We start from the raw sequence: 56,954 nt of genomic DNA, 5'->3' as shown, positions 1-56,954 counted from the left end.
GGTGCTCGCGGCCACGCTCGGGCGGCGGCGGCGCGGCGCGGAGCTGTGGAGCCTCGAGGGCACCGAGCTGGTCGAGGATCACCGCGCGCTCGCCAGCGATCCGATCATGCTCGGGCACGCGAGCTACGCCCTCGAGCTGGTGCGCGAGCTGGCGCCGCCCGAGGCCGTCGAGCCGGCGCTGCTCGATCTGGTGGTCGAGCTGTGGCGGGCGCTGGGGGCCGGCCCGTCGCCGTCGCTGCTGCGCGCGTTCGAGCTGACGCTGTGCGCGCAGCTGGGCTCGGCGGTGGTGCTCGATCACTGCGCCGCGTGCGAGGCCCACGAGCTCGGCGCCGGCGCGGTGTTCGATCCGGCGCGGGGTGGCGTCGTGTGCGGCGCGTGCGCGGCTCGCTCGACCGGGCTGGGCGTGCGCCCGCTCGACGACGAGGCCCGGGCGTACCTGCAGCAGCTCGCGGACGTGCCGTTGATCGACGCGCGCGCGGTCGACGCCGCCCCCGACGTGCGGGTGCGCGGGCGCGACGCGATGCTGTCGATCGTGCTCCACCTGGTCGGGCACCCGCTGGCGACCCTCGCGTACGTCACCCAGGTCCACGGCGGGCTGCGCCGGGGCTGACCGGGCCGCGCCGACGGTGTAGACTGTCACCATGGGAGCTACCCGGATGCGCCTCGGGGGCATCGTCATGGTCATGATCTGCGCGGCGGCGTCGCTGGCGCTCGCGGACGAGCCGGCGCCGGACGCCGGGCCCGACGCCGATCCTGACGTGGTCGAGCCCGACGAGGCGCCAGCGATGGATCCGGCCGAGGCCAAGGCCGCGGCCCGCAAGCTGCTCGACGGCGGCGACGCGTTCTTGAAGAAGGGCGACTACTTCACGCGGCGCAAGAAGGCCGCGGACGCCCAGGCCCAGTACGAGCGCGCGCTGGCCGCGTACCAGAAGGCGTTCGAGCTGGTGCCAAACCCGCAGATCCTGTTCCCGATCGCCATCGCCCTGGACAAGCTCGGGCGCACCGCCGAGGCCGCGCGCGACTACCGCCGGTTCTTGACCCAGGTCGCGGAGCCCGATCCGGCGCTCAAGGCCGACGCCGAGCGTCGGCTCGAGGCCGCCAAGCTCAACGTCGGCGTGGTCTCGCTGGTGATCGTGCCGGACGGCACCCACGTCGCGCTGTCCGGCACCGAGATCGGCGTGAGCCCGCTGGCCGATCCGCTGTTCCTGCCGGCCGGCGACTACACGCTGTCGTTCACCGCCGACGGCTACCAGCCGCTCGAGCAGGCGCTGACGGTCGAGACCGGCAGCGAGTCCGAGCGCACGTTCGAGCTGAACTCGATCGAGATCATCGTCGAGCCACCGCGGCCGCCGCCGCCGCCCAAGCCCGAGATCATCGTGCCGCCCGCGCCGAGCAAGGTGCCGCTGTACATCGGCGGCGCGCTCACGGTCGGGCTGCTCGGCGGCGCCACCGCCGCCGGGATCATGGCGATCGGCCGCCACGGCGACTTCACCAGCACCGACGGCACTGCGCAGGATCGCGAGGACGCGCGGGTGTCGGGGCGCCGGCTCGCGCTGGTGACCGACGGGCTGATCGCCGGCACGATCGTCGCCGCCGGCGTGCTCTCGTTCTATTACGTGAAGGTGTACCGACCCAAGGCGCGCGTCCACGGCGAGCGCGCCCGCCAGCGCCGCGAGACGTTCGACGAGTACGCGATCGCGCCCAAGGTTCGCCTGGCCCCGTGGGTCCAAGCGGGTGGCGGCGGTCTGGTCGTCGCTGGTGATCTGTAGCCCAACGAGGAATCCATGAGCCAACCGATGCAACCCCGCCGCGGCGGCACCCCCAAGATCGTGCCCGTGCTCGTGTCGATCGGCGTCGCCGCCGGCACGTTCTCGGGCCTGTACTTCGGCCTCGGCACCGCGAAGGACGAGGCCGTCGCCGACCCGTCGACGACCGGCTCGGGCTCGGACTCGGCGCCGACCCCCGATGTCGCCGCGGGCACCGCCGGCCCGGCCGCGGGTTCCGACGGCGCCGCGGGCTCGGGCTCGGGCGCGGACGTCGCCGCGGGCGCGGGCGCGGACGTCGCCGCGGGCTCAGGCTCGGGCTCGGACGTCGCCGCGGGCTCGGGCGCGGACGTCGCCGCGGGCTCAGGCGCGGGCTCGGACGTCGCCGCGGGCTCGGGCTCGGGCTCGGGCGTCGCCGCGGGCGCGGGCTCGGACGTCGCCGCGGGCTCCGGCGCGGGCTCCGCCGTCGGAAGCGGATCGGGGAGCGCCCAGCCGGCGATCGTGACCGCGACGCTGACCTTCTCGGTCACACCGGCGGACGCGACGATCACCGTGGACGGCGCGTTCGTCACCGGCGGCTCGATCGGGATCCAGCTCAAGAACGGCAAGAAGACGGTGCGGGTCGTGGCCAAGGCCGCCGGCTATCGCAGCTACGACAAGAAGTTGACGTACACCAGCGACGCCTCGGTCAACATCAAGCTGGTCAAGCGCTCGGGCGGCAGCAGCGGCGGCAGCAGCGGCGGCAGCAGCCACGGCCCGGGCGACAAGATCGACATCTGAAATTCGAGAGGGTTGGTCGCCGAACCCAGGCAGGTGCAGGGGGGACTCCGGCGTCGGCGTCGGCGTCGGCGTCGGAGTCGGAGTCGGAACCGGAACCGGAGTCGGAACCGGAACCGGAACCGGAACCGGAACCGGAACCGGAGTCGGGACCGGAACCGGAACCGGAACCGGAACCGGAACCGGAACCGGAGGCGGAACCGGAAAACCGGAGTCGGAACCGGGTCGGAACCGAGTCGGAACCGAGTCGGAACCGAGTCGGAACCGAGTCCGAGTCGGGGCGTCGGGGCCTCGAGCGTCGGCGTGCCGCGACGGTCGTCCGGGGACCGCGCGCTCGAATCTATTTGCATGGCAATGGCAAATATCGTATGCCCCGGGGCATGCGAGGCAGGCTCCTCATCGCCGCGACGATCGCCACCGCCGGCTGCGGCGGCACGCCGGCGGCCGACGACGTCGCGCCAGGGGCGGACGCGGCCGTGGCGCTCGACGCCGCGCCCGCCGTCGACGCGGCGCCCGCCGTCGACGCCGGCTACGCGGTCGCGCTGCCCGGCTGCGATGACGACGAGGCCGCGGTGTTCGTGACGCCGGCTGGGCTGCCCCCGCTGGTGCCCGCCGAGCGCGGCGCGGTGGTCCGGTGCGCGGCGGGCACGACCCTCGACGCCGCGGCGCTGCAGGCCGCCGCCGACGCGGCCGGCGCCACGATCGTCGCGACCTCGGGCGCGCGCGTCGTCAAGCTGGCCTACCGCACGGTCCGGGCCGACGGCACCGCGGCGATCACCACCGCCACCGCGTACCTGCCGACGGTGCCGCGGGCGCTGCCGGTGCCGATCGCGCTGGTCGCGCGCTCGACCTCGGGCCTCGCCGACGCGTGCGCGCCGGCGCGCGAGCCGTTGCCGCACGCCAACCAGGCGTTGCCGCTCGCCGGGCTCGGCTACGCCGTCATCGCGCCCGACTTCGCCGGGCTCGGCAACGACGGCGTCCACGCGTACCTCGACAACCGCGAGGGCGCCGCGCAGCTGTTCGACGGCGCGCGCGCGCTGGCGCGGCTCCTGGGCCCCGACGTCACCGGCGCCCCGACGATCGCGCTGGGCTACAGCCAGGGCGGCGGCGTCGTGCTGTCGGCCCAGGGCCTCGAGCGCGAGTTGACCGGCGCGCGCACGCTGCGCGCGGTCGTCGCGATCGCCCCCGAGTGGCCGATCCGGGTCGGCTCGTTCGGGTACGAGCGGGTGCTGCGCAACCCCGATCTGCTGACCAGCCTGGCCGGGCTGTCGGCGCCGACGGTCGCGGTGCTGCGCCACTACGGCTGGTTCGCGAACCGGCTCGGTCCGGACCGGGCCGCCGAGACGTTCCCGGCCGCCGAGCGCGCCGACCTCGTCGGCGAGATCGAGGCGCTGTGCACCGTGCCGCTGGGCGGCGCGCTCGACGTCCAGCAGCCGCACCTGCGCGATCTCATCGACGGCGACTTCCGCGTCGCGATGCTCGCCTGCATCGACGGCGCCGCCGGGTGCGTCGAGCCGGCCCGATCGTTCCACGCCTGGCTGGGCGCCAACGTCGTCACCGCCGATCCCGCCGGCGCCGCGGTGCTGGTGATCCAGGGGCTGGCCGATCAGGTCATGCCGGCCGCCAGCGAGGCCGCGTGCGACATCGCCAAGCTGGAGGCTGACGGCGTCGTCCCCGACGTCTGCACCGACACGTTCGCGACCCACGACACCGTGCTCGAGCGCAAGATCGAGCACGGCCTGGCGTGGGCGGAGGCGGTGGTGACCGGCGCCACGCGCCCGAGCTGCGCGACGTTGATGCCGGCCTGTTCGCCGTAGCGCCCGCGCGCGGCCAGCGCGATACTGTTCCGATGCGTCGAGCCGCGGTCGTGATCGTGCTCGCGGCGATCGCGTGCGGCGATCAGCGGCGGGCCGAGCCCGACGCCGGCGTCGACGCCGTGATCGACGCGCCCAGCGACGCCGGCCTCGACGCTCGGGTCGGGGCCGCGCCCGCGGTGATCCTGCTCATCGGCGACGGCATGGGCGTCGGGCAGCTGGACACCGCGTCGCTGTACCGCCACGGCGCCACCGGGCGCCTGGCGATGCAGGGGCTGCCGCACCGCGGCCAGGTCCGGACCGGCAGCCCGTCGGGCATCACCGACTCGGCCGCCGCCGCGACCGTGATGGCGACCGGGGTCTACACCTACAACGGCGCGATCGGCGTCGATCGCCACGGCGTCGCGGTCGAGACCCTGGTCGAGCGCGCCCACGCCCGCGGCTGGTCGACCGGGCTGGTGACCACGACCACGCTGCCCCACGCCACGCCGGCCGGGTTCGCCGCCCACGTCGGCTCGCGCGGCCAGCTCGTCGACATCGCCGATCAGCTGGTGCGGGTGACCCACCCCGACGTGATGCTCGGCGGCGGCTCGCTGTACTTCGCGCCCCAGGGGCCCGGCTCGGTGCGGGCCGACGACGGGCTCTACGACGACCTCGACCTGGCCGGCTACACCCGGGTCGGCACCGCCGCCGAGCTCTCGGCCGCGGTCGCGGCCGGGGTGCCGCGGCTGTTCGGCGTGTTCACGCCCGATCTGATGACCTACGTCGCGGCCCGCCGCCCCGACACCACCGAGCCGATGTTGCTCGACATGGCGCGGGCCGCGCTGACCACGCTCGATCGCGATCCCCACGGCTTCTTCGTCATGATCGAGGGCGGGCGGATCGATCACGGCGGCCACGCCGAGGATCTGATCGACTCGGTCCAGGAGACGCTGGCGTTCGACGACACCGTCGCCGCGGTCGCGGCCTGGGCCCGGGCCCGCGGCAACACCACGGTGCTCGTCACGGCCGATCACGAGTGCGGCGGCCTCGAGGTCGTGGCGCCGGCGCCGGCCGGCACCTATCCGACGGTGCGCTGGCGCTGGGGCGCCCACACCAACGCCCGGGTCCCGGTCTTCGCCGACGGCCCCGGCGCGGCGCTGGTCGACGGCGCGGTGATCGATCATCGCTGGATCTACGCGATCGCCCGGGCCCAGCTCGATCGCGGCGCGATGATCGTGCCGGGCCGCGAGCCGATCCCCGACGGCGAGCTCGGCGACCTGCGCCACCGCGCGGTCGTGCAGCAGGTGGCCAGCGAGTTCGGCGCCGGCCAGAACCAGCTCGACGCGCTGTGGCTCGACGCCACCGCCGACGGGCTCTACCTCGGCGTCGAGGGCCTGTTCGCGTGGGACGTCAACACCGTCGAGGTCTGGATCGACGTCGACCCCGGCGCCGGCACCGGCTTCAGCAGCCCGGCCGGCAGCGTCACCGACGTCATCGGCGCGGTCGACCGGGTGCTGGCGGCGTCGCGGGTGTCGGCGCCGGCGGTCGCGTTCGGCGCCGACCTCGCGGTCGTGTCGGTCGGCGGCGGCGATCCGCACGTCGAGGACTTCCGCGACGACGCCGGGGCCCGCGCGCTGCGCCCGCCGCTGGGCCAGCCCCAGAGCCTGGGCTGGCTGCGCGCCGCGATCAACTTCGGGGCGGTCCGCACCCGCGCGACGCCGATGGCGCCGGCGACCGGGCAGGGGCTCGAGGCGTTCGTGCCGTGGGTGGCGCTGTACCCCGGCGGCGCGGTGCCGCGGGGCGCGCGGCTGCGGCTGGCCGTGGTGCTCGTCAACACCACCGGCGAGTTCACGTCCAACCAGTTCCTGCCGCCGCTGCCGCCCGGCAGCCACAACCCGGGCACCACGCTGACGCCGCTGCCGGGCGTGGTCGAGTACGTGCTCGACGCCGACGACGACGGCGTGGTCGACGGCGACACGCCGCCGGTCGTGCTGCGCTGAGTTTCCAGGGAGGCCTGTCGCCAGGTTCCCCCCCCCGCCCGCGCCCCCCCCCCCCCCCCCCCCCCCCCCCCCCGCGAAGCTCCCGGCGCGCGGCTCGGTGCTCGACCGAAGACGCGACCGGCCCTGAGCGGCGCGGTCACAGCCGCGTGATCATCACGACCAGGAGCGCCAGCACCGCGATCACGACCACGCCCTTGGTCAGCGCGGCGCCCCGGGGCGTCATCGCCAGGCGCGCGGCGGCGATCGCGCCCACGATCGCGCCGGCCCCGAGCACCAGCGCCGGCGCCCAGCGGACCATGCCGTAGGCGATGAACACGCCCGCGGTCAGCGCGACGTAGATGAGCATCACCAGCGCCTTGAGCGCGTTGGCCCGGACCAGGTCGTAGCGGAGGCCGGCGGCCAGGATCGCCAGGAACACGAACCCGGCGCCGGCCTGGAGCACGCCGCCGTAGAAGCCGGCGGCGACCAGCCCCAGGATCGCCGGCGCGCCGCGGACCGCGCGCGGCGTCGCGTCGGACGGCGGCGCGAACCGACGCGGGTTGATGATCAGCGCCAGCGCCATCAGCGCGAGCGTGCCGAGCAAGAGCGGCGTGTAGATCCGGTTCGAGATCTGGGTGGCGACGTAGGCCCCGGCCGCGGCGCCGACCAGCACCGGCGGCACGATCGAGCGCGCGGCCGCGGTCGGCAGGTGCCCGCCGCGCGCGAACGCGGCCGCGCCGGCGACGCACTGCATGAAGATCGCGACCCGGCTCGAGGCGTTGGCCACCGTGCCGTCCATGCCCGACAACATCAGCGCCGGCACGAAGATCAGCGAGCCGCCGCCGGCCAGCGTGTTGAGCGCGCCCGCCGCGATGCCGGCTCCGATCAGCGCGAGCGCGGTGGCGGCGTCCACGCCGCCACCCTACCGTCACTCGCCGGGCAGCCGGAAGCCGTAGTTGCGCATGATGTCGCGCCCCGCCGGCGACGCCACGAACGCGGCGAAGGCCTCGGCCCCGGCGCGGCCGGCGCCCTTGCCGCACACCACCAGCTCCTGGTCGAGCGGATCGTGGTTGGCGGGATCGACCGGGATCGAGGTGCCGCCGGTGGTCACGGTCGCGAGCGACAGCGCGACGATCGACGCGTCGGCCGAGCCGTCCTGGGCCCACTGCATCGTCACCTGGACGTTCTCGGCGAAGACCAGCTTCGGTGACACCTGGTCCCACAGGCCCAGGCGCTCGAGCGCCTGCTTGGCGGCCTTCCCGTAAGGGGCGTGGTCGGGGTTGGCGATCGCGATCTTGGCGAAGCGCGGCTCCGCCAGGTCGGCGGGCGTGGCCAGGGCCTGGCCCTTGCTCCACACCACCAGCCGCCCGCGACCGTACATCGCGCGGGTCGCGCCGTCGCAGGCGCCCTTGTCGACCACCTGGGTGACGTACGACTTCGACGCGGCGGCGTAGAGATCGAACGGCGCGCCCTCGCCGAGCTGCTTGGCGAGCAAGCCCGACGAGCCGAACGTGAAGACCACGTTGGTGCCGGTCTTGGCCTTGAAGGCGCGGCCGACCTCCTCGAACGCGCGGGCCAGATCGGCGGCGGCGGCGACGCGGACGGTGCCGCTCGGCGCGTGCTTGCGGCAGCCCCCGAGCCCGACCACCAGCGCCAGCGCTACCAGCCATCGACAGCGGATCGTCATGGCGTCGACGATACCCGCGCGTCGGCCCTGGCTCTGTTACCGGTGGGTAACACCGGCGCGGCGCGCGCGGGCGCCGCGCGGTCGCGGTACCATGGCGCATGCGCAAGCGGATCCTGGTGGTCGAGGACGAGCCCGACGTGGCGCGCCTGCTCGACTACCACCTGCGCGCGGCCGGGTACGACGTCGCCGTCGCGGCGACCGTGGCCGAGGCCCGCGCCCGGGTGCGGGCCGAGCCACCGACGGTCGTGCTGCTCGACGTCATGCTGCCCGACGGCGACGGCTTCGCGCTGTGCCAGGCGCTGCGGGCCGACCCGACCTGCGCCGCCGTCGGCATCATCATGCTGACCGCGCGCGCCGATCCCGACGATCGGATCACCGGCCTCGAGGTCGGCGCCGACGACTACGTGACCAAGCCGTTCGTCGTGCGCGAGGTGGTCTTGCGGGTCGCGGCGCTGGCCGGGCGCCTGGCCGAGCGCTCGACCCCGGCCGCGGGCGGGCCGATCCGGCTCGGGCCCCTGACGATCGATCCGATCGCGCACGTGGTCACCGCCGACGACGCCGCGCTGGCGCTGCGCCCGCTCGAGTACAAGCTCCTGGTCACGCTGGCCGCGGCGCCGGGGCGGGTGTTCTCGCGCGAGGATCTGCTGGGCGCGGTCTGGGACATCCACGGCAACGTCAACACCCGCACCGTCGACGTCCACGTCCGGCGCCTGCGCCAGAGCCTCGGCGCCGCGGCCGACTGGGTCGAGACGGTCCACGGCTTCGGCTACCGCGCGCGCAAGGACGAGCCGGGCGCCTGACGTGTCGGTCCGCACGCGGCTCCTGCTCGGGTTCGTCTCGATCGTCCTGGTGGTGACCGCCGCGACGCTGGTCCTGCTCGATCGCACGATCGGGCGCGACCTCCGCGACGGCACCGACGACCGCCTGCGCCGGCAGGCGCTGGGCGTGATGAAGTGGCTCGACACCGCGGGCCAGCCCGAGCGCCTGGCGCCGCGCCTGGCCGGCGTGGTCAACGCGCGCGTGACGATCGTCAGCGGCGACGGCGTGGTCCTCGGCGACTCCGAGCGGGCCGGCGACGTCGGGCTCGCGGTCGGCGACGCGCCCGAGGTGCGCGCGGCCCGGGCCGGCGCGGTCGGCCGCGCGGTGCGGACCCTGCCGCCCGACGGGGGCGAGGCCTACCTGGTCGCGGTGCGCGCGCCCGACGGCCGGGTCATCCGGCTGTCGGTGCCGATGACCGGGCTCGCGGCGACCCGGCGCGCGCTGCGGCTGCAGCTGGCGCTGGCGGCGCTGGTCGGCCTGGCGGTGGCGCTGGGCCTCGGCGTCCTGGCGATCCGGGCGATCGTCCGGCCGCTGCACGCGATGACCCGCGACGCCGCGCGGGTCGCCCGCGGCGACTACGCGATCGGCCCGCCGGCCCCGACCAAGGACGAGCTGGGGGTGCTGTCGCGGGCGCTGGTCGGCCTGGCCGGCGAGGTCCAGGCTCAGGTCGGCGCGCTGACCCGCGAGCGCGATCGATCGCTGGCGGTGATCGGCGCGATGGTCGAGGGCGTGATCGTGGTCGAGGCCGACGGCGCGGTGACGCTGACCAACCCGGCCGCGGATCGCCTGGTCGATCCGGCGGCGCCGCTGCCGGACGCGCTGATCGCGCCGCTGAGCTCGGCCCGCGCCGGCGCGCCGATCGAGGACGAGATCGAGCTGCGCGGCCGCACCGTCCGCATCAACGTGCGCCCGCTGCCGGCCCGCCGCGGCGCGGTGTGCGTGCTGCACGACGTGTCGCGGCTGCGCGCGCTCGAGGTGGTCCGGCGCGAGTTCCTGGCCAACGCCGCCCACGAGCTGCGCACGCCGATCACCGCGATCGCCGGGTTCGCCGAGACGCTCGCCGATGACGAGCTCGAGCCGGCGATGCGGCGCGAGTTCGTCGCGACGATCGCGCGCAACGCCGATCGGATCGCGCGGCTGGTCGCGGGCCTGCTCGAGCTCGAGCGCCAGGGCACGCGGCCCGAGGCGCGCGAGCCGGGGCGGGCGATCGCGCTGGCGCCAATGGTGGCGGCGTGCGTCGCCACCGCGGCGGCGGCGCGGCCGGGCGCGGCGGCGGTCGCGATCGACGTCGCCGCCGAGCTGGCGGTGCGCGGCGATCACGAGCGGCTCGAGCAGATCGTCCAGAACCTGATCGACAACGCCCACAAGCACGGCGCGGCGCCGATCGCGGTGACCGCGCGCGCGGACGGCGGGCGGGTGCGGCTGATGGTGGCCGACGGCGGCGCGGCGATCGCGCCGGCGCAGCGCGAGCGGGTGTTCGAGCGGTTCTACCGCGGGGCCGCGGCGCGACGCGGGGAGGGGTCGGGGCTGGGCCTGGCGATCGCGCGGGCCGCCGCCGAGGCGATGGGCGGGACGCTGGCCGTGGTCGATGGGCCGGGCGGAGGGACAGCGTTCGCGCTCGAGCTCGAGCAGGCGTGAGGGCGGGGGAGCGGGCTCGGTTTCCGGGGCCGGTTCCGGCTCCGCTCCGGCTCCGGCTCCGGCTCCGGTCGGCTCCGGCTCCGGTCCTCCGGCTCCGTTCGTTCCGGTTCCGGCTCCGGCTCCCGGCTCCGGTTTCGGTTCCGGTTCCGGCTCCGGCTCCGGCTCCGGCTCCGGTTCCGGCTCCGGCTCCGGTTTCGGTTTCGGCTCGGCTCCGGCTCCGGTTCCGGCTCCGCTTACGGCTCCGGCTCCCGTTCCGGCTCCAGTTCTGCGTCCGACTGGCTCAGGCGCGGCGGCGGCGGCGGGTGAGGCCGAGGACGGCGAGCAGGGCGGCGCAGGCGGCGACGGCGCCGCCGCCGTAGAGCATCCAGGCCTTGCGCTGGGGCGGCTCGTCCTTGGCGGCGGCGGCGCGGGCGGGGGCGTAGTCGGGCTTGAGCGCGACGGCGCGGCGGAAGTTCGCGCTGCCGTCCTTGCCGACGGCCTCGAACGCCTTGCCGAGCGCGTACTCGCGGCCGGCCTCAGCGTCGACGGCGTTGCCGCCCTGGGGATCGATGCCCAGCGCCTTGCCGTAGGCGGCCGCGGCGCCGTCCCACTGCTGGGCCTGCTCGAGCGCGCGGGCGTGGGTCAGGTAGATCGCCGCGGCCTCGGTCGGGTGCGGGATCGTGCCGGCGGTGGCGAGCAGCCGATCGAACTCGGCGATCGCCCCGGCGAGGTCGCCGCCGTCGACCTTGGCCTTGGCGGCGGCGAACGCGGCGTCGTCGATCTTGGCGCGCTCGGCGTCGTAGTGCTCGAACAGGCGCTGCGACACCGCGGCCAGATCGATCGCCGCGTCCTCGGCGAACACCTCGCCGAGCACGTCCTCGGCGGTGCGCTTGAGCTCGATCGCCGCCAGCTCGCGGTAGGTGAGCCACAGCGGCGTCTCCTTGTTGGCGAACTTGCCGCCGGGGAGCTGCAGGCGCTTCCTGGGCGCCGGCTTGGGGGGCGGCCCGGTGACGTAGTCGTTCCAGGCCGCGCGGGCGGCCGCGCGCACCCGCGGCGCGCTGTCGTCGACGAACTTCAGCACGGTCGCGACCGCCTCGCGGTGGTGCGACGACCCGAACGCGCGCAGCTGCGCGACCCGCAGATCCTCGTCGGCCGCGGTCGCCGCCATGGCCTTGCCCGGCTCCTGGCGATCGAGGCGCTCGAGCTGGTACGTGGCGTAGCGGGCGCGCGCGACCTCCTTGGCCTGCGACGCGATCGTCAGCGCCGGCACCGACTCGGGCGCCATCGCCCGCAGCCGGCGACCGCACTCGTCGCGGTAGATCATCGTGTCCGGCGCGAACGCGGCGTCGATGATCACCGCGGCGGCGGCGCGGTCGGGCGAGGCCGCGAGGGCGCGCAGGAGCGCGACGTCGGCGATGACCTCGGCCTGGCCGGGCAGATCGCCGGGCGCCGCCGTCAGCTCGGCCAGCCAGTCGAACGCCTCGTCGGCGCGGACCTGGTCGGCCTTCTGCCGCGCCGGCGTCTCGAACTTGCCCGACGCGTCGGGGACCGACGCCTTGATCGCCTTGAGCACCGCGCGGCGCTGATCGACGGTGGACGTCCGCGGCCGCGCGAGCTGCGCCGCCAGGGTCTCGACCGGCAGCGCCGCCAGCTCCGGCACGGCGGCCGCGGGCGTCGCCGTGCCGGCGCCGAGCTCGGCGACCACGGCGGCGGCGTCACGGCCGGCGGCGGCAGGGCCGGCGGCGGCGCAGGCCAGGACGACGGCGAGGGTCAAGCGACGCATGGGGCTGTCCTAGCGAATCGACGTGCGCGACGCAAGCCGAGGAGATCGTCGCGGTGGCGGGGCATCATCGACGAGGACGCCGAGCCGCCGCAGGCTATTCCGCGCGCCGGGGCGTCGCCGGACGGCATCGATCAGTGGAGGATCCGCTGACCGGGGAGGGTGAGCGGCAGCTCGGTGTCGAAGTCGAGGAACCGCAGCCCCATCGCCCGCGCCGCCTGAGGCTCGTCGCCGTGGGCGCCGAAGTTGAGGCACAGGTGGTGCTTCACCTCGGCCTGCGCGACGATCTCATCGTCGCAGTCGCTCATCCGGAAGTGCACCGTGACGACCGTGCCGAGCGGCAGGATCTCGCTCGACTGCACCATCATCCCGCCGGCCGACACGTTGCGCACGACCACCGTGGTCTCGCCGTACAGCTCGCTCGCGAGCACGCACGGGAACAGCATATCGAAGCGGATATGGATGCGCTTGTCCGCCGCCACGCCCACTGGAGGCGGCGCGCTCGGCGGGCGCCGCGGCGATCCATCGGGAACCCACTGGGCATGGCGCGCTGGCTTCATGACGAAATGATCGCTGGGTGCGACTATGAAGTCAAACAACTTACATGTAGGACATGTGGGTGCGCCCCCTGGACCGTGCAGGGCCCGCGGTCGTGGTATCCGGTCGAGCGTGCGGACCCTGGTCACCGGCGCGGGCGGCTTCATCGGCTCGGCCGTGGTGCGGGCGCTGCTGGCGCGGGGCCGGTCGGTGCGCGCGACCCTGGCGCCGGGTGAGGGCGCCGACAACCTCGCCGGGCTCGACGTCGAGCAGGTCGTCGTCGACGTGCGCGATCAGGCCGCCGTGGCCGCGGCCGTGCGCGGCTGCGACGTCGTCTACCACCTCGCGGCGATCTACAGCCTGTGGCTGCCCGACCCGGCCCGGATCTTCGAGGTCAACGTCGAGGGCACCAAGAACGTGCTGGGCGCCGCGGCCAAGGCCGGGGTCCAGCGGATCGTCCACACCAGCTCGATCGCGGCGATCGGCGTGCCGGCGCCGGGCCAGCTCGCCGACGAGCGGTTCACCTGGAACCACTGGCGCGGCGGCGACGCGTACATCCGCTCGAAGTACCTCTCGGATCAGGACGCCCAGCGGTTCGCCCGGGACGGCGCCCCGGTGGTGATCGTGTGTCCGGCGTTTCCGTTCGGCGAGCGCGATCGCGGGCCGACCCCGACCGGGCGCTTCATCGCCGAGGCCCTGGCCGGTCGGGTGCCCGGCTACACCGACGGCGGGTTCTGCGCGGTCGACGTCGACGACGTCGCCGCGTGCCACGTGCTGGCCGAGGAGCGCGGCCGGATCGGCGAGCGCTACATCGCCGGCAGCCACAACGTCACCTACCGCGAGTTCTACGGCGCGGTCGCGCGGATCGCCGGGCTGCGGCCGATCCGCCGCACGCTGCCGGGCGCGGCCGTCGTCGCCGGCGCCTGGCTGCTCGAGCGCTGGGCCGAGCGCGGCGGTCCGCCGCCCCGGGTCACGGTCAAGGCCGCGCGCTACGCGCTCGCGACCGTCTGGTACGACTGCGACAAGGCCCGGCGCGAGCTCGGCATGCCGCGGACGCCGCTCGACGCCACGATCGCCAAGGCGGTGGCGTGGTTCCGCGCCCACCCGGGGCCGTGAGGTCGAGGTCGACCCTCCCGGGCGTCCGGCGTAGACTGCGGTCCATGCGGATGGTCGTGGCCCTGGCGATCGTCGGCGCGCTGGCCGCGCCGCTGGCCGCCGACGAGGCGGGGCCGACGCCGTGGCTCGGCATCACCTACCAGCAGCTCGGTGGCGGCGGCGCGATCGTGACCGAGGTCCACCCCGGCACCCCGGCGGCCGCGGCTGGCCTGCGCCGGCACGACGTGCTCGTCAGCGCCGATGGCCGGCCGATCCGGGATCTCGGCCAGCAGATCCGTGACGCCGAGATCGGCGCCCGGTTCCCGCTGGTCATCGATCGCGACGGTCGCCGGGTGCTGGCGCTGCCGCGGCTGGTCGCCCGGCCGACGCCCGACGAGATCCTCCACCTGCTGCTGGTCGGCCACGACCTGCCGGCGCTGCCGGCGTTCGACGAGGTCGGCCTGACGGTGCGGCGCGAGGCCTGGCGCGTCGGGCCGATGGTGGTGGCGGTGTTCGACGCCCGGTGCGACGCCTGCGCGGTCGAGATCGGCGGGCTGGTCGACGAGCTGGCCGCCCGCGGCGTGGGCGAGCCGGTGCAGGTGCGGGCGCTGGTGCTGGCCGACTCGACGGTCGAGTTCGACGCGCTGCGGGCGCTGGTCCCGATGCCGATCACGGCGTGGCGGGTCGAGCGCGACGCCGGTTCGGGGCTGCTGGGCGCGCTCGACGGGGGCACGGACGGCGCGGTCCTGGTCACCGACCGCGACGGCCGCATCCGCTACGCCGCCGCGGTGTCGAGCGGCGCCCTGGCCCACGACGGTGCGTGCCAGGTGGTGACCGCGCTGGTCGCGCCGCGGTAGCGTCGCCGCGATGTCCGTCGTCATCCCGTTCGCTGCGCACGTCCCCACGATCGACCCCGACGCCTACCTCGCCGAGCAGAGCGTCGTGATCGGCGACGTCACCATCGGCGCCGGCTCGTCGATCTGGTTCGGCACGGTGATCCGCGGCGACATGATGCCGATCCGGATCGGCCGCGACACCTCGATCCAGGACAACTCGGTCGTCCACATCACCGGCGACGTCAGCGGCACGACGATCGGCGACCGGGTCACGGTCGGCCACCGCGCGATCATCCACGCGTGCACGGTCGAGGACGACTGCCTGATCGGCATGGGCGCGATCATCCTCGACCGCGCCCGGATCGGGCGCGGCAGCGTGGTAGGCGCAGGTGCGCTGATCACGCCAGGTACCGAGATCCCGCCGGGCAGCTTCGTGCTCGGCGCGCCCGCCAAGGTCAAGCGCGCCGTCGACGATCGCGAGCGCGGCTGGATCGCCTCGAGCGCGGCCCACTACGTCGAACTCGCGCGGACCTACCGCGACGCACAGCTGGCGCGCGCCCGCGCCGCAGGAGATCGCGCGAAGCAGTGATTGCACCGACGGCGGCCGACCGCTAGCGTGGAGCGGTGAAGATCCGCTCGGTGGCACCGTCGAACTCGGCGATGCAACGTCGGTGTCCTGGCCGGGCGAGTCGAACGCTGCGCCACGTCGCGATCGTCGTCGCGCTGGCGCTGGTCGCGGTCGCGGCGCCCGGCGTCGCCTGGGCCGACAACGTCGACGTGCTGATCCGGGACGTCAAGGGCGGCTCGGACTACAAGGTCCGGCTGTCGGCGGTGCTGGCGCTGGCCAAGCTCGGCGATCAGCGCGGCGTGCCGGCGCTGGTCGGCGCGCTGGCTGACGGCGACAAGACCGTGCGCGGCGCGGCCGCGGTGGCGCTGGGCAAGGTGGTCACCGCCGCGACGCCGGCGACCACCCGGGCCCAGGCCCGGACCGCGCTCGAGAAGCTCCTGGCGCGCGACTCGACCGACTCGGTGAAGAAGGTGGCCGCGAAGACCTTGAAGAAGCTCGACGCGATCGACGCCGCCACGATCACGTCGCCGGTGACGACCGGCGGGGTCTTCGTCCTGGTCGCGGAGATGGCCTCGAAGGCCGAGCCCGAGCTCAAGGCCCTGGCCAAGAAGACCGCGCAGACCACCCTCTCCAGGAAGGCCAAGGAGTTCATGCAGACCTGGCCCAGCGGCAAGGCGCCGACCAAGAAGGACCTGACCAGCAAGAAGGTCTCGGGGTTCTACCTGGACGGCACCGTGAACGAGGTCACGGTCAAACAAAAAGGCGCGTCGGCCACGGTCTCCTGTAAGATCAGCATGCTGATCGCCTCCTACCCCGAGAAGAGCATCTTCGCCGTGCTTACCGGCAACGCCAGCGTGGCTGGATCCAATGACGAGTCCGACATCGCCCTCGCCAAGCAAGACTGCGTGGCCGCGGTGATCGAGGACCTCGTTGCGTCCAAGGTGGTCCCGACCATCCGGACCAAGGCGGCGGCCCCATGAGCGACCGCAACTACAAGCGCAGCTGGAAGAACCTGCTGATCAACAAGCAGTACCAGCTGTCGTTCACGCTGATCATGGTCGGGCTCGCGACCTTGCTGATGGCGCTCCTGGGCTGGTGGGTCATCCGGGTGGCGTCCGAGGCGACCACCGTTGGCAAGTCGGGCATCCGCGGCCGGGCCTGCCCGGCGCTGCCGGAGCCGATCGCCCAGGCGGGCCGGGCCGCGCCGACCCCGGCGCCGGTCGCCGCGCCGACCCCGGCGCCGGTCGCCGCGCCGACGCCGGCGCCAGTCGCCGCGCCGACGCCGGCCGCGCCCGCTGACCTCGACGCCGGGCTGGCCGCGGGGCCGACCGACGGCGCGCCGACCGATCCGGGCGCGCCCGTCGACCCGACCGGCGACGATCCGGGCGCGCACCACCGCCGGGTCGTGATCGAGTCGAGCTCGATGACGATGGAGGCGCCGCCGGCGGGGCCGCCGCTCGCCGAGACCTACGCGCAGCAGGTCGCGGCCCACCACACCTGCGAGCTCGAGATCAGCGCCGCGCTGGCCTCGGCCGACCGTCGGTTCCAGATGATCGTGCTGGTCATGGTCGGCTCGGGGCTGCTGCTGATCCTCGGCCTCGCGGTCATGGGCATCAAGATGACCCACAAGGTCGCGGGGCCGCTCTACAAGGTGACGCTCTACCTCGCCAAGATGCGCGACGGCCGCTACGACAAGGTCTACGACCTGCGCAAGGGCGATCAGCTGGTCGAGTTCTACGAGCACTTCAAGCACGCCCACGCCGGCGCGGTGCGGCTCGAGCGGGACGACGTGGCGCGCATCGGGGCCGCGCTCGACGCCGCGACCGCCAGCGGCGCGCTGACCCGCTCGCCCGAGGCCGCGGCCGCGGCGGTGGCGCTGCGCGAGGTGCTGGCGCGAAAGGAGCAGTCCCTTGGCGGATGAACCGAAGGTCCCGGCGGCGGTGGTCGTGACGGCCGGCAAGGTCCCCGGCGACGTCCCGGCCGGCGCGCCCGGCGCGGCGCCCGGCGGCGGCGGGCGCACGCACCGCAAGCTGTCGAACTACCTGCTCGACAAGCGGCTGCAGCTCCGCTACGTGCTGGTCGTGACGGTGGTGTCGGCGCTGATCGCCGGCACGCTCGGGTTCCTGATCTACCAGCAGGAGCACGAGGCGTCGGGCGAGCTGTCGAAGGGCCTGGCCGAGCTGGCGGGCACCGACGAGGCGCTGGCCGAGTATGGCCACGAGTTCGCGGAGGACATCGCCGCGCGCGATCGCACGCTGGTCCTGCAGATGGTCGGCATCGGCCTGGGCCTGACGGTGATCCTGTCGGGCTTCCTCCTGATCATGACCCACAAGGTCGCCGGCCCGCTCTACAAGGTCGGCCTGTACATGGAGAAGATGTCCGACGGTCGGGTCGGGGCGGTCACGCCGCTGCGCAAGGGCGACATGCTCCAGGACTTCTACGTGCAGTTCCGCGAGGCCCACGAGGCCGTCCGGGGCCGGCTGCAACGAGACGCCGAGGTGATGGATCGGTTCGCCGACGCGTGGGCCGAGGCCGACGACGGCGGCGCCGACGCCGCGGCGGTGCGGACGCTCCGCGATCACGTGGCGGCGCGTCGGCAAGCGTTGTCGTAACGGTGGTAGCGTCGCCGGCGATGACCACGCTGGTCGAGCTCGGCAATCGCTACTGGGCGCTCGGGCTGCCGGCGGCCGCGCGCGGCGCGCTGGCCCGGGCCCACGCCGCCGCGGATCCGCGCGACGCCGGCCCCGCGCGGCGGCTGGCCGAGCTGGCCCTCGCCGTCGGCGACGTCGCGGCCGCCCGGCGCCACGCCAGCGAGGCGGCCAAGCGCCAGCCCGGCGCCGCGGCCCGGGTGCTCCTGGGCTCGGCGCAGCTCGCGGCCGGCGAGCTGGCCGCCGCGCGCATGTCGTTCGCCGCCGCGATCGACGCCACGTCGGCGACCGCGGCGCTGCGCGCGCGGGCGCGCCTGGGCCTGGCCAGCGTCGCGGAGATCGAGCGCGACGGCGCCGGCGCCGCCGCCAACGTGATGGCGGCCCACGAGGATCTGCTGGGCGCGATCACCGCCGCGGCCACGCCGCTGGCGCAGCGCCTCGAGCTGATCGATCGCGAGTGCGCGCTGTACGAGGAGGTCGTCGCGCGCGTGGTCGCGTGCGGTCGGTCGAGCGACGCCGAGGCCGCCTTCGTCGCCGCCGAGGCCGTCGCCGCGGACGCGCCGGTGCGGCTGTGGCGGGCGCTGCTCCTGGCCGCGCGGATCGCGCACGGCGAGCGCGGGCTGATCGACGCCGACATCGACACGGCGCTGGCGGCCGAGGCCGCGGCGCGGCCCGACTCGCGGGTGGTGCGCCTGCGCGCGATCGATCGCAGCCTGCGCCGGCGCGCGGCCGACCCCGCGAGCCGCGCCGCGGCGATCGCGCTCCTGTCCGAGCTGGCCGGACGCCTGGCGACCGAGCCCGGCGTCGAGGCCGTGGTCGAGCAGGCCCGGGTGTGGTTCCTGCTCGCGACCGCGCTCGCCGACGACCCCGCCACCCGCAGCCAGGCCGAGGACGCGTACCGCCGCGGCCTGCGCCTGCGCCCGGGCCACGCCGAGGCCGCGTGCCGGCTGGCGCTCTTGATCCTCGACCGCGGCGACGCCGAGGGCGCGCTGGCCGAGATCGAGCGCGTGCTGCGGATCGACGCCGGGTACGGCCTGGCGTGGCGCAACGCCGCGCGCCTGGCCGATCCGTCGAGCCCGGGGCTGACCGACGTGGTCGGGCGCCTGCTCGACGCGGCCGCGCCCGGCGCCAGCGGCGTGGCCGGCTCGGCCGCGCCCCGGCTGGTGACCGCCGCCGCCGAGGTCGCCCGCGGCGACGTGCTGGCCGGGGTCTACGCCCACGGCCACCGGGTCAAGAACGTGCTCGGCATCATCGGCTCGCGCACCCGCAGCGCGCGCAAGCTGGCCGACGGCGAGCTGGGCGAGCGCCTGCGCGATCTCGAGCGCGAGGTGATGGCGCTGTACGAGGAGTGGGCCCAGTACCTGCGCTCGATGGAGGCCACCGGCCCGACGGTCGAGGTGATCGCGGTGGCGCCGCTGGTGCACGAGGTCGTGGCCGCGGCCCAGGCGCGGACCCAGGCCGTGATCGAGATCCACGTCGCCGCCGCGGTGCCGGACCTGCGCGGCGATCGCATGCTCCTGCGCGAGGCGCTGGTCAACCTGGTCCACAACGCCGCCGACGCCGCCGACAAGACCCACGGCAACGTCACCGTGTCGGTGCGGCCGATCGCGACGACGTCGGCGCCGGCGGTCGAGATCGTCGTCGCCGACACCGGCCCCGGCATCCCCAAGGCCGAGCTGCCGCGGATCTTCGTGCCCGGCTACACGACCAAGGAGACCGGCTCCGGCGTCGGGCTCACGATCGCCGAGCGGGTCGTGACCGCGCACCACGGCCGCATCCTGATCGACAGCGAGGAGGGGCGGGGCACCGTCGTGATCGTCGTGTTGCCGTCGGACCTGGGCGGCTTCCCCGGGCTGGGCCCGCTGGCGCCGGCCGGAGGCCGCGCGTGAGCGGCACGATCGTCTGCGTCGACGATCAGGCCGAGGTCCGGCGCCTGCTCGCGGACGTGTTCAAGGCCCGCGGCCGCGACGTCCAGAGCTTCGACGACGGCGAGCTGGCGATCGCGTGGCTGGCGGGCCACGACGCCGAGATGGTCGTGCTCGACCTCGACCTCGGCGTCGGCAAGCGCACCGGCATCGAGATCTGCAAGAGCCTGCGCGCCGCCCACCCCGATCTGCCGATCATCATCCTCACCGGCCACGGCACGATCGACGACGCGGTGCTGGCGGTGAAGGCCGGCGCGGTCGACTTCCTGACCAAGGACCCGTACCTCGAGGACAAGCTCGAGATCTCGGTCGACAAGGTCGAGCGCATCCTGCACCACATCAACGAGCGGCGCCGGCTCGAGGACGAGAACCAGGCGCTGCGCGCCACCAACGAGCGCCTGCGCAAGCTGGCCGGCAAGCGCTGGCAGATCGTCGGCGACGCGCCGCCGGTGCTGGCGGTGCTGTCGAAGATCGAGAAGGTCGCGCCGGTGCCGCGGCCGGTGCTGGTGCTGGGGCCGCGCGGCACCGGCAAGGAGCTGGTGGCCCGGGCCATCCACACGCTGTCGCCGCGGGCCAGCGAGCCGTTCATCACGATCAACTGCGCGGCCGTGCCCGAGAACCTGCTCGAGAGCGAGCTGTTCGGCCACGAGCAGGGCGCGTTCACCGGCGCCACCAAGCAGAAGGAGGGCAAGTTCGAGCTGGCCGACGGCGGCACCTTGTTCCTCGACGAGATCGGCAACATGTCGATGGACTTCCAGGCCAAGATCCTGCGCGTCCTCGAGTACCAGCGGTTCGAGCGCGTGGCCGGCTCGGAGTCGATCCAGGTCAACGTCCGGGTCATCGCCGCGACCAACGCCGACCTGCGGGCCGCGATCACCGCCGGCACGTTCCGCGCCGACCTCTACGACCGCCTGGCGTTCGAGGTGATCGCGCTGCCGCCGCTGGCCGAGCGCATGGAGGACGTGCCGGTGCTCGCGACGTACTTCCTGGCGCTGTTCCGCCAGGAGGTCGCCGGCATCACCGTCAGGGAGATCACGCCCGAGGCCTACGCGCGCCTGGCGCGCTACGACTATCCCGGGAACGTCCGCGAGCTGAAGAACGTCGTCGAGCGCGCCATCTACATGGCCCAGGGCGAGCGGCTGACCGCCGCCGACGTCGACGGCGCGCTGCCGCCCGAGGCCCACGACGACAGCGGCAGCCGCGCGGCCGTGGTCGGGTTCGTCGACGACCCGGCCCGGCCCCTGGTCGAGCGGGTCGAGGCGTTCGAGGCGTTCTTGTGCAAGGACGCCCTCGAGCGCACCCGGTTCGTGCAGAAAGAGGCCGCCGCCGCGCTCGGCCTGTCCTACGATCAGTTCCGCCAGCGCTACCGCAAGTACGGCCTCGGCAAGGAGTGACGCGATGGGCCTGTTCACCCGGATGAAAGACGGCGTCAAGTCCAAGGCCAACGCCGCCCTCGACAAGGCCATCGACCCCGCCAAGGAGGTCGAGCTGACGATCCTCGAGCTCGAGGAGCAGCGCAAGGCCGCGCTGGCCGAGCTGATCTCGTACAAGGCCACCGCCAAGCAGATGGAGCAGGAGCAGGCCAAGTTCGAGGAGCGGGCCGCGACCTGGGAGAAGCGCGCGATGATCGCGGTCAAGGCCGGCGACGACGACGCCGCCAAGACCGCCCTGCGCGAGCAGAAGGCGGCGCGGATCGAGGCCGCGAAGATCCGGCGGGATCGCGACGAGGCCGCCAGCTACGCCATCCAGCTCAACAAGAGCCGCAAGGAGTTCGAGACCAAGCTGCAGATCCTCAAGCTCAAGAAGGGCACGCTCGCGACCCAGATCGCGTCGGCCCGCTCGGCCGGCGGGGACGCGTTCGGGCACGACGGCGCGGTCTGGGACAAGTTCGCGGCGGCCGAGAGCCGGATCGAGGATGAGGCCATCGCCACCGAGGTCGACGCGGCCATGCGCGGCGAGCAGGAGGCCACCGCCGCGCTCGAGGCGTCGATCGCCAGCTTGCCGGCCGGCGCGGCGAGCGGCGACGACGCCCTGGCGGCGATCAAGGCCAAGGTCGCGGCCGAGCGTGAGGCCCGGGCGCAGCGGCTCGCGGCGGCGACCGGCAAGGGCCTGCCGGCCGGCAAGCCGGAGCCGAAGGGATGACCGAGCCCGATGACACCGGCCTGGTCACGCGGCTCCGCGACCTCGCGCTGGTCGAGATCGACGCGTTGCTCAGCGGGGTCGAGGGCGAGGCCTACCTCGCGCTCCTGGCGGCCCACGCCGAGGAGCTCGAGGACGCGCTCGGCGCCGCGCGGCGCCGCGCCGTCGAGCTGACCAGGACGATCGCGGCCGGCGATCCGCTGACCTTGCTCGACGCCGGCGTGAGCGCCCGCGCCCGCGACGGCGGCCGCGACGAGGCCGAGCGCGTGGCCCGGCGGCTGACCGCCCGCGCCAGCGCGGCCCGGGCCCTGGCCCGCATCGACGACGTCGTCGCGGCGGTCTACCCGCGCCTGATCGAGGTCGACCGGCGCCGCGCCAACAGCTGATGCGCGAGCGGCCCAGGCCCAGGTCGGCACAGCCGAAGTCCGCGGGCTCATCCAGGCCAGTCGGCCGCTCGAGGCCGGCCCTGCGAGACCTTCCGAGATGCGCGCGTCCGACGAACAGCTCGGTGCGCGACCGCGAGACGTCCACGCGCTGAGCCGCCGATGGCGGGTCGCCAGGCCCCCGGTGGGGGCGGCCGGCGCACCGCGCAGGATCGTCCCCCGGGCCCAAGGAACGCGCACGAGGAGTTGTCCTACTGGCGCTGCCGTTCCTATATTCGCGGAAATGGCAGAGGACGAATCCGAGCTACTCACCCGCGCCCGCGGGGGAGACCGCTCTGCCTTCGGGGCGCTCGTGCGCCTCTACCAACGACGCGTGTACGCCGCAGCCCTCCACGTCACCGGGAACCACAGCGACGCCGAAGACGTCGCCCAGGAGACGTTCGTGCGCGCCTACCGCGGGCTCGCCAGCTTCGACGGCCGCGCCGACTTCTTCACCTGGCTGTACCGCATCACCATCAACACCGCCCTCAACCGGCTGCGCTCGGGCAAGCGCGCCCGGGCCCTGGCCGACGCGGGCGCCGCCGAGGTGGCGCAGCTGGGCGGCAAGCCCGAGGATCTGGGCACGCCGCGCTACGCTCCCGACGAGCAGGCCGCGCTCGGGCAGGAGGTCCGCACCGTCCTGACCGCCGTCGCGGAGCTGTCGCCGACCCTGCGGGTCACGTTGCTGCTGGCCACGGTCGAGGGCCTGAGCCACAAGCAGATCGCGGCCGTGCTCGACGTGCCCGAGGGCACGGTGGCGTGGCGGGTCAACGAGGCTCGCCGGCTCCTGCGCGAGCGCCTGGCGCGAACGCCAGCCGACCGTGACTCCTGACGACCGTGACTCCTGACGACCGTGACTCCTGCCGACCGTGACTCCTGCCGACCGTGACTCCTGCCGACCGTGACTCCTGCCGACCGTGACTCCTGCCGACCGTGCTCCTGCCGACCGTGACTCCTGCCGACCGTGACTCCTGACGTAAGGCAAAATCCGTAGGCGCTCCGACGCCCCCGTGTTACCGCCACCGTGATCCCGCCAACCGCTCTGACCTCCTGAACCGCCCATGTCCGACTCGACCCTCACCGATGACGACCTCGACCTGCGCGTCCGCGCGGCCAGCGCCGCGCTCGCGGCCCTCGCGGCGCCCGGTCGGGTCGACGGCCTGGCGGCGCGGGTGGAGGCGGAGCTCGCCGACCTCGACGCTCACGGCACCAGCGCCCGCATGCCCCTGGAGACCTCGATGACGTCCGACACCGACGACAAGCCTGTCCCCGAGAAGATCTCGCCGCCGTCGACCCGCGCCGACGACTCGGGCCTCCACGACATCCGCGCGCTGGCCCAGACCACGCGCCAGCGGATCTCGCGGCGCATCACCAGCCAGCACGACGTCGACGAGCAGATGCTGTCGTCGTCGACCAGCAGCCTGCGCGCGATCGCGCTGCCGGAGCCCGCGATGATCGTGGCGCTGCCCGACGCGCCGGCCTCGATGGACGAGGTCCGCGTCGCCGGCGTCGCGGCCTCGGTCGGTCCCGGCGCCACGGTGACGCCGATCGGGCGCAAGCGGACCGGGCTCTGGGTCGGGCTCGGCGGCGCAGCCGTGGCGGCCGCGGCGGCCGCGGTCCTGCTCGCGGGCGGTGGCGGCACGAAGTCCGGCGACGAGGAGCGGGTCGCGACCGCGGCGCCGTCGGAGGCCGGCGCCGGCTCCGCCGCCGCGCGGAGCCAGACCGCGACGGTCGAGTCCGCCGCCGCTCCGACGGTGGCGCCGCCGGCGCCCCCGCCGATCGAGCCCTCGGCCGGATCCGCCGCGCCCGGCGCGGTCGCGGATCCCGCGGCGCCGAAGAACGAGCTGGGCGATCGGGACCAGCCCCGCGACGATCGGTCGGGGCGGTCGGCCAGCGGGGCGGGCGGCGGGTCGCCCCCGAGCGCCGGCGCGTCCACCGGCAGCGGCTCGGCCAAGGCCGCGCCGAGCAGCGGCTCGGCCAAGGCCCCGGGCGGCGGCTCCGCCAAGCCCGGCGCTGGCAGCGGCTCGGCCAAGCCCTCGGGCGGCGGCGCCGGGGCGGGCGGCAAGCCCGGCGAGAAGAGCATCGAGGATCTGCTCAACGACGCCTCCGGCGGCGCCACCAAGCCCAACGACGACGCGACCCCGAAGGCGCCGACCGGGCCGACCAAGACCTCGCTCGAGCCCAAGGAGATCAAGGCCGGCATGAGCGCGGTCGCGGGCGCGGCCCAGTCCTGCTTCGGCAAGCACGGGGTCGCCGGCCACGTGAAGGTCAAGGCGGTGGTGGCGTCGAGCGGCGCGGTCTCGAAGGTCGACGCGCTCGGCGAGTTCGCCGGCACGCCGACCGGCGGGTGCGTCGCGGCGGCGGTCAAGGGCGCCTCGTTCCCGGCGTGGACCGGCGCGCCGATGTCGGTGACCTACTCGTTCACGCTGCAGGAGTAGCGCCGCTCGGCTTGCGCGCGCGCCGCGGTGCCCGCATGCTCGGCGATCGCCATGGCCCACGCCTCGGCCCCCCGCGGGCACTACTTCGAAGACTTCCAGATCGGGCAGCGCTTCCAGCACGCCACGCCGCGCACCCTGCACGGCGGTGATCTGGCCCTCTATATCGCCCTCACCGGAGATCGCCGACCGCTGTCGTCGTCGACCGAGTTCGCGCGCAGCCTCGGGTTCGCGCGCGAGGTCGCGCACGATCTGCTCGCCTTCCACGTGGTCTTCGGCAAGACCGTCGGGGACATCTCGCACAACGCGGTCGCCAACCTCGGCTACGCCCGGGTGCTGTTCGGGCGCCCGGTCTACCCCGGCGACACGCTGACCGCCGAGACCGAGGTCATCGGCCTGCGCGAGCTGTCCGACGGCAAGCGCGGCATCGTCTACGTCGCCAGCCGCGGGCTCAACCAGAAGGGCCAGGACGTGGTGTCGTTCATCCGCTGGGTGATGGTGCCCAAGCGCGATCCGGCCGCCACGCTCCCCGCCGCGGTGGTGCCGACCCTGCCCGACGCGGTGACCGCCGCGCAGCTGCCGGTGCCCGAGGCGCTCAACCTGACCCGGTTCCGGGATCTGCGCTGGGCCACCGGCGGGACCCGCGCCTGGGGCGACTACGAGGTCGGCGAGCGCATCGAGCACGGCGGCGGCATGACGATCGAGGACGCCGATCACATGACCGCGACCCGGCTGTACCAGAACAGCGCGCGCGTGCACTTCGACGGCCATGGCGCCGCGCGCACCGGCGGGCGCCGCCTGGTCTACGGCGGGCACGTCGTCAGCGTCGCCCACGCGCTGTCGTGGGCGGGCCTCGAGAACGTGCTGCGGATCGCCGCGTGGAACAGCGGCAGCCACGTCAACCCGACCTACGGCGGCGACACGATCTACGCCTGGACCGACGTGGTCGAGCGGGCCGAGCTGCCCGGCCGCACCGACGTCGGCGCGCTGCGGCTGCGGCTGTGCGCCGTCAAGAACGTCGATCCCACGGTCGAGCCGGTGGCGCTCGAGGTCGAGGGCGAGGGCGGCAAGCGCGGCTACGACCCGCGGGTCGTGCTCGCGCTCGACTACTGGGGCCTGATCCCGCGGTAGCGGGCCAGCGCCCGGCGCCGGCTCAGCGCCAGGGCCAGCGCCGCGGCGGCCGCAGCGACGGCGAGCGCCAGCACCAGCAGCGCGGTCCGGCGCGACCGGGCCGGCAGCGGCGCCGCGAGGACGATCACCGTGACCTCGGCGTCGCGCGCCACGACCGTGCGCGCCGCGGCGGTGGCGGCCGCGCGCACCGCGGTCGGCTCGGCGGCGGGCCCGATCACGACGGTCACCGTCGCGCGCGCCAGCGGCCGCGGCCCCGGCGCCAGCGGATCGTCGGGCGTCAGCACCACCAGCGCGCGGACGTCGCGGACGCCCGGGAGCTCGCGCACCATCGCCGCGACCCGACGGTCGGCGCGCGCGCTCTCGACGCGGGCCCGGTCGGCCGGGGTGGGCGGCAGCTGATCGAGCGAGCACGCCGTCAGCGCGAGCGCCGCCAGCGCGCCGAGCCAGCGCTGGCGCGGCCTCACAGCGCGCGCTTGCAGGTGCTGCACCACCAGGCCTCGCGCTTGCCGTGCCACAGCGTCGCCTGACGACAGGTCGGGCAGGGCGGGCTCGGTCGTGGCGCCAGCGGCGGCGGCGGCGCCGTCGGCGGCCGATGGGGCGGCGCGGGCGACAGCGCCGGCGCGTAGGCGGCGATCGCCGGCGGCGACGGCGTCGGGCCGGGCGGCGGCGGCGCGGTGACCGCGCCCGCGCCCAGCGGCGCCAGCACCGGCTTGGGCCCCGACGGCACCGCGCCGAACCGCAGCGGCGGCGGCGGCCCGTCGTCGCTGGGCTCGGGCACCTGCATCCAGCGCATCGCGACGATCGCGACGCCGCCGAGCCCGACGGTGGCGCCGAGGAACACCCACGCGCCGACGCCGAGGTGGGTGCCGCGGCTCGGCACCAGCGCCAGCGCCGCGGCGGTGGTCGCGAGCGTGGCGCCGGCGGCGATCGCGGTCGTGATGCCCCAGCCGTGGGGCGCGGTGCCGCGCACGACCCGCGCGATCAGCCCGGCGGCCGCCGCCAGCAGCGCCGCGGCGCAGGCGGCCACCAGCGCCAGCAAGAGGAACGAGCGCACCGCCGCCGCGCCGTTGCCGAACCGGGCGCAGGTGCCGAGATCGCAGACCTCGAAGCCGAGCGCCGAGCGCGACCGCTGCCCGAACTCGGCGTCGCCGTGCCACCACCCGCGCAGCGCCAGCGTCGCCCACGCCACCAGCACCAGCGCCGCCACCGCCGCGCCCAGACCCCAGCGCCGCAGCGGCGCGCGGCGATCGGGCTCGGCGAGCGGCCAGGCGGCGCCGGCGGCGAGCAGCGCCGCGCCGACCAGCGCCAGCCACAGCCCGCCGCCCAGCGCGGGCGTGCCGTACAGGGTCGGCAGGCGCTCGATCGACACCACGGTCGCGGCGCTGGCCGCGGTGCCGAGCGCGACGGTCGCGCAGGTGGCGCGCAGCGCGCGTCGGGGCCGACCGCCGGCGAACGCGAGCGTGATCGCGAGCCCGGCCGCCGCCAGCGTCAGCACCAGCGTGGTGCGGCCGGCCCACGCGAACAGATCGTCGCGGGCGCCGGGCCGGCCGTCGAGCGCGATCGACTTGCACGACACCGCCTGCGCGCCGACGCACTGCTCGCCGCCGAGCAGCGTGACGTTGGCGCGAGCGCCGGTCGCGTCGTCGCGATCGGCCACCCGCCACCACGGCACCACCGCGGCGACGACCAGGACGATCGCGGCGACAGCGCAAAGCGCGGCCCCGGCGGCTCGACGGTTCATCGCAAGACGGTACCATCGCCGCGTCGTGAACGCTGCCCGAGCCCTGGTCGCACAGCTGCCGCGCGCGACCGTGCGTCGGCTGGCGGCCGCGACGATCAAGGACGACGACGGCGCGGTCGCCGCCGGGGTCGGCGATCGCTTCGCGGGCGATCTCGCCGGCCTGCTCAACCGGCTGCGGATCGACGAGCTGCGCGCGGTCGCCCACGCGGTCGCCGCCGCCGTCCCGAGCGACGCGCCCGTCGGCGACGTGCGCGCGCGGGTCTGGGCCTGGGGCGCGCGGGCCGAGGCCGGCGGCGACGGCTGGCTGGGCACGCCGGTGCAGCCGGTGCCCGAGCTGCTGGGCGCCCGGCTGGTCCACGTCGCGCCCGCGCGCGGGCTGGCACCGCCGTCGCCGTCGTGGCCGCGGCCGGTGCCGGCGCCGCGGGCGGCGGCGATCCCGCCCGAGGAGCCCGCCGACGTCGACGAGCTCCTGGCCGCCGCCGATCGCGCGCTGGGCGTGCGCCTGCCGGGCCGCGGCCGGGACAAGGGCGCCTGGGGGCGCGCGCGGCGGCGCTGCTCGGGGTGATCGAGCGCGGCGCCGACGAGCCCGACTGGCGCGGCGAGGTCGAGCTCAAGACCGTGCCGATCGCCCGCGACCGCGCCGGCCGCTGGCGCGTCACCGAGGATCCGGCGGTGTCGATGGAGGGCGCGTCGCCGCTCACCAAGCTGGCGCGGGTGCTGTGGCTGTGCCGCGCGACCGTGGCCGACGGCGCCACGCTGGTGTCGTGGTACTTGCTCGACTGGGATCCCGACGTGGCCCGGTGGGTCCGGCGCGATCTCCACACCCGGCCCAAGGGCCCGCGCGGCACCGACGCCCGCGGCTGGTACCTGCACAAGCGCTTCTTCGTCGACGCCGGGCTGTACGCCACCCTGAACGGTCCGCCCCGGACCGCTGCGAGCTGCCCATGAGAGTCGATGCCCTGCGCCTGGTCGGATCGGCCCAGACCAACCGCGCGATGGAGGCCGAGCTGATCCGGGTCGGCGGGCGCGCGCTCGGCCGTCGCCCGCCGGCGCCCAAGCGCGACGGCACCGGCCAGCTGGCGTACCCGTGGGACGACGCCCTCGCCGCCGCCGCGCTCACCTACCACCGCACCTCGACGCGGGTCGTGCGCGATCTGTACGCGACCTCGGCCCGCCGCCTCGAGCCGCTCTACGACGAGCTGCGCGCTGACGCCGCCGCCGACGATCGCGGCTGGGACCGGCAGGTGCGCACGTTCTCGGTCGAGGTCCGGCGCGTCGCCGACTTCGCGGCCGGCGAGCGCCAGGTGGTCGGCACGGTCAAGAACGCGATCGTCGACGGCGCCCGCGCCCGCGGCGTGGCCCTGGCCATCGACGCCGAGCGGCCCGACGCGCTGGTGGTCGCGCGGCTCGACGATCGCGGCCAGGTCGTGGTCGGGCTCGATCTCACGCGCGGCACCCGCACCCGCCGCGGCTGGCGCCAGGACGCCGGCGAGGCGCCGCTGCGCGAGCACCTGGCGGCGGTGATGGCGATCGAGGCCCGCTTCGATCCCCGGCGCGATCTGCTGGTCGATCCGATGTGCGGCGCCGGCACGATCGCGATCGAGGCGGTGCTCGCGGCCCGGGGCGCGCCGGTGCTCGGCGACGACCCGCCGCTGTGGCCTGACGCGCGCCCGGTGGTGATCGCCGGCGATCGCGATCTCGACGTGCTGACCGCGGCCCGCGCCAACGCGCGCCGCGCCGGGGTCGACGTGCAGTTCCACCGCGGCGACTTCGCGACGCTCACGCGCGAGCGGCTGCTGGCCTGGGCGGCCGACGCGGGCGCGGTGCCGCCGGGCGGGCTGGTGCTGTGCAACCCGCCGTGGGGCGAGCGGCTCGAGGTCGCGGACGCGCGGCTGCTCTACGGCGCGCTCGGCGACTGGTGGCGCGGGCTCGGCGACTTCCGCGCCGGCATCCTGTGCGCGCACCCGGCCTTCGAGGGCGCGTTCGGATCGCGGTACCGGATGAAGAAGCCGCTGTCGACCTCGAACCTGCGCGGCTACTTCTACCTGTTCGAGCCGGGCTGATCCGCCCGGCGGCGCGGCGCGGCCCGATGGTCGGCGCCCCCACGGGGCCCGGGCGACGCAATCGCCCCGGGGCGCCGCGCGTTGGGTCGCCATGCGCTTGACTGCCCCCGCGATCCTCGGTCCCCTCGTGCCCATGCGCACCTTCGGCTGCCTCCTCGTCCTCGCCGCGGCCTGCGGCGGTCCCTCGCGCGGCGGCACGATCGCCAACCACGGCGGCGCCGGGCCGACCGGGCCGGCGCCGACCATCGCGTGGTCGGGCGGCCCGCCGGGCGAGGGCGGCTCGTTCACGGCGACGGGCCTGCCGGCGATCGCGGCGGGCGGCGACGAGGTCCTGGTCGCCGACATCGGCGAGGACGGCGCCCGCGGCATGCCCAACCTCGCGCTGGTGGCGCGGGGGCGCGACGATCGCGAGCGCGCGCGGCGGGTGGTGCTGACGGCCGACGCCGCCGAGGCGCAGGATCCCGATCAGCCGATGGCCGCGCCCGACGTCGCCGGCGCCAACGCCTGGCTGGCCGAGCAGCACCAGCGCGCGGCGTGGACGCCGCTGGTGGCGGCGGCGATCACCGCGAACGACGAGTCGGCGCTCGCCGCCGAGCGCTGGGCCGCGACCAGCGGCGACGTCGCGCTGACGTTCGACGACAGCGGCCACGTCGTGATCACCGTCGCCGGCGCCGCGGTGGTCGACCGCCTGATGACCGCGTGGCTGGCGCCGGACGCGCCGATGTACCCGGGCGCGGGCCCGGACGAGCAGTGCTACAACCCGATCGCGCTCGCCGCGGCCTACCTCGACGGCGCCCACAAGCTGGCGCTGGTGCGCGTGACCTTCCGCGGCAACGACAGCTGCTGGGAGCCCGACGGCGCCTACCACGTCGTCGCCTGGTAGTCGCACCGCGACCGTGGTGCGACGGGGCGCGGGTCGCAGGCGCGGTCGCATCGGGGCGTCCTGACCCAGGTCGGCGCGGGATGCCACGCGCTGGGGCAGGTAGAACGGTGCCTGCCTCCTCGGCGTCGCGGCCTGGTTCCTGCTAGACCTCGGCGGCACGCGCGCGCCGCTCGGCGCGCGCCGCGGAGGATCATGGTGCGCATCGCAATCTCTCTCGCCGTGGTGGCATGGTTCGCCGCCGCGGCCCAGGCCGACGGCCTGACGCTGACGATCGACGAGGCCATCGCGCGGGTCGAGCCCGCCGCCGAGACGCTGGCCGCTGGGCGCGAGGATCTGGCGCGGGCCCGCGCGCAGATCGACGTGGCCAAGGCGGGCCGGCTGCCGACGGTGACCGGCTCGGCGTCGTTCCAGCGCACGCTGGTGTCGGAGTTCGGCAGCGTGTCGTTCCAGCTCCCGGGCATCAACCCGGGTGATCCGCCGCAGCAGATCGATCTCCCGATCGGTCAGCGCAACGTCTGGCGGGTCGGCGTCAACGTCACCCAGCCGCTCTACGACGGCGGCCGGGCCCGGAGCTCGATCGCGCTGGCCCGGGTCAGCGCCGACGCGACCGAGCTCGGCCTGTCCGGCCAGCGGACCGCGCTGGTGTTCACGGTGGCGCAGGCGTACTGGGACACCGCGCTCGCCGTGCGCGCCGTCGAGATCGGCGAGGCCGGGCTGGCCTCGGCCGAGGAGACCCTGGCCCAGACCCAGCTGTCGTTCGCCAACCAGGCCGCGGCCGAGTTCGATGTGGTCCGGGCCCAGGTCGCGCGCGACAACCTCGCGACCGGGCTCATCCAGCTGGCCGCGCAGCGCGACATCGCGATGATGACGCTGGCCCGGCTGATCGACGCGCCCCTCGACCAGCCGATCGCCCTGGCGACGCCGCTCGAGATCGACGACGGCGGGCTCGCGGTCGGCGCCGGGGCTGGCGTCGCGGGCCCGGCCGGCGCGCCGTCGGTCGCGGTGGCCCAGGCCGAGCTCGACGTCGCCGCGCGCGAGGCGGCGCTGCGCCTGACCCGGGCCGAGCGCCTGCCGCAGGTGAACGCGTCGACCGATCTCGGCGCGGTCGACTACCCCGACGACATCCACCCGTTCAACACCGACTGGCGCGCCAGCTGGACGATCGGCGTCGGCGTGTCGGTGCCGATCTTCGACGGCTTCCGCCGCCGCGCCACCGCGGCCAGCGCCCGGCGTGAGGTGGCGGCGGCCCGGGCTCGGCTCGCCGACGTCCGCGAGCGGGTCGCGGTCGACGCGCGCGTCGTCGACGCGCAGGTCGCCGCCGCCACCGCCACCTGGGACCAGGCCCGCCGCACCGTCGAGCAGGCCCGGCGCGCGTTCGCGATCGCCGAGCTGCGGTTCGCGCAGGGCGCGTCGTCGCACCTCGAGCTGGTCGACGCCCGCAACCAGCTCGAACAGGCCGAGCTCAACCGCGCGCGCTCGGCGCGCGACGTCCGCGTCGCCACGCTGCGGCGCGATCTGCTGGCCGGGCTCCCGCTCGGCGCTGGAGGACCGTGATGTTCGCTCGCACCCATCGTCGCCCGTGGTCGGCCCGGCTCGCCGTCGGCGTCGCCCTCGTCAGCGCGGCCGCCGCCGGCACCGTCGCCGGTTGTAAGAAGGCGGCCCCGCCGCCGCCGCCGGCCGCCATCGCCATCACGATCACCGCCGAGGATGCCGTCATGGTCCGCCAGACCGTGCTCGAGACCGGCCCGCGCATCAGCGGCACGCTCGAGGCGCGCGAGCGCGCGGTGGTCCGGGCCGAGGTCGGCGGCAGCGTGGTCGCGATCGGCCCCGAGCTGGGTGACCCGGTCGTCAAGGGCGCGCTGCTCGTCCGGATCGAGGTCAAGACCTTGGGCGACACCGTGCGGTCGGCCGAGGCCGGCGTCGGTTCGGCCCAGGCCGCGGCCGCGGTCGCGCAGCGCGAGGTCGAGCGCACCGAGCCGCTGGTCAAGGGCGGGGCGCTCGCGGCGCGCGAGCTCGACCGCGCCCGGGCCAACGCGGCGGCGGCGGCGGCGGCGGTGACCCAGGCCAAGGGTGGCGTGGCCGCGGCCCGGAGCCAGCTCGGCGACGCCACCGTGCGCGCGCCGATCACCGCGGTGGTCGCGGCCCGGCAGGTCAACGTCGGTGACATCGTCAGCCCGGGCGCGCCGCTCTACGATCTGGTGGTGCCGGCGACGATGCGCCTGACCGCGACGGTGTCGTCCGACGACCTCAGCGCGGTCGCGGTCGGCAAGCCCGTCACGTTCTCGGTGCGGGGCTACCCGGGCCAGAGCTTCGACGGCTCGATCACCCGGCTGGCGCCGGCCGCCGACCCGGTGACCCGCCAGGTGCCGATCCTGGTCGATCTGCCCAACCCCGGCGGCAAGCTGATCGCCGGCCTGTACGCCGACGGCCGGATCGCCGCCGAGCAGCGCGCCGCGGTGGTCGTGCCGTTGGCGGCGGTCGACACGTCGTCGGACCGGCCGACCGTGATGCGGGTCCAGGGCGACGTCGCCGAGCGCGTGCCGGTGACCCTGGGCCTGCGCGACGACCGCCAGGAGCTGGTCGAGATCACCAGCGGGGTCGCGGTCGGCGAGGTCGTGCTCTTGACCCGCGCCGCCCGCGGCATCACGCCGGGCGCCAAGGTGGCGCTGCCCGGCGCCGCGCCCCGCGCCCCGGCCGCGCCGTCGCCGCCGAGCGCCCCGCCGACGGCGCCGGCCGCGCCGCCGCCCACGCCGGCCGCCAAGCCGACCACGCCGGAGCACGGCTGATGTGGATCTCGGACTACGCGATCCGCAAGCCGATCGTCACCACCGTCGTGATGATCGCGCTGGTGGTGTTCGGCCTGGTGGCGCTGTCCCGGCTCGACACCGACGAGTTCCCCGACGTCGAGGTGCCGCTGGTCGCGGTCACCGTGGTCTACCCGGGGGCGTCGCCGGGCACGGTCGAGCGCGAGCTGGTCGATCCGCTCGAGGAGTCGTTCCAGTCGCTGGCCGGCGTCGACAACATCCAGTCGACCGCGGTCGACGGCTACGCCGTGATCATCGTGTTCTTCCGGTTCGGCAAGGACATCGGCGCGGCCGCCCAGGACATCCGCGACAAGATCTCGGAGAAGCGGGCCGATCTGCCGACCGAGATGGAGGAGCCGATCCTGTCGCGGTTCAAGGCCTCGGACTTCCCGATCGTGTCGCTGGTGCTGGCCTCGGACACCCTCGATCCGGTCGACCTGACCGAGCTCGCGGAGCAGCGGGTGTCGCGGGCGCTGTCGGCGATCCCGGGCGTGGCGTCGGTCAGCGTCGTCGGCGGCACCAAGCGCGAGATGACGATCGCGATCAGGCCGCGGGCGCTGGCCGCGGTCGGGCTCGGGATCCCGCAGGTGGTCGCCGCGGTCGCGACCCAGAGCCTGGCGGCGCCGGTCGGGCGCCTGACCGGGCCCTACGACGAGCGGACGATCCGCCTGCGCGGCCGGCTCGAGACCGCGCGTGACTTCGAGCAGCTGGTGCTGACCCGCTCGGGGACGTCGGTCGTGCGGCTCGGCGACGTCGCCGACGTCGCGCCCGGCGCCGAGGACGCGCGCTCGGCCGCGCTCTACGACGGCACCGGCGCGGTCGCGATCGACATCAAGAAGGCGTCGGGCTACAGCACGACCGACGTCAGCGCCAAGATCCGCGCGGTGCTCGCCGAGCTGCGGGACGAGCTCGGGACCAAGCACCCCGGCACGCGGCTCGAGGTCGTGCGCGACTCGGGCGTGCGGGTCGAGGCGTCGGTCGACGACGTCAAGAGCTCGCTCATCGAGGGCGCGCTGCTCACGATCCTGGTGGTGTTCGTGTTCCTCAAGTCGTGGCGCTCGACGGTGATCACCGGCCTGGCGCTGCCGGTGTCGGTGATCGCGTCGTTCATCGCGGTGCTGGCGTTCGGGTTCACGCTCAACGTGATGTCGCTCCTGGGCCTGTCGCTGGCGATCGGCATCCTGATCGACGACGCGATCGTCGTGCGCGAGAACATCGTGCGCCACATGGAGCGCGGCAAGGACCACGTCGCCGCGGCCAAGGACGGCACGTCCGAGATCGGCCTGGCGGTCGCGGCGACGACGTTCTCGATCGTCGTCGTGTTCGTGCCGATCGCGTTCATGGGCGGCGTCGCGCAGCAGTGGTTCGCGCCGTTCGCGCTGACGATCGCGTGCTCGGTGCTGGTGTCGCTGTTCGTGTCGTTCTCGCTCGATCCGATGCTGTCGGCGGTCTGGCCCGACCCCGAGGCCACCGGCCACCAGAAGACCTGGCTGACCCGCAAGCTCGAGTTCTTCGATCGCGGCTTCAACGCGCTGACCCGGTTCTACAAGCGCGTGATCCGGTGGGCGCTGCGCCACCGCCTGCTGATGGTGGTCGTGATGTTCTTCGTGCTGATCGGCACCGCCGCGATCCCGGGCACCGGGATGGTCGGGTGCGCGTTCATGCCGATCCAGGATCGCTCGGAGTTCACGATCCAGATCGAGACCCCGCCCGGGTCGAACCTCGACTACACCCGCGGCAAGGTCGCCGAGGCGGTGGCGCTGGTCCGGGCCCACCCCGAGGTGGCGTACACCTACGCGACCGTCGGCGGGCAGGGCGGCACCGTCGACTCGGCGTCGATCTACGTCCGGCTCGTGCCCAAGGGCAAGCGATCGGTCCACCAGGACGTGATCGCGCAGCGGGTCCGCAACCAGATCCGCGCGCTGTCGGGCGTCGTCGCGTACATCTCGACCGGCGGCTTCGGCCCGGCCAAGCAGATCCAGATCGAGCTGACCGGCGAGGACTTCGCGGTCCTGACCGACCTGGCCGAGCAGGTCGCGGCCCGGGTCGCCACCGTGCCGGGCGCGGTCGACGTCGGCCTGTCGAGCAAGGGCCAGCGGCCCGAGGTCGAGGTCGTGCTCGATCGCGAGCTGGCCGGCGCGCTCGGCGTGTCGGTGGCCGACGTGGCGCAGTCGCTGCGGCCAGCGTTCACCGGCCTCGACGTCGCCGACTGGATCGATCCGGCCGGGCGCACCCGCGACGTCATGGTCCGGGTCGGCGCCGACTGGCGCCAGCGGCCCGAGGACCTCGAGGCGCTGCCGCTGGTGCTCAACGGGCCCACCGGCGCGACCACGGTGCCGCTCGGGCAGATCGCCAAGGTCAACCGCAGCCTCGGCCCGACGTTGATCGAGCACAAGGACGGCGATCGGGTGATCACCGTCGGCGCCAACACCGAGGGCCGGCCGCTGTCGGCGGTGATCGCGGACATCGAGAGCAAGCTGGCCGATCTGTCGCTGCCGCCCGGCTACGAGCGGCGGCAGGGCGGCGAGGCCGAGGATCAGGCCGAGGTGTTCACGCGGATCTTCATCGCGCTCGGCGCGGCGGTGATGCTGATGTACTTCATCCTGGTGATCCAGTTCGGCTCGTTCCTCGAGCCGCTGCCGATCATGGCGTCGCTGCCGCTGTCCTTGATCGGGGTCATGCTGGCGATGCTGGTGACCGGGTCGACGCTCAACCTGATGAGCATGATCGGCGTGATCATGCTGATGGGCATCGTCGCGAAGAACGCGATCTTGCTGATCGACTTCGCCAAGCAGGCCGAGCGCGAGGGCCTGTCGCGCGAGGAGGCGCTGGTCGAGGCCGGCGGGGTGCGGCTGCGCCCGATCATCATGACCTCGGTCGCGATCGTCGCCGGCATGTTGCCGATCGCGATCGGCTCGGGCGAGGGCGGCGACTTCCGGGCGCCGCTGGGCCGCGCGGTGATCGGCGGCGTGATCACGTCGACGGTGCTGACGCTGCTGGTGATCCCGACCTACTACGACATCCTCACCAACGGCCGCGATCGCCTGATCCGGTTCCTGCGCCGCAAGCGCCACGCGCCGGGCGCGCCGCCGGCCCCGGTCACCCCGGCGCCGGTCGAGGCCGCGCCCGCGCCGGCCGAGCCGGCCGGGCCCTGATCACTGCACGGTGACGTTGAGCGTGTAGGGGCCGAACGCGGTGTCGCTCCAGCTGTCGACGACGACGTAGACCGTGGTCGCCGCCGTCGAGGTGTAGCTCGCGACCTCGGGGCTGGCGCCGTCGCTGCCGGCCAGGCAGATCGGTGTCAGCACGCACGGCTGGACGATCTCGACGGCGCCGTCCCAGCCCTGGGGATCGAGCGTGGCCGTGATGGTCTTGCCGGGGCCCATCGTGACCACGTAGACCGCGTCGGGGCCGTCGTTGGTGAAGCCGGTGCACGCGGTCGGCGGCTGGACGTCGTTGTGGTAGCCGGTCAGGTCGCCGGTGATCGTGGCCCCGGTGGCGCCGTGGGCGGCGGTGGTGACGTCCTCGGCCCCGGCGCACACGTCGTTGCCGGCCGGCCGGCCGTCGCTGCCGGGGGCGTCGGTCGGCGCGTCGGCGCCGGCGTCGGCCGGGGGCCCGTCGGTGGTCGCGTCGACGCTGCTCTCGGCCTGCGCGCACGCCGCCAGCGCGGTGGCCAGGGTGGCGGCCAGCGCCAGGTCTCGAGGCCCGCGGCACGACATCGTGCAACGGTACCGCCGACCGCACCGCGCTGCCAACCTACCGACCACCGTACCGGCGCCGGGATGTGGCGCGGGTCGCAGCGTGGTCGCCACCTGCGGGCGTGCGCGGTAGCCTGGACCGATGCAGGCAACCAGCGCGCGGTCGTCGGGCGAGCTGCTCGACGCGGTCCAGACCCTGGCGCGGCTCGAGGCGTTCGCCAGCGATGACTACGCCGCGCAGCTGGCCGCCGAGCTGGCGAGCCACGACGTGTCCGACGCCGGGCTGGCCGCGCGCGACGCGGCCCTGGCCGCCGCGCTGATCGCGATCGACGGGTTCACCGGCAAGGCCATGCGGATCCGGCTCGAGCACGCGCTGGCCGACGACACGGCGCTCGGGGCGAGCTTCCGCGCCAACCTGGCGGCGACGGTCGTGGGGTTCGCCGACGATCTGGTCCGGCTCGGTCACCGCGTGGCCCAGGCCACGGTCCGCACCGCGCCGGACCGGGCGGGCGCGGTCGCGGACGCCGTCGTCGCCCAGGCCGAGGCGGCCCTGGCCCAGCGCGCGGCCCTGCGGGGCACGGTGGCGGCGCTGGCCCGATCGCTGGCGGCGGCCGCGCTGCCGGTCGCGCGCGCCGCGGCCGCGGATCGCGGGCTCGACGACAGCGCCCGCGCCCGGTGGTCGGGGGTGCGCCAGGAGCTCGCGGCCGTGGTCGCGGCCCCGCTGCGGATCGCCTCGGCGCCGTGGGCCGCGCGCGTCGCCGGGCACGAGGCGGTCGACGAGCGCGCCCCGGTGATCGAGCCCACCTTCGGCGAGCTGATCGAGCTCGACTGAACGTTGGATCAGAACGAGGCGCGCACGCCGACGATCGCGCCGCCAGCGGTCGGCGCCACCTCGATCGGCGCCGGCGTCCGCAGCGCGCGATACCAGAGGTAGCCGCTCGCCACCGCGCCGACCCCGGCCAGCGCAGCGACCGCCCACGACCCGTGCTGGTAGGCGCGGGCGGTGTCGACCCGGTCGGCGTAGACCTCGGGCGGGATCTCGGGCAGGCCGGCGTCCGCGGCCCAGGCGCGGGCGCGCAGGTAGAGCAGGCCAGCGGTGACGCCGACCGCGACCGTGGCCCCGGTGGCGATCCACGCGGGCGCGGTGCGGCGGTGGACCGGGGGCGGCGTCGTCGTCGGCGGCGGCCCGATCACTGGCGCGCGGGTCAACGTCGGGCGGACGGTCTGGTGATCGCGGGTCGTGATCTCGACCCCGACGTCATCGGCGACGTAGCCGTCGGCGGTCACGTGCAGCGTGTGCCGCCCGAACGGCAGCCACACCAGGCGGGCGCCGACCAGGGTGTCGCCGACGCCGAACGCGCTGATGGTGAACGCCGCGGCGGCCGGCTCGGGGTTCACGTCGATGGGCGCGAACTCACCGGCGCGGAGCTGGTCCTCGGCCGTCGCGAACACCGCGCGCACCGACGCCAGGAAGCCGGGATCGAGCGAGCCGCCGCGGGTCAGGCACTGTCCGAGGTACAGGTGGGCCCGCGGCAGATCGCGCGCCTTGTGGAACGCGACGCCGACGTTGCACAGGAACTCGGGGCGGGGGTCCGCGGCGTGGGCGTCGCGGAAGCTGGCGGCCGCGCCGAGAAAGTCGCCGCCTGCGGCGCGGGCCTCAGCCTCGGCGGCGAGCGCGTCGGCGCGGTCGGGATCGGGCGCGGCGGCGGCGGCGGCCGGCGTGATCAGCGCCACGGCGAACACGAACGTCGCGACCCTCACGTCGTCATCGTAGCTGACCGTGCGTTGCGCCGGTATCGGCGAGCGGTAATACTCGTGAAGATGCCGGGGCTCCAGCACGCGTGCGCCCTGATCGCCCTGGCCGGCGCCGCCGGCTGCCTCGACGTGCCCCCGTACCGACCGTGCGCGGGCGATGGCGACTGCGACGGCTGGCCGGCGGTGGCGGCCAACCCCGCGGCCAACGACTGCGACGACGACAACGCGCTGGTCCACCCCGGCGCCGAGGATGATCCTGGGACCACCGTGGTCGAGGACTGCTTCGCGAGCGCGCTCGCGACCCCGCTGACCCCGGTCGCGCCGCTGGCGCGCGGCTGGACCGTCGGCGACCTCGTGCTCGAGTTCGACAGCACCTCGGCGATGCCGTCGAGCCTGCGCCGCGGCGCTGACGAGGTGCTGGCCGGCAACAACGACAGCTGCGTGCGCGACGAGCGGTTCGCGGGCATCTCGATGTACCCGGCGTTCGGGGTGGACGGCCGCTCGTCGCAGGTCGGCCAGGCCACCACGCTCCGCAGCGGCCCGGCCCTGGCCACCACCCGCGTCACCTGGGAGCAGGCCGTGCCGGTCGCCGCGACGGTGTTCGGCTGCGACGCCGCGACCACCGTCACCGGCGTCGTCGACTTCACCGTGCAGCCCAGCGGCCGCATCGTGCGGCGCGATCAGGTGACGCTCAGCGCCGGGGTCATGACCTGCGCCGGGTGCGCCGATCCCGATGGCAACCCGGCGATCCTCACGAGCTACTTCACGTTCCCGACCGCGCTCGATCGCTACCAGGTCGATCCGGCGACCGTCCCGGGGCCGTTCCCCGCGGTCGGGGCGGCGGCCAAGCTGTCGGCGCCGGCGGCGCCGATCACCGCGTGTATCAGCGGGGCCGGGAGCGCGCTGCCGCAGGTCGGCCTGGCCTGGTCCTTCCCGACCGCCATCGCTGGCATGCGCGCCCGCACCACCGACGACACCCGCGCCAACCGCGCGATGGTCGTCGACTGGGTCAACCGCGGCGGCGCCGCCGCCGGAGCCTACGAGCTGGTGACCGCGGTGGCGGTCGAGACCGACCGCGTGGCCGACTGCTCGCGCGAGCTGCGCGTCGCCATGACCGAGTTCGCCCGGCCGCCGACCTTGACGCCGACCACGTTCGTGCCGGCGCGCGGCACCTACCGCTTCAGCGGCGAGGTCGGGGCGGGCGTGATGATCACCGCCGATCAGGGCGTCGAGCGCGGGGCGGTGATCGAGGTGCCGACGTTCGGCCAGCGGGGACTGACCGTGTGGACGAGCAGCGGCGGCGGCGCGTACCAGCGGTCGCGCCGCGGCCAGGACTACCTGGTCCAGTACGAGGCCGACGACACCTCGGTGGTCTACCTGCCGACGATCACCGCCGGCAGCTCGATCGTCATCGCCGGCCCCGGCGGCGAGCCGCCACCGTGACCGATGGCGAGCCCGACCACGGCCAGGGCGCCGAGTCGTACTGCTCGGCGTGCAACCAGTCGTTCGCGCCCGAGGTCTTGAGCTGCCCCAACGACGGCGCGCGGCTCATCAAGTTCGCGGCCAGCAAGGATCCGCTGATCGGGCGCGCGCTCGACGGTCGGTTCGAGGTGCGCGCGCCGATCGGCCCGCGGCGGCATGGGCACCGTGTACCGGGCGCTGCAGCTGTCGGTCGATCGCGAGGTGGCGGTCAAGGTGGTGCACCCCAAGCTCAGCGATGACCGGCAGGCCGCCAAGCGGTTCTTGCGCGAGGCGCGGCTGGCGAGCCGCCTGAACCAGCCCACCGTGGTGCAGGTGATCGACTTCGGCCAGACCGAGGACAACATCCTCTACCTGGTCATGGAGCTGCTGCGCGGTCGCACGCTCGCCAAGGAGCAGGCCGGGCGCCGGCTGCCGGCGCGGCGCGTGTGCGGCATCGCCCTGCAGCTGTGCGACGCGCTCGAGGCCGCCCACACCCAGGGCATCGTCCACCGCGATCTCAAGCCCGGCAACATCGTGGTCCTGGCGGATCCGCCGGGGCGCGACCTGCTCAAGGTGCTCGACTTCGGGCTGGCCAAGTCGCTCGTGAGCGAGAGCTCATCGCGCGTGACCAACACCGACGCCATCCTCGGCACGCCGCTGTACATGAGCCCCGAGCAGATCCAGGGCAGGCCCAGCGATCCCCGCAGCGATCTGTACGCGCTCGGCTGCATCCTGCACGAGCTCCTGAGCGGGGCGCCGCCGTACCTCGACGAGTCGGTCAACCTGATCCTGGCCAAGCACCTGTCCGACCCGGTGCCGCCGTTGCCTCCGGAGGTGCCAGCCCGGCTCCGGACCCTGGTCGCCGAACTCCTGGCCAAGGACCCCGAGGCCCGCCCGGCCAGCGCCGCCGAGGTGCGGGCGTCGGTGCAGCGGGTCATCGACGGCGGCGCCGCGGCGTGGCCCGAGCCCGAGGTCGCCGACACCGTGCCCGAGGTGCGCGCCGAGTTCGCGGCGACCCAGGCCCCCGCGCCGACACTCCCGGCGGCGCCGGTCGCCGCGGCGGCGCCCCGGTCGCGGCGGTGGTGGCTGGTCGCGGCCGCGGCGGTGGTGGCGGCGGCGGCGGCGGCGGCGATGCTCGTCGCCGTCGGTGGTCGCCACGGCTCGTCGCCCGCCTGGGCGGGCCCGGTCGATGCGGCCGCCGGCGCCACGGCCGTCGCGGCGCCCGCGGTCGACGCCGGCGTCGGCGTCGATGGCCCGCCGATCGACGCCGCGCCGATCGACGGGGGCGCGCCGGTCGACGGGGGCGCGCCGGTCGACGCCCGGCGCCGGGACGATCGTGACCGCGGCCCGCGCTTGGTGATCGACGCGGGGCCGCCGGCGCGACCGCCGGTCGATGCGGCGCCGCCGCGCCCGCCGATCGACGCGCCCGACCTCGACTTCTACCCGGGCAAGCGCTGATCGGTGCCGGGCGTGCCGGGCCGCTTCGGTCCGGACCCGTCCGATCCGGCCCCGTCAGATGCGGACCCGCAGGACCTCGTAGGCCTCGGCGTAGGCGTAGCCGCTGATCCGGCCCATCGCGCGGGCCAGGTCCCGGCTCGACTCGAGATCGAGCTTGGGCACCTGCGACGTGTGCGCGCCGATCGCCGCGATCTTGGTGTCGATCGTCGTCGAGATGTCGGCGAAGCACTGGCCGATCGAGCGCGACTGCGCGTTCATCTCGGGCGACGACAGGAACGCCAGCAGATCGCACGGCGACCGGCGCAGCGCCGACACGGTCGCGCGGTTGACCAGGCTGTGATCCCAGTGGAGGTCGTGGGCCGAGTGGGTGATCACCAGATCGGGCCGGCAGTCGCCGACCATGTGATCGAACCGACGCACGAGCTCGTGCATCGGCAGATCCTCGACGCGGCACGGCCGATCCTCGAGCACCACCAGCCGCGCGCCGATCAGCGCCGCGGCGGCCTCGGCCTCGGCCCGTCGCACCTCGGCCTGGTTCGGCACCGAGACCACGACCATCGTGACCATCGCGCCCTCGCGGGCCAGCCGGGCCAGGAGCCCGCCGGCGCCGACCTCGAGGTCGTCGGGGTGGGCGCCGAACGCCACGACCCGGCCGCCCTTCTCTTCGTCGAAGATCCGGTTCATCGCGCGACCTCGGCCGCTGGGGCGGCGCCGCCCGCGGCGAGGATCGCCGCGGCGTCGGGGCCGCAGTTGAGGATCAGATCGAGGAACCCGAGGTGCGACGCGAAGCCGAGCTCGGGGTAGCGCTGCGGGTAGACCGGGTGGGTGAACCGCTGCCACACCACCGCGATGCCGGCCGCGCGCAGGGCGTCGACGTCGAGGTAGTCGACCGAGCCGCCGCGCCCGGACAGGTACGCGCGGGCGCCGACCTTGCGGCACAGGTCGATGATCCGTTCGGTCTTGGCGCCGACCAGCTCGAGCGACGACGCCCGCAGCACTGGCCGGGTGACGCCGAGCCAGCGTCGGGCCAGGTCGAACAGGTGGCCGTCGAGGTCGGCCAGCGCCCGCCACGGCCGAGCGTAGACGTCGGCCAGCTCATCGCGGTAGCGGGCGAAGTGCGGGCTCTTGCGGTAGTGGGTCTCGATCGTCAGCCAGGTGCGGCGGGCCCAGTGCTCGCGCGGGCTGCCGCCGTTGGCGATGCGCTTGTCGCAGATGCGCTCGTGCTGCGGGCCGCGCTCGAGCGGCACCGTCACCCAGGCCGGGCCGTGGTTGAGCTTGAGCTTGTTGCGGTGCTGGAAGTTGCCGGCCTCGAACTGCAGATCGTCCATGATCACGAACACGTCGGCCTGCGCGACCTTGTCGAGGTAGCCGAGCCAGGGCAGGTAGGCGGGCTGGTGCGCGGCGACGATCATCGCGGGCCTCCGGTGGCGACCGGCGGGGCGGCGACCGCGCCGTGGCCGCGGGTCTCCCAGCTGGCGGTGTCGAGCGTGAACAGCCCCAGCGGCGTCAGCAGCACGTACGCCACCGGCATCAGCACCGCCATCGGCAGGAACGCGATCGGGTGGACCCGCAGCCACGGCGGCAGGCGGCGGGTCGACGGCGCCAGGTAGTAGATCAGGCCGAACAGCGCGATCAGCGCCACGTGGAACTGGATCAGGCCGAGGAGCTCGCCGGCGGCGACGTGGGCGATGATCACGAACGGGTAGACCAGCAGCAGCATCAGCATCGAGAGGTACTGGATGCAGACCAGCGGGTGCAGCTTCCACGCGTGGCCCAGGCCGCACGCGAAGTCGACGATGTTCGAGCGCTTCCACCGGAGCTGCTGGTTGAAGTAGCCGCGCAGGTCGGTCGGCGCCTTGGTGAAGCACATCGCGTCCATCGTCATGACCGTGCGGTAGCCGGCCTTGACGATCTGCCGGGTCAGGAACCGGTCCTCGCCGTACTTGATCGGGATGCCGAGGATGTTGCGGTCCTCGAGGATCGGCTCGAGCGCCAGCAGCACGTGCCGGCGGTAGGCGGTCAGGCAGCCCGACAGGCACATGACCGAGCGCAGCGCGCGCTCGAGGTTCTTCAGGTGCTCCTGGCCGAAGTAGTACTTGATCGTCTGGAGCTTCGACAGCCAGTTGTCGTTGGGGTTGGAGACGTGGACGCGGCCGCCGACCGCGGCGACCTCGGGGCCGGTGAACCGGGCGACCAGCTCGCGCAGCGCGGTCGGGTAGACGATCACGTCGGAGTCGACCGACACGATGATCTCGGACGTGGCCTCGCGGACCGCGTGGTTGATGCCCTTGCGCTTGCCCATGTTGTGCGGGTTGCGCAGCACCCGGACGTTGCCGAACTCGGCGGCGGCCCGGCACGCCCACTCGTACGAGTCGTCGGTCGAGCAGTCGTCGACGACGGTGATCGCCAGCTTCGCGGCCGGGTACTCGAGCCCGACCAGGCTGACGATCGTGTCGTAGATCGAGCGGCCCTCGTTGAACAGCGGCACCACGACGGTGATCGTCGGCTCGTAGCCGGTGATCGTCTCGTCGAAGCGGCGGCCGCGCACGCGGGTGAGGTAGAACCCGAACACGTAGCGGTTCAGGAACACGATGAAGATGAACAGGTAGAGCGGTGAGGTCGACATCGGTCGCGCCAGCGCGCGTCGGTCGCTACAGCAAGTCCGGTGCCGCGCGCGTGCGCGTGTGGTGTCGCGTGGTCCGCGCGATCGGCGCGCGGGCGATCGGGGTCGCGGCTTCCCAGCAGCGGGGCCGATGCCCACACACGTCCGCACATCGCACGAACGTTGCGCTGGTGCGCACGCGTGGTTAGCGCGCGCGATCGCCGCGCGGCGCGTGGCGACCTTCTTGCAATTCGTCGCGTCGCCGCTGCGCGCGGCACCCTATGCCCGAACCCAAGTTGCGCACCGCTCCGTCGCCCGCCCGTCCGCGCGTCGCCGCGCCTCGCCAGCCTCCGCGCGTCGCCGCGCCGACGGCGTCCGAGCCCGACTGGGATGGGGCCCACGACACCGTCGTGATGCCCGCGGGCGACGATCGCTCTCCGACCAACGTCATCCCGTTCGTGCCGCCGCGCGACGGCGCGGCCGCGGCGCTGCGCTCGCGCGCGCTCACCTCGTCGACCCTGGCGGCCGGCTGGGATCGCGCGCAGCCGGCGGCGCTCGCGGCCCGCGCGCCGACGCCACGGCGCGAGCCCACGCCGCCGCCGCCGCGGCCACGAGTGCCGGCGCCGGTCGCGTCCCAGGCGCTCGCGCCGACCGTGCACGGCGCGAACGCGCTGGCGCGCCCAGCTCCGGTAGCGGCTCCGGTGCCGGCGCCGGTGCCGGCGCCGGTCGCGGCTCCGGCTCCGGTCGCGGCTCCGGCTCCGGTCGCGGCTCCGGCTCCGGCTCCGGCTCCGGCTCCGGTCGCGCACGCGTACGCGCCGCCGGTCGCCGCGCCCGATCGCTGGCACGTCTTCGAGAAGCTGGGCCTCGGTCGCCCGGCCGAGCTGTCGAAGACGTCGGCGAAGTGGCTGGTGTCGGCGTATCGCCTGCTCGGCTTCATCGTGCTGACGGTGATCGTCATCGTGCTGGTCGGCTACCTCGCGACCAGCGCGTTCTACGTGGTCAGCGACAGCTGGGTGCGCCCGACCGTGGTCTCGGCGACCGACGAGCGGGTGCTGGCGCTGCAGGCCCAGGTCAGCGAGCACGAGACCAGCCGCGACCAGCTCGCCGCGCAGCTCCGCCACGCCGACCGGTCGATCGCGGTCGAGCAGACCTACCAGCTCGAGTTCGCGCGGGCGATCCGCGCCGACCTCGAGGGGCGCACCGCGGCGCTCGGCCGGGTTCGGGCGCTGGCGCGCGACTACGCCGGCGCCCGCGCGCGCATCCAGCGCTCGAACCAGGCCTACGCCTCGGCGTCGCAGCGGCGCATGGCCCAGGAGTACTCGGCCGGGCTGATCGATCGCGCCGACATGCTGTCGGGCCGATTCCAGGTGGCGCAGATCACCAGCTCGAGCTTGACCCTGGCCGAGCGCCAGGCCGAGTTCGAGACCCGGGCCGCGGCGCTCGAGGCCGAGGCCGGCGCGCTGGCGGCGATCGTGTCGGAGCGGGGCGGCGACGAGATCCTGTCGTACGAGGTGCTGCGCATCAAGGCCGAGTACGACCGCTCGCGGCTCGACACCGCCCGCGCGATCGAGGAGCGCGAGGTGGTCAAGGCCAGCCTCGAGCGCCAGGACGCGGTGCTCGCCGACCTGCGCGGTACGCCGTACCTGCGCGCGCTGGCCGATCACGCCGAGGTCGCGTTCGTGCCCTACGACAACCTCCACAACGTCTCCGTCGGCGCGGGCCTGTACCGGTGCAGGCTCGGGATGATCGTGTGCAGCCGCGCCGGGAAGGTGCTGGCGATCGTCCCGGGCGAGGTCACCGGCAGGCACCCGCACCGCGACAAGACCCTGCGCGGCCAGCTCATCGAGGTCCAGCTCGACCGCGCGGGCGCGCGCGAGGACGTGCTGTTCGTCGGCGGGAAGCCGCTGTGGCTGTGATCGTCCGGATCGCGCTGGCGGGCGCGCTGGCGCTGGGGCTCGCGGCCGACGCGGCCCGCGCCGACGACGACGGGTATTGCCAGCACGCGCGCGCGGTCGCCGCGGCGGACGCGGCGCTGGGGCTGGCGCCGTCGGTGTTCGGCTCGTACGGCTACGTCGAGGCGCCGGCGACCACCGCCGCGCCCGATCCGACCGCCAACGCCACCCGCACGACCGTCGGCGTGGCCTACCGGGTCAGCGGCGCGGTCGAGGGGCTGCTCACGCGGGCGCGCGCCGACGCCGACTGTCGCCGCCACGCCGCCGGGCAGGCGTTGGGCGACGCCGCCCGCGCTCAGGCGCTCGCGGCCCGGGCCGAGGTGTTGACGGCCGCGCTCGCTGAGACCGACGCGCTGGTCGCGCGCGCGGTCGAGGACGTCGCCGCGCGCCGGGCCACGAGCCCGGAGCTGACCGCGTTGCGGCTGCGGGTCGCGGACCTGCGGGCCCTCGCCGACGCGACCGCCGCCGAGCGCGCGCGCCTGCCGAGCGCCGACGCCGGGCCGCTGCCCGGCGCGCTGGCCCGCTACCAGCGCGCCGACGCCGACGTCGAGCGCCGCGAGGCCGCGCTGCGGGTCGCGCGCGCCTTCGATCTGACCGTCCGCGCCGGCTACGACTCGCTGGCCGGGCGCGCCGACGACAGCCCGTACTTCGCGGTGGTGTCGGCGTCGGTCAACGTCGGCGTGGTCTGGCAGCTGGTCGCTAACCGCGACGCCGCGGCCGGGCGTCGACGCCTGACCGAGCGCGCCCCCGGCGGCGCCGGCAACCGCGCCCGCCTCGCGGCCGAGCTGACGGCCGAGGCCGCCCGCGCGACCGACAGCGCCGCGCTGGTCGACGAGCTCGAGCGCCAGTACCAGCAGGTCCGCGGCGTCGGCGGCGACGCCGGCCGGCGCGTCGCCCAGACCGTCTGGTTCGATCTGGTCCGGGTCCGCGCCGAGCACGCGTACCTGGTCGCGCACGTCGCCGCGCTGCGATCGATCCTCGGGTCGGCGGCGCCATGAGAGCCCTGGCGCTGCTCGGGCTCATCGCCGCGTGCGGTCGCGGCAACGCCGAGCCGGCGGGGCAGGGCGCGCGGGCGCCCGCGGCCGGACCGGGCGCGTGGTGCGTCACCCGCGGCCAGGCCGAGCTGATCGACGGCGCCGCGGAGATCGCCGACCCGACCTTCCGCGCGGTCGCGCCCGCGACCGTCGGCGATCGCGCCACGCTCGCGTTCACCTACCGCGGCCCGACCGCGCGCACCGCGGCCCTGGCCTCGGGCTCGATCCGCCAGCAGCTCGGGCTCAAGCTGCGCGCCGAGGACGGCTGCAACCTGATCTACGTGATGTGGCGGGTGGCGCCGACCGCCGAGCTGGTGGTCTCGGTCAAGCGCAACCCCGGCCAGCACGTCCACCGCGCGTGCGGCGTGCGCGGCTACGACGAGGTCGCCCGCGTGCCCGCGCCGGCGCTGACGCCGGGCGCCGCCGGGGTCCTGGCCGCGGCCATCGACGGCGACACGCTCGCGGTCACGATCGATGGCGCCGAGGTCTGGCGCGGGCCGCTGCCCGCGGCCGCGCGTGAGCTGCGCGGCCCGGCCGGCGTCCGCTCCGACAACGTCGTGTGGCGCGCGCGCCTGGAGGCGCCGTCGGGGCCCGCGGCCGGTCGCTGCGGTGCGCCCGACCGCGACGACTGACGCGCGGCGGCCGCGGCGCGACGCGGGCACGTGCGCCACCGAGGCCGCCCGCGCGGTCAGCCCGGCCCGCGCACGGCGATGGCCGGGAACCCCGGCCCCGGGCGCGCGAACAGGTAGCCCTGGAGGAGCGGGACGCCGAGGTCGGCGATCGTGGCGCGCTCGGCCTCGGTCTCGACGCCCTCGGCGACGACGCGGCTGCCGAGCTCGCGGCACATCGTCGCCATCGCGCCGACGACCCTGCGCTTGGTGGGGTGCGCGTCGATGCCGCGGACCAGCGAGATGTCGAGCTTGACGACGTCGGGCTCGAGCGCCGCGAGCGAGGCCAGCCCGGCGTAGCCGGCGCCGAGGTCGTCGACGGCGATCCGGAAGCCGAGGCGACGGAGCATCGCCACGCGGGTCGTGACGTCGGCGACGCGATCGAGCGCGACCCGCTCGGTGATCTCGAGGATGACCCGGTCGGCGATCTGCGTCAGCGGCGACGACGGCGAGTAGAGCTCCTCGTCGTTGAGCTCGAGGCCGTGCAGGTTGACGAACAGCTCGGCGCCCGCCGGCGCGTCGGCGGCCGCGCGCGCGACCGACGCCCGCACCAGGCGGCCGACCTCCTGGATCCGGCCGAGGCGCTCGGCGACGCCGAGGAACACATCGGGGCGGCGCAGCGACGCCTCCTCGGTGCGCAGCAGGGCCTCGTAGGCGACGACGCGGCCGCCGCCCACCTCGACGATCGGCTGGAACGCCATCCACAGGCGGGTGATCGCGTTGCCGAAGCGCGCCTCCAGATCGGCGCGGTCCTCGACGCCCGCCGGGCTGCCGAGCTCGCCGAGCAGGGCCACCGCCTTGCGCTGCATGCGGGCCATCCCGTGGCGCCGGGCGGCCCGGGCCACCGCCTCGGCCAGCGCGTCGGGATCGAACGGCTTGGTCAGGTACGAGACCGCGCCGTGGTTGAGCGCCACCATCGCGGTGTACAGCGAGGGGTCGCCGGTGACGAGCACGACCGGGATGTCCTCGTCGCGCGCGCGGATGCGGTCGAGCAGCTCGAGCCCGCTGAAGCCGGGCATGTTGACGTCCGACACGACGCAGTCGAGCGTCTCGTGGGACCGGTCGAAGATCTCGGCGGCCTCGTCGCCGTCGGCGGCGACCAGGACCTCCCACCCCTCGGCCCACAACGTGGCCTGGCACAGCGCGCACAGCACCGGATCGTCATCGGCGACGAGGACCCGGCCGAGGTTCTTGCGATGGTTGGCGCCTCTGGTCTTTGGCATGGCTGTGATCACTCGCCGTTGGTCGGCTTGCGGGGGAGCCACCGGCGCCAGCCACCGCCGCCGCGCGTGCGCAGCGCCGCGGCGAGGCCGGCGGCGAGCTCGGCGGCGCTCTGGTGGCGATCGTCGGGCGCCTTGGCCAGCGCCTTGCGCACGACCGCGGCCAGCGCCGGCGGCGCGTCGTCGGTCAGCGCCGGCAGCGGCGCCGAGAGGTGGCGGGTCAGGAGCTCGCGGACCGTGGGGGCCTGGTACGGCGGGTGGCCGGTGAGCATCTCGAACAGGATACAGCCCAGCGCGTACAGATCGAGCCGGTGGTCGCTGGGACCGTCGACGATCTGCTCCGGCGCCATGTACAGCGGCGTGCCGACCGTCCAGCCCTCCTGGGTCAGCCCGGGGCTGCCCACCAGCTTGGCGGCGCCGAAGTCGCCGATCTTGACCTGCAGGGCGTCGCTCACGAACACGTTCGAGGGCTTCAGATCGCGGTGCACGACGCCGGCCGCGTGGGCGGCGCCCAGGCCCGCGGCGAGCTGGCGCGTGATCTCGACCGCGTCGTCGATCGGCAGCGGTCCGTCGGCGAGCCGCCGGTCGAGGGTCGGCCACGGCGACAGCTCCATCGCCAGGAACGGGCGTCCGTCGGGCAGCTGGCCGTAGTCGAGGATCTCGATGACGTTGGCGTGGCGGAACCGCGACGCGACCCGGGCCTCGCGCAGGAACCGCGCCACGGCGCGCGGATCGCGGGCCTCGGTCGGCCGCAGCAGCTTGAGCGCGACCTCGCGATCGAGCGCGAGGTGCAGCGCGCGGTAGACGATCGCCGTGGCGCCGTCGCCGAGCTCGTCGAGGAGGCGGTAGCGCCCGCCCAGATCGTCGCGCCGCTCCGCCGGGCCGTCGTCGGGACCGCTGGCCAGGCGCCGGAGCTCGAGCCGGGCGCCGTGCGCGCGCTCAGGTCGTACGCGAGCATCACGTCCGCGTCGACGTCGTCGGCGCTGAGGTGGACCAGGCCGTACTGCTCGCCGTCCCGGCCCAGGTCGACCCGGGCCAGCACCGCCAGGCGGCCGCTGACCGCGCGGCCCAGCGTCGCCGGCAACGTGCAGAGCGGGCGCACGTACGCGCCGACCTCGAGCGACGCGCGGATGCCGTGCTCGGTCGGCGCCAGCAACAGCCCCAGGGTCGGGGCGTGGACCGGGATGCGCACCAGGGCGTCGGCCAGCGCGCTCGGATCGCACGCGGCGAGCAGGGGCGCGAGCTCGGCGTCGGCGTCGCGCGCCGCGGGGCCGTCGACCCGGATCCGATCGACCGCCGCCTCGATCCCGACGCTGAGCGGCGACCGCGTCAGCGGGTGCCGATCGGGCGCGACCTCGAGCAGGCGCGGATCGATCGCGGCCAGGTCGGCCATCGCCGCGTCGCGGCGCGCCGCGATCGCGCGCGCCTCCAGCTCCGCGCGGTGGGCGTCGAGTCGCTCCAGCGCCGCGGTCACGGCCGCGCGGGCTCGACCTCGTCCCAGGGCTTGGTCAGGTACCGGAACACGCCCTGGTCGTTGATCGCGGCCAGCGCCGAGTCGAGGGTCGCGCGGCCGGTGAGCATCATCCGGATCGCGAGGGGCTGGCGGGCGCGGATCGCCGCCAGCAGGGCCAGCCCGGTCATCTCCGGCATGTCCTTGTCGCTGATCACCACGTCGATCGGCTCGCGCTCCACGATCGCGAGCGCCTCGCCAGGTGCCTGCGCGGTCAGGACCCGGCGCCCGGGTGCCGCGAGCACGCGGGCCAGGGCCCGGGTGATCGACGCCTCGTCGTCCACGATCAGCAGGGTGCGTGGTCGGTCCATGTCAGACGCTCACGGGCAGGGTCAGCGTGATGGTCGTGCCGCCGTCGGCGCGCAGCGGCGGCGATCGCGCCGCCGTGCAGCCGGACCACCAGCGCGGGCAGGTACAGCCCGAACCGGCCACCGCCGGCGTGGGGCTCGACCAGCGCCGCGAGCTGATCAGCGGCGATGGCGTCGCCGCGATCGGCGATCTGGATCACCGCCGCCGCCGCGTCGCGCCCGATGGTCACGGTCACCTCGCTGCGGCGCGGCGCGGCGCGGACGGTCCGCGCGATCGCGCGCTCGAGCGCGCGGCCGAGCAGCAGCGGGTCGGCGCTGAGCTCGAGGTCGTCCCCGACCACGGCCAGGGTCACGTGCCGGTGTGCGGCCTCGTTCGCCAGCGCCGCGAGCGCGTCGTCGACCAGCGCGCGCAGGGCGACCGGTCCCCGGGTCGGCGTGAGCGCGCCGTCCTCGAGCTGGCGGATCCTGACCAGGTCCTCGACCTGGTTCCCCAGGTCGTGGGTCGCCCGTAACGCCTGGTCGATCATCGCGAAGGCCTCGGCGTCCTCAGGGTCGCGCTGGAGCAACCGCAAGAACCCATCGAGCCCCGCCACCGGTCCGCGCAGATCGTGGACGAGGCGGCGCGCGAGCTCGTCCTGCACCTGGCGCAGCTGCCGGGCCTCGCCGAGCTGGGCCCGGAGCTGGGCCTCCTGCCGCTGCCGACGCACCAGCGCCTCGACCCGGCGGCGCAGCTCGCGCACGTCGGGCGGCGCCGTGACGACATCGTCCGCGCCGAGCGCGAACGCGCGGTCGCGGGCGTCGGCGTCGGCCGCGGTCACGATCAGCACCGGCAAGAACCCGTCGCCGTGCTGGCGCTTGAGCTCGCGGCACGGCGCGCCGCTGGCGGCGGGGCCGGTCAGCACCACCAGCTCGATCCCGCCGTCCTCGATCCGCGCGCCGGCCGCGGCGGCGTCCTCGGCCGTGACGACGGCGTGGCCCGCGAGGGCCGCGAGCACCGGCGCGGCGGCGACCGGATCGTCGCCCACCGCCAAGATCCGCGCGTGCTCCTCGGACATCGATCGGTGGCCCATGATCTTCCAGACGACCAGGTGCACCGGCCGTACGTCTCACGGTATGCTAACATTGATGGAAGCGGGGGATGTGGTCTACCAATGGCGTCTGGCTTGAAAGTTCTGATCGTCGATGACCGAGCCGACGGGGCGGGGCTCGGCGACCTGATCATGGGCGCAGGCCATGTCCCGGTGGTTGCGGCCGGCCGGGCCCACGCGCTGGCGCTGGCCGCCGACGTCGATGTGGTGATCCTGGACCTGCGCGCCGCCGGCACCGACGGCCTCGAGGTCCTCGGCCTGCTGGTGGCGTCCGGACGACCGGTCATGGTGATCGCGGCGCGGACGGACCAGGCGCTGCGGACCGCGGCGCTCGATCGCGGCGCCGTCGACCTCCTGGCCGCGCCGGTCGATCCGCTCGAGCTGGGCGCGCGGCTGCGGCTGCTGGGCGCGCGGGCGCGTCGCCCGCGGTCGTGGCGGCCGATGACCGCGGCCGCCACCTGTGCCAGCTGCTCCTCGACAGCCTGACCGATCCGGTGGCGATCCTCGACGAGGACGGCGCGCTCGTCGCCGTCAGCCAGGCCTGGCGCGACCACGCCGCGTCCGGGGCGTCGCTGGCCCGGGGCGGCGAGGGCGCGGACTACCTGGCGGCCTGCGCGGCGACCCCGGGCGGACCGCCGCTCGCCGCGGCCATCGAGCAGGCGCTCGCGGGGGCGGCGGCCGTCGCCGAGGTCGAGTACCACGCCGCCGCCGCCGGCGAGCTCCGGTGGTTCGCGTGTCGGGTCCGACGCTGCGCCGGCGACGGCCCGGCCCGGGTCGTCGTCACCCACGTCGACGTGACCGCGGCCAAGCGCGCGCAGTGGGAGTCGGCCGAGCAGGCCGAGCGGCTGCGCCTGCTCAGCTCGGCCCTCCCGCTGGTGCTGTGGCAGGCCACCATCGACGCCGGCGCGTTCGCGATCCGGTGGGTGAGCGCCAACGCCGAGCGGGTCCTCGGGGTCTCGGCGGACGAGCTCGCCGACGCCGCTGGCTGGACCGCGCGCGTCCACCCCGAGGACCTCCCGGGCCTGCGCAGCGTCGACGCGAGCGCGGCCGGCTCGGCGCAGTGGCTCGAGCAGTACCGGTGGGTGCGGCCCGACGGCGTGGTGCTGCACCTGCAGTCGGGCATCACGACCCGGCCCAACCCCGACGGCTCGACGCTGATCCTCGGCTTCGCCCTCGACATCTCGGACGCCAAGGAGCTCGAGCGCAAGCTGCTCCAGGTCGACAAGATGGACGCGGTCGGACAGCTCACCGGCGGCATCGCCCACGACTTCAACAACCTGCTCGCGGTGATCCTGTCGTTCGCCGGCTTCGTCCACGCCGAGCTGGCCGAGGGCGACGCCCGGCGGGATCTCGACGAGGTGCTCCGGGCCGCGAACAAGGGCGTCGAGCTGATCCGGCAGCTGCTGGTGTTCTCGCGCCAGCAGCCACAGGTGAAGCGCGCGCTCGACGTCAACACCTCGCTCGCGGCGCTGACCAAGATGCTCAAGCGCACGGTCGGCGAGAACATCGAGCTGGTGGTGACGCTGAGCCCGCGCGCGGCGGTCGTGTTCCTGGATCCGGTCCAGGTCGACCAGGTGGTGATGAACCTCGCCGTCAACGCCCGCGACGCGATGCCGCGCGGCGGCGAGCTGAGGATCACGATCGCGCACCCGGCCGAGCCCTCGGGCAACTTCGACGCCGGCCGGTTCGTCCGGATCCTGGTCGGCGACACCGGCACCGGCATGGACGCCGAGGTCGCGGCCCGGATCTTCGAGCCGTTCTACACGACCAAGGGGGTCGGGCAGAGCACCGGCCTCGGGCTCACGACGTGCGCGGCGATCGTCCACGACGCCGGCGGGACGATCCGCATCGACACCGAGCCGGGCCGCGGCACGACCTTCGTGATCGAGCTGCCGGTGTGCGACCTGCCGATCGAGGACGTCGCGGCGTCGATCGTCGATCGGGTCCGCGCTCAGCACGAGCACGTGCTGGTCGTCGAGGACGACGCCGCCCTGCGCCGGGCCGCGGTGCGCATCCTGAAGTCTGCGGGCTATCGCGTGAGCCAGGCGGCGGACGGCGGCGACGCGATCCGCTGGCTCGACGAGCCGGGCCGCGAGGTCGACCTGGTCTTCACCGACGTCGTCATGCCTCGGTCGGGCGGCTACGCGGTCGTGAGCCACGCGCAGCGCCGGATCCTGGCGCGGCGGTGCTCCTGACCTCGGGCTACCTCGACGGGCGCGCGGCGCCCACCGCCGACGTCGATCACCTGACGCTGCTGTGGAAGCCGTACTCGTCCGCGAGCCTGCTCCGCGCCGCGCGCGCCCGCTGAGCCAGGCCCAGGCCGGCGCGGTGCTGGCGCCGCCGCGCCCGGTCGCGCCACCGCCGCCCCCGGGTCGGTGCCCTCGCCAGGCGGGCCGGTGCTGCTGATCGAGGACGGACAGCTGATCGGCGTCGCGCTCCGCCGCACCCTGGTCCGGCTCGGCGGCTACGAGGTCGAGCTGGTGGAAACGTCGCGGACGCGCGCGCCGCGCTCGCGGCGGGGCCCGAGCCGGTCGCGATCCTGTGCGATCTGACGTTGCCCGATGGTTCCGGCGCCGGGTTCGTCGCGAACCTGCAGCGCGACCGTCCGGACCTGGCGCGGCGGATCATCGTCCTCACCGGCGGCGCCGTCGACGCGGCCGCGCGCCAGCTGGTCGCCGACGGCGTCATCGAGTGCTGCAGCCTGCCGGTCGAGCCCGAGCTGGTCCTCGCGCGGGTCGCGGCGGTCGCGGCCAGCGCCACCGCGCCGCCGCGCCGCCTGCGGACCACGGCGCTCGGGCAGCTGCTGCCGAACTTCGAGGCGCGCGCCGCGCCCGCGCCGACGATCGCAACGGCGCCCGCGCCGGTCAGGGATGGGCGGTCGCCTGCGTCGACGCGACCGCTCCGGATCGCGGCGCGGGCCGCGCCTGGCACTGCACCGCCGCGCTCGGCACCCCCGACCTGGCGGCTGACCTCGAGGAGACCCGCCGACACTTCGACGCCGCGATGGCCAGCCTCGGCGTCGCGTTCCAGCCGATCGTGCGCAGCCACGACCACTCGACGTTCGGGTTCGGAGGCGCTGCTGCGGTCCGACGACCCGCTGCTGTCGACCCGCCACCGAAGGTGCTGACCGCCGCCGAGGCGCTGGACGGGGTCGGCGCGCTCGGGGGTCAGCGTCCGGACCGCGATCGCCCACGCGCTCGCGCTGCACCCCGGGATCGACGTGAGGTCATCTTCGTCAACGTCCACGCCCAGCGGGCTGCGCGCCGCGGCGCTGTGCGCGACCACCGAGCCGATACGCGCGCACGCGGCGCGGGTCGTGCTCGAGGTGCCCGAGCGGGAGTCGCTGGCGCTCGGCCCCGACTTCCAGGCCGCCGTGCGGGCTGCGCGCGGCCGGCTACCGGATCGCGGTCGACGGGCTGTCCGAGGGGCTCGCTCTGGCCGCGCGTGCCTCGCGCAGCTCCAGCCCGACATCGCCAAGATCGACCTGGCGCTGGTCCGGACCGCGGCGCTCCGCCGCCCCGGCCTCGCGTCGCTCGTCGCCGCGTGTCGGCGCGCCGGCATCACGACCGTCGCCAGGGCGCCGAGACCGCCGACGAGGTCAAGCTGCTCACCGACGTCGGCTTCGACCTCGTCCAGGGCTACTACTTCGCCCACCCCGGCCCAGCGTTCCCGTCGATCACCGAGCGGTGAGCGGGAAGCGGCAGGGCGGCGTTGAGGCTGACCTGGGGACTCGCTGTTCGCGCGGGCGAGATCCGGCGGATTCTTGGAGCCTCAGTCGGGCGCGCGCCTCCGCGGTACCGGACCTCGAGCCGGGGAAGTTCGGCGCGCTCGCAAGGTCTCACGCACCTGCGCCGCGCCGTGGCGGCATCGACGGTCTGGGCCGTGCCGTCGGCGAGCGACGCGGAGCGGCGATCGACTCGGTCACCCACGTCTCGGCGGCGTCCTCGTCCTCCTCCGGGATCCACGCTGCGCAGGAGCGCGCTCGCGATGCGGGGCGGTCGCGTACCGGAGGTCGAGGGCCTCGGTGAGCAGCTTGCTCGGGTCGACCATGGGGGCATTCTAGCGCGCGTCGGGCGGGCTGGCCGGGTCAACACGCCAGCGCCGTACGCCCGGCATCAGCGAGCGCCCGGGTGCCGAGCGGCGGCGCCACGAACACCGACAGGTCGACGAGTGAGGCCGGCGCAATCGCCGTCGATCGACGGTGTCGACAGCGGCGACAGCGGCGACAGGGAGTCGCGGGCGCTCTGCGGTCGAAATGCAGCTTGACGCTGACGGGTTCAGTGGCCTTCTAACTGGTGGTCACCGATCCCAGAGATCAAGAGCTGTCGAATTTGCCGAATAGTCCGAGCGCGCGGTCGGTTGAACACCGATTCGCTCTCATGCACCCTGTTTGGCGGGGCGTGCCGACTCGGTGATAGTTGGGCTCTTGCGCCAAGAGCTGGACTCGGTAAGTACGGATTATCTTCCTCTTGACCACGAAAGATAGGGCGACTCGTCGCTGTCGATCCGCGCAACACTCGACGGCGAACGGTGGAGGCTCGTCGTCAACGGCAAAAGCGCCAGCTGGTGATCGATCGCGCAATGGTCGAACGCGCCAACGCACTGCGCGGCTGGACCCGCAGCCTTTGCTAGTTCGGATGTGCGTTTATTCACCTCTCGAGTTTTCACGATCATCATGCACGCGACCCACTCAAGGCACTGCCGGCCGCGGAACGAATCGCGTTTCTCGAGCACCTACGCAACAACCTGGTGGTC

General features: G+C 75.0%; 53 protein-coding genes (1 of these 53 running past the window's edge). 38 read left to right on the top strand and 15 right to left on the bottom strand.

The window, feature by feature from the left end:
* The 5 genes from recO to IPL61_38800 form a co-directional block, all read left to right on the top strand.
* A protein-coding gene (recO, locus tag IPL61_38820; GenBank protein ID MBK9037138.1) for a DNA repair protein RecO crosses the window boundary here: on the top strand, positions 1–610 show its 3' portion. 182 nt of this gene lie to the left of the window's left edge; 610 of the gene's 792 nt are visible here — the last part of the coding sequence; its start codon lies off the left edge, out of view; the stop codon is at positions 608–610.
* 31 nt (positions 611–641) lie between these two features.
* Positions 642–1,769, top strand: a complete 1,128-nt coding sequence (locus IPL61_38815; GenBank protein MBK9037137.1) for a PEGA domain-containing protein — start codon at positions 642–644, stop codon at positions 1,767–1,769.
* Between the two features lie 27 nt (positions 1,770–1,796).
* Positions 1,797–2,543 carry a PEGA domain-containing protein gene (locus tag IPL61_38810; GenBank protein MBK9037136.1) on the top strand — a complete coding sequence of 249 codons (747 nt, stop codon included), beginning with the start codon at positions 1,797–1,799 and terminating at the stop codon, positions 2,541–2,543.
* A 377-nt stretch (positions 2,544–2,920) separates the two neighbouring features.
* Entirely contained in the window at positions 2,921–4,357 is a 1,437-nt protein-coding gene (locus IPL61_38805) for a hypothetical protein (protein ID MBK9037135.1), read from the top strand.
* A 32-nt stretch (positions 4,358–4,389) separates the two neighbouring features.
* Positions 4,390–6,336, top strand: a complete 1,947-nt coding sequence (locus IPL61_38800) for an alkaline phosphatase (GenBank protein MBK9037134.1) — start codon at positions 4,390–4,392, stop codon at positions 6,334–6,336.
* 136 nt (positions 6,337–6,472) lie between these two features.
* On the opposite strand, the gene IPL61_38795 is transcribed toward IPL61_38800, so the two are convergent.
* The gene (locus IPL61_38795; protein MBK9037133.1) at positions 6,473–7,228 is read right to left on the bottom strand and encodes a sulfite exporter TauE/SafE family protein; all 756 of its coding nucleotides are present in this window, start codon (positions 7,226–7,228) and stop codon (positions 6,473–6,475) included.
* Between the two features lie 15 nt (positions 7,229–7,243).
* Positions 7,244–8,002 carry a molybdate ABC transporter substrate-binding protein gene (gene modA, locus IPL61_38790; protein ID MBK9037132.1) on the bottom strand — a complete coding sequence of 253 codons (759 nt, stop codon included), beginning with the start codon at positions 8,000–8,002 and terminating at the stop codon, positions 7,244–7,246.
* 98 nt (positions 8,003–8,100) lie between these two features.
* On the opposite strand from modA, the gene IPL61_38785 reads away from it, so the two are divergent.
* Both IPL61_38785 and IPL61_38780 read left to right on the top strand, forming a co-directional pair.
* Positions 8,101–8,802, top strand: coding sequence for a response regulator (locus IPL61_38785; protein MBK9037131.1), 702 nt, complete (start codon positions 8,101–8,103; stop codon positions 8,800–8,802).
* A 1-nt stretch (position 8,803) separates the two neighbouring features.
* Positions 8,804–10,459, top strand: a complete 1,656-nt coding sequence (locus IPL61_38780; GenBank protein ID MBK9037130.1) for a HAMP domain-containing protein — start codon at positions 8,804–8,806, stop codon at positions 10,457–10,459.
* Positions 10,460–10,739: 280 nt separating this feature from the next.
* Here IPL61_38780 and IPL61_38775 read toward each other — a convergent pair whose 3' ends face one another.
* Complete coding sequence (locus IPL61_38775; GenBank protein ID MBK9037129.1) at positions 10,740–12,221, bottom strand: hypothetical protein; 1,482 nt, start codon at positions 12,219–12,221, stop codon at positions 10,740–10,742.
* Positions 12,222–12,352: 131 nt separating this feature from the next.
* Positions 12,353–12,664 (bottom strand): PilZ domain-containing protein, encoded by a 312-nt coding sequence (locus tag IPL61_38770; GenBank protein MBK9037128.1) that lies wholly within the window; start codon positions 12,662–12,664, stop codon positions 12,353–12,355.
* Between the two features lie 223 nt (positions 12,665–12,887).
* Here IPL61_38770 and IPL61_38765 point away from each other — a divergent pair, with 223 nt between their 5' ends.
* From IPL61_38765 to IPL61_38705, 13 genes are all read left to right on the top strand, one after another.
* Positions 12,888–13,871 (top strand): NAD-dependent epimerase/dehydratase family protein, encoded by a 984-nt coding sequence (locus tag IPL61_38765; protein ID MBK9037127.1) that lies wholly within the window; start codon positions 12,888–12,890, stop codon positions 13,869–13,871.
* A 44-nt stretch (positions 13,872–13,915) separates the two neighbouring features.
* Positions 13,916–14,707, top strand: coding sequence for a PDZ domain-containing protein (locus IPL61_38760; GenBank protein MBK9037126.1), 792 nt, complete (start codon positions 13,916–13,918; stop codon positions 14,705–14,707).
* 10 nt (positions 14,708–14,717) lie between these two features.
* Positions 14,718–15,275 (top strand): gamma carbonic anhydrase family protein, encoded by a 558-nt coding sequence (locus tag IPL61_38755; protein MBK9037125.1) that lies wholly within the window; start codon positions 14,718–14,720, stop codon positions 15,273–15,275.
* Between the two features lie 35 nt (positions 15,276–15,310).
* Positions 15,311–16,234 (top strand): HEAT repeat domain-containing protein, encoded by a 924-nt coding sequence (locus IPL61_38750; protein ID MBK9037124.1) that lies wholly within the window; start codon positions 15,311–15,313, stop codon positions 16,232–16,234.
* Positions 16,231–17,175 (top strand): hypothetical protein, encoded by a 945-nt coding sequence (locus tag IPL61_38745; GenBank protein MBK9037123.1) that lies wholly within the window; start codon positions 16,231–16,233, stop codon positions 17,173–17,175. The genes IPL61_38750 and IPL61_38745 overlap by 4 nt, the downstream gene beginning before the upstream one ends.
* Positions 17,165–17,866, top strand: a complete 702-nt coding sequence (locus tag IPL61_38740; GenBank protein MBK9037122.1) for a hypothetical protein — start codon at positions 17,165–17,167, stop codon at positions 17,864–17,866. Before IPL61_38745 ends, IPL61_38740 begins: the two co-directional genes overlap by 11 nt.
* A 20-nt stretch (positions 17,867–17,886) precedes the next feature.
* Positions 17,887–19,791, top strand: a complete 1,905-nt coding sequence (locus IPL61_38735; protein ID MBK9037121.1) for a sensor histidine kinase — start codon at positions 17,887–17,889, stop codon at positions 19,789–19,791.
* A complete protein-coding gene (locus tag IPL61_38730) occupies positions 19,788–21,221 on the top strand; it encodes a sigma-54-dependent Fis family transcriptional regulator (GenBank protein ID MBK9037120.1) in 1,434 nt (477 codons plus the stop codon). The genes IPL61_38735 and IPL61_38730 overlap by 4 nt, the downstream gene beginning before the upstream one ends.
* A 4-nt stretch (positions 21,222–21,225) precedes the next feature.
* A complete protein-coding gene (locus IPL61_38725; protein MBK9037119.1) occupies positions 21,226–21,969 on the top strand; it encodes a PspA/IM30 family protein in 744 nt (247 codons plus the stop codon).
* On the top strand, positions 21,966–22,352 hold the full coding sequence (locus tag IPL61_38720; GenBank protein ID MBK9037118.1) for a hypothetical protein: 387 nt from the start codon (positions 21,966–21,968) through the stop codon (positions 22,350–22,352). Before IPL61_38725 ends, IPL61_38720 begins: the two co-directional genes overlap by 4 nt.
* A 280-nt stretch (positions 22,353–22,632) precedes the next feature.
* The gene (locus IPL61_38715) at positions 22,633–23,220 is read left to right on the top strand and encodes a sigma-70 family RNA polymerase sigma factor (protein MBK9037117.1); all 588 of its coding nucleotides are present in this window, start codon (positions 22,633–22,635) and stop codon (positions 23,218–23,220) included.
* A gap of 229 nt (positions 23,221–23,449) precedes the next feature.
* The gene (locus IPL61_38710) at positions 23,450–24,826 is read left to right on the top strand and encodes a hypothetical protein (protein MBK9037116.1); all 1,377 of its coding nucleotides are present in this window, start codon (positions 23,450–23,452) and stop codon (positions 24,824–24,826) included.
* A 51-nt stretch (positions 24,827–24,877) separates the two neighbouring features.
* Positions 24,878–25,954, top strand: a complete 1,077-nt coding sequence (locus IPL61_38705; protein ID MBK9037115.1) for a MaoC family dehydratase — start codon at positions 24,878–24,880, stop codon at positions 25,952–25,954.
* On the opposite strand, the gene IPL61_38700 is transcribed toward IPL61_38705, so the two are convergent.
* Both IPL61_38700 and IPL61_38695 read right to left on the bottom strand, forming a co-directional pair.
* Positions 25,930–26,418, bottom strand: a complete 489-nt coding sequence (locus IPL61_38700; protein ID MBK9037114.1) for a hypothetical protein — start codon at positions 26,416–26,418, stop codon at positions 25,930–25,932. The two genes, IPL61_38705 and IPL61_38700, sit on opposite strands and share 25 nt — an antisense overlap.
* The gene (locus tag IPL61_38695) at positions 26,415–27,695 is read right to left on the bottom strand and encodes a hypothetical protein (GenBank protein ID MBK9037113.1); all 1,281 of its coding nucleotides are present in this window, start codon (positions 27,693–27,695) and stop codon (positions 26,415–26,417) included. Before IPL61_38695 ends, IPL61_38700 begins: the two co-directional genes overlap by 4 nt.
* A 25-nt stretch (positions 27,696–27,720) precedes the next feature.
* Between IPL61_38695 and IPL61_38690 the strand changes: the two genes are divergently transcribed.
* From IPL61_38690 to IPL61_38660, 7 genes are all read left to right on the top strand, one after another.
* Positions 27,721–28,260: a hypothetical protein gene (locus IPL61_38690; protein MBK9037112.1), complete on the top strand. Its 540-nt coding sequence runs from the start codon at positions 27,721–27,723 to the stop codon at positions 28,258–28,260.
* The gene (locus IPL61_38685; GenBank protein ID MBK9037111.1) at positions 28,257–28,643 is read left to right on the top strand and encodes a hypothetical protein; all 387 of its coding nucleotides are present in this window, start codon (positions 28,257–28,259) and stop codon (positions 28,641–28,643) included. The genes IPL61_38690 and IPL61_38685 overlap by 4 nt, the downstream gene beginning before the upstream one ends.
* A complete protein-coding gene (locus tag IPL61_38680) occupies positions 28,640–29,758 on the top strand; it encodes a hypothetical protein (GenBank protein ID MBK9037110.1) in 1,119 nt (372 codons plus the stop codon). Before IPL61_38685 ends, IPL61_38680 begins: the two co-directional genes overlap by 4 nt.
* A 133-nt stretch (positions 29,759–29,891) precedes the next feature.
* Positions 29,892–30,641 carry a hypothetical protein gene (locus IPL61_38675; protein MBK9037109.1) on the top strand — a complete coding sequence of 250 codons (750 nt, stop codon included), beginning with the start codon at positions 29,892–29,894 and terminating at the stop codon, positions 30,639–30,641.
* A 219-nt stretch (positions 30,642–30,860) separates the two neighbouring features.
* Positions 30,861–32,195, top strand: coding sequence for a TolC family protein (locus IPL61_38670; GenBank protein MBK9037108.1), 1,335 nt, complete (start codon positions 30,861–30,863; stop codon positions 32,193–32,195).
* Positions 32,195–33,427, top strand: a complete 1,233-nt coding sequence (locus IPL61_38665) for an efflux RND transporter periplasmic adaptor subunit (protein MBK9037107.1) — start codon at positions 32,195–32,197, stop codon at positions 33,425–33,427. Before IPL61_38670 ends, IPL61_38665 begins: the two co-directional genes overlap by 1 nt.
* A complete protein-coding gene (locus IPL61_38660; GenBank protein ID MBK9037106.1) occupies positions 33,427–36,600 on the top strand; it encodes an efflux RND transporter permease subunit in 3,174 nt (1,057 codons plus the stop codon). Before IPL61_38665 ends, IPL61_38660 begins: the two co-directional genes overlap by 1 nt.
* Here the strand turns inward: IPL61_38660 and IPL61_38655 are convergent, their stop codons facing one another.
* Positions 36,601–37,164, bottom strand: coding sequence for a hypothetical protein (locus IPL61_38655; protein MBK9037105.1), 564 nt, complete (start codon positions 37,162–37,164; stop codon positions 36,601–36,603).
* Positions 37,165–37,285: 121 nt separating this feature from the next.
* Here IPL61_38655 and IPL61_38650 point away from each other — a divergent pair, with 121 nt between their 5' ends.
* Complete coding sequence (locus IPL61_38650; GenBank protein MBK9037104.1) at positions 37,286–37,975, top strand: hypothetical protein; 690 nt, start codon at positions 37,286–37,288, stop codon at positions 37,973–37,975.
* An 8-nt stretch (positions 37,976–37,983) separates the two neighbouring features.
* Here the strand turns inward: IPL61_38650 and IPL61_38645 are convergent, their stop codons facing one another.
* On the bottom strand, positions 37,984–38,904 hold the full coding sequence (locus IPL61_38645; GenBank protein MBK9037103.1) for a hypothetical protein: 921 nt from the start codon (positions 38,902–38,904) through the stop codon (positions 37,984–37,986).
* A gap of 60 nt (positions 38,905–38,964) precedes the next feature.
* Between IPL61_38645 and IPL61_38640 the strand changes: the two genes are divergently transcribed.
* Both IPL61_38640 and IPL61_38635 read left to right on the top strand, forming a co-directional pair.
* Positions 38,965–40,341 (top strand): hypothetical protein, encoded by a 1,377-nt coding sequence (locus IPL61_38640; protein ID MBK9037102.1) that lies wholly within the window; start codon positions 38,965–38,967, stop codon positions 40,339–40,341.
* Between the two features lie 195 nt (positions 40,342–40,536).
* A complete protein-coding gene (locus IPL61_38635; GenBank protein MBK9037101.1) occupies positions 40,537–41,817 on the top strand; it encodes a serine/threonine protein kinase in 1,281 nt (426 codons plus the stop codon).
* Positions 41,818–41,871: 54 nt separating this feature from the next.
* Here the strand turns inward: IPL61_38635 and IPL61_38630 are convergent, their stop codons facing one another.
* The 3 genes from IPL61_38630 to IPL61_38620 are packed head-to-tail and all read right to left on the bottom strand — an operon-like array spanning position 41,872 to position 44,443.
* A complete protein-coding gene (locus IPL61_38630; protein ID MBK9037100.1) occupies positions 41,872–42,501 on the bottom strand; it encodes a PIG-L family deacetylase in 630 nt (209 codons plus the stop codon).
* Positions 42,498–43,229 (bottom strand): WbqC family protein, encoded by a 732-nt coding sequence (locus tag IPL61_38625; GenBank protein MBK9037099.1) that lies wholly within the window; start codon positions 43,227–43,229, stop codon positions 42,498–42,500. Before IPL61_38625 ends, IPL61_38630 begins: the two co-directional genes overlap by 4 nt.
* Complete coding sequence (locus IPL61_38620) at positions 43,226–44,443, bottom strand: glycosyltransferase (protein MBK9037098.1); 1,218 nt, start codon at positions 44,441–44,443, stop codon at positions 43,226–43,228. The genes IPL61_38625 and IPL61_38620 overlap by 4 nt, the downstream gene beginning before the upstream one ends.
* 389 nt (positions 44,444–44,832) lie before the next feature.
* On the opposite strand from IPL61_38620, the gene IPL61_38615 reads away from it, so the two are divergent.
* Genes IPL61_38615 through IPL61_38605 form a run of 3 tightly spaced genes read left to right on the top strand, consistent with a single transcriptional unit; the run spans position 44,833 to position 48,037 of the window.
* Entirely contained in the window at positions 44,833–46,335 is a 1,503-nt protein-coding gene (locus tag IPL61_38615) for a hypothetical protein (protein ID MBK9037097.1), read from the top strand.
* Positions 46,326–47,369 (top strand): hypothetical protein, encoded by a 1,044-nt coding sequence (locus IPL61_38610; protein ID MBK9037096.1) that lies wholly within the window; start codon positions 46,326–46,328, stop codon positions 47,367–47,369. Before IPL61_38615 ends, IPL61_38610 begins: the two co-directional genes overlap by 10 nt.
* Complete coding sequence (locus IPL61_38605; GenBank protein ID MBK9037095.1) at positions 47,366–48,037, top strand: hypothetical protein; 672 nt, start codon at positions 47,366–47,368, stop codon at positions 48,035–48,037. Before IPL61_38610 ends, IPL61_38605 begins: the two co-directional genes overlap by 4 nt.
* Positions 48,038–48,093: 56 nt before the next feature.
* Here IPL61_38605 and IPL61_38600 read toward each other — a convergent pair whose 3' ends face one another.
* The 4 genes from IPL61_38600 to IPL61_38585 form a co-directional block, all read right to left on the bottom strand.
* Positions 48,094–49,296 carry an EAL domain-containing protein gene (locus IPL61_38600; protein ID MBK9037094.1) on the bottom strand — a complete coding sequence of 401 codons (1,203 nt, stop codon included), beginning with the start codon at positions 49,294–49,296 and terminating at the stop codon, positions 48,094–48,096.
* A gap of 8 nt (positions 49,297–49,304) precedes the next feature.
* Positions 49,305–50,516, bottom strand: coding sequence for a serine/threonine protein kinase (locus tag IPL61_38595; protein ID MBK9037093.1), 1,212 nt, complete (start codon positions 50,514–50,516; stop codon positions 49,305–49,307).
* Between the two features lie 247 nt (positions 50,517–50,763).
* Positions 50,764–51,114: a response regulator gene (locus tag IPL61_38590; protein ID MBK9037092.1), complete on the bottom strand. Its 351-nt coding sequence runs from the start codon at positions 51,112–51,114 to the stop codon at positions 50,764–50,766.
* Positions 51,090–52,205, bottom strand: coding sequence for a hypothetical protein (locus tag IPL61_38585; GenBank protein MBK9037091.1), 1,116 nt, complete (start codon positions 52,203–52,205; stop codon positions 51,090–51,092). Before IPL61_38585 ends, IPL61_38590 begins: the two co-directional genes overlap by 25 nt.
* A gap of 57 nt (positions 52,206–52,262) precedes the next feature.
* On the opposite strand from IPL61_38585, the gene IPL61_38580 reads away from it, so the two are divergent.
* From IPL61_38580 to IPL61_38560, 5 genes are all read left to right on the top strand, one after another.
* Complete coding sequence (locus IPL61_38580) at positions 52,263–52,685, top strand: response regulator (protein ID MBK9037090.1); 423 nt, start codon at positions 52,263–52,265, stop codon at positions 52,683–52,685.
* Positions 52,631–54,394: a PAS domain-containing protein gene (locus tag IPL61_38575; GenBank protein ID MBK9037089.1), complete on the top strand. Its 1,764-nt coding sequence runs from the start codon at positions 52,631–52,633 to the stop codon at positions 54,392–54,394. The genes IPL61_38580 and IPL61_38575 overlap by 55 nt, the downstream gene beginning before the upstream one ends.
* A 201-nt stretch (positions 54,395–54,595) precedes the next feature.
* A complete protein-coding gene (locus IPL61_38570; GenBank protein ID MBK9037088.1) occupies positions 54,596–54,751 on the top strand; it encodes a hypothetical protein in 156 nt (51 codons plus the stop codon).
* A 2-nt stretch (positions 54,752–54,753) separates the two neighbouring features.
* Positions 54,754–55,326, top strand: a complete 573-nt coding sequence (locus tag IPL61_38565) for a hypothetical protein (protein ID MBK9037087.1) — start codon at positions 54,754–54,756, stop codon at positions 55,324–55,326.
* A 416-nt stretch (positions 55,327–55,742) separates the two neighbouring features.
* Positions 55,743–55,889: a hypothetical protein gene (locus IPL61_38560; protein ID MBK9037086.1), complete on the top strand. Its 147-nt coding sequence runs from the start codon at positions 55,743–55,745 to the stop codon at positions 55,887–55,889.
* Positions 55,890–56,954 lie beyond the last annotated feature (1,065 nt).

This window comes from Myxococcales bacterium (genome assembly GCA_016717005.1).
In the GTDB taxonomy this organism is placed as follows: domain Bacteria; phylum Myxococcota_A; class Polyangia; order Haliangiales; family Haliangiaceae; genus UBA2376.
This window is presented reverse-complemented; position numbering and strand designations above follow the sequence as displayed.

Bases quoted from the DNA above. Each gene is read 5' to 3' on its own strand.
- IPL61_38815 (MBK9037137.1), top strand. From the start codon at position 642: ATGGGAGCTACCCGGATGCGCCTCGGGGGCATCGTCATGGTCATGATC.
- IPL61_38810 (MBK9037136.1), top strand. From the start codon at position 1,797: ATGCAACCCCGCCGCGGCGGCACCCCCAAGATCGTGCCCGTGCTCGTG.
- IPL61_38805 (MBK9037135.1), top strand. From the start codon at position 2,921: ATGCGAGGCAGGCTCCTCATCGCCGCGACGATCGCCACCGCCGGCTGC.
- IPL61_38800 (MBK9037134.1), top strand. From the start codon at position 4,390: ATGCGTCGAGCCGCGGTCGTGATCGTGCTCGCGGCGATCGCGTGCGGC.
- modA (MBK9037132.1), bottom strand. From the start codon at position 8,002: ATGACGATCCGCTGTCGATGGCTGGTAGCGCTGGCGCTGGTGGTCGGG.
- IPL61_38785 (MBK9037131.1), top strand. From the start codon at position 8,101: ATGCGCAAGCGGATCCTGGTGGTCGAGGACGAGCCCGACGTGGCGCGC.
- IPL61_38775 (MBK9037129.1), bottom strand. From the start codon at position 12,221: ATGCGTCGCTTGACCCTCGCCGTCGTCCTGGCCTGCGCCGCCGCCGGC.
- IPL61_38770 (MBK9037128.1), bottom strand. From the start codon at position 12,664: ATGCTGTTCCCGTGCGTGCTCGCGAGCGAGCTGTACGGCGAGACCACG.
- IPL61_38760 (MBK9037126.1), top strand. From the start codon at position 13,916: ATGCGGATGGTCGTGGCCCTGGCGATCGTCGGCGCGCTGGCCGCGCCG.
- IPL61_38755 (MBK9037125.1), top strand. From the start codon at position 14,718: ATGTCCGTCGTCATCCCGTTCGCTGCGCACGTCCCCACGATCGACCCC.
- IPL61_38745 (MBK9037123.1), top strand. From the start codon at position 16,231: ATGAGCGACCGCAACTACAAGCGCAGCTGGAAGAACCTGCTGATCAAC.
- IPL61_38735 (MBK9037121.1), top strand. From the start codon at position 17,887: ATGACCACGCTGGTCGAGCTCGGCAATCGCTACTGGGCGCTCGGGCTG.
- IPL61_38725 (MBK9037119.1), top strand. From the start codon at position 21,226: ATGGGCCTGTTCACCCGGATGAAAGACGGCGTCAAGTCCAAGGCCAAC.
- IPL61_38720 (MBK9037118.1), top strand. From the start codon at position 21,966: ATGACCGAGCCCGATGACACCGGCCTGGTCACGCGGCTCCGCGACCTC.
- IPL61_38715 (MBK9037117.1), top strand. From the start codon at position 22,633: ATGGCAGAGGACGAATCCGAGCTACTCACCCGCGCCCGCGGGGGAGAC.
- IPL61_38710 (MBK9037116.1), top strand. From the start codon at position 23,450: ATGTCCGACTCGACCCTCACCGATGACGACCTCGACCTGCGCGTCCGC.
- IPL61_38705 (MBK9037115.1), top strand. From the start codon at position 24,878: ATGGCCCACGCCTCGGCCCCCCGCGGGCACTACTTCGAAGACTTCCAG.
- IPL61_38695 (MBK9037113.1), bottom strand. From the start codon at position 27,695: ATGAACCGTCGAGCCGCCGGGGCCGCGCTTTGCGCTGTCGCCGCGATC.
- IPL61_38680 (MBK9037110.1), top strand. From the start codon at position 28,640: ATGAGAGTCGATGCCCTGCGCCTGGTCGGATCGGCCCAGACCAACCGC.
- IPL61_38675 (MBK9037109.1), top strand. From the start codon at position 29,892: ATGCGCACCTTCGGCTGCCTCCTCGTCCTCGCCGCGGCCTGCGGCGGT.
- IPL61_38665 (MBK9037107.1), top strand. From the start codon at position 32,195: ATGTTCGCTCGCACCCATCGTCGCCCGTGGTCGGCCCGGCTCGCCGTC.
- IPL61_38660 (MBK9037106.1), top strand. From the start codon at position 33,427: ATGTGGATCTCGGACTACGCGATCCGCAAGCCGATCGTCACCACCGTC.
- IPL61_38655 (MBK9037105.1), bottom strand. From the start codon at position 37,164: ATGTCGTGCCGCGGGCCTCGAGACCTGGCGCTGGCCGCCACCCTGGCC.
- IPL61_38650 (MBK9037104.1), top strand. From the start codon at position 37,286: ATGCAGGCAACCAGCGCGCGGTCGTCGGGCGAGCTGCTCGACGCGGTC.
- IPL61_38640 (MBK9037102.1), top strand. From the start codon at position 38,965: ATGCCGGGGCTCCAGCACGCGTGCGCCCTGATCGCCCTGGCCGGCGCC.
- IPL61_38635 (MBK9037101.1), top strand. From the start codon at position 40,537: ATGGGCACCGTGTACCGGGCGCTGCAGCTGTCGGTCGATCGCGAGGTG.
- IPL61_38630 (MBK9037100.1), bottom strand. From the start codon at position 42,501: ATGAACCGGATCTTCGACGAAGAGAAGGGCGGCCGGGTCGTGGCGTTC.
- IPL61_38625 (MBK9037099.1), bottom strand. From the start codon at position 43,229: ATGATCGTCGCCGCGCACCAGCCCGCCTACCTGCCCTGGCTCGGCTAC.
- IPL61_38620 (MBK9037098.1), bottom strand. From the start codon at position 44,443: ATGTCGACCTCACCGCTCTACCTGTTCATCTTCATCGTGTTCCTGAAC.
- IPL61_38615 (MBK9037097.1), top strand. From the start codon at position 44,833: ATGCCCGCGGGCGACGATCGCTCTCCGACCAACGTCATCCCGTTCGTG.
- IPL61_38605 (MBK9037095.1), top strand. From the start codon at position 47,366: ATGAGAGCCCTGGCGCTGCTCGGGCTCATCGCCGCGTGCGGTCGCGGC.
- IPL61_38600 (MBK9037094.1), bottom strand. From the start codon at position 49,296: ATGCCAAAGACCAGAGGCGCCAACCATCGCAAGAACCTCGGCCGGGTC.
- IPL61_38590 (MBK9037092.1), bottom strand. From the start codon at position 51,114: ATGGACCGACCACGCACCCTGCTGATCGTGGACGACGAGGCGTCGATC.
- IPL61_38580 (MBK9037090.1), top strand. From the start codon at position 52,263: ATGGCGTCTGGCTTGAAAGTTCTGATCGTCGATGACCGAGCCGACGGG.